45 protein-coding genes and 1 tRNA gene are annotated in these 57,160 nt (G+C 73.4%); 20 read left to right on the top strand and 26 right to left on the bottom strand.

All coding sequences use genetic code 11. The features are described from left to right. Window positions 1-123 precede the first annotated feature (123 nt). A complete protein-coding gene (gene pyk / locus ACWCYY_RS25555; RefSeq protein WP_449797360.1) occupies window positions 124-1,554 on the top strand; it encodes a pyruvate kinase in 1,431 nt (476 codons plus the stop codon). Between the two features lie 42 nt (window positions 1,555-1,596). Here pyk and ACWCYY_RS25550 read toward each other — a convergent pair whose 3' ends face one another. Together ACWCYY_RS25550 and ACWCYY_RS25545 are read right to left on the bottom strand one after the other, a co-directional pair. Then, window positions 1,597-2,337 (bottom strand): helix-turn-helix domain-containing protein, encoded by a 741-nt coding sequence (locus tag ACWCYY_RS25550; protein WP_449797359.1) that lies wholly within the window; start codon window positions 2,335-2,337, stop codon window positions 1,597-1,599. A gap of 89 nt (window positions 2,338-2,426) precedes the next feature. Then, window positions 2,427-2,512: transfer RNA gene (locus ACWCYY_RS25545), tRNA-Leu, on the bottom strand. Between the two features lie 93 nt (window positions 2,513-2,605). Here ACWCYY_RS25545 and ACWCYY_RS25540 point away from each other — a divergent pair. Then, window positions 2,606-3,259, top strand: a complete 654-nt coding sequence (locus ACWCYY_RS25540) for an ANTAR domain-containing response regulator (protein WP_345284273.1) — start codon at window positions 2,606-2,608, stop codon at window positions 3,257-3,259. 73 nt (window positions 3,260-3,332) lie between these two features. Here ACWCYY_RS25540 and ACWCYY_RS25535 read toward each other — a convergent pair whose 3' ends face one another. The 7 genes from ACWCYY_RS25535 to ACWCYY_RS25505 all read right to left on the bottom strand — a co-directional run bounded on the left by ACWCYY_RS25535 (window position 3,333) and on the right by ACWCYY_RS25505 (window position 10,366). Further along, window positions 3,333-4,049 (bottom strand): ABC transporter ATP-binding protein, encoded by a 717-nt coding sequence (locus ACWCYY_RS25535; protein ID WP_345284272.1) that lies wholly within the window; start codon window positions 4,047-4,049, stop codon window positions 3,333-3,335. Next, window positions 4,046-4,894: an ABC transporter ATP-binding protein gene (locus ACWCYY_RS25530; protein WP_345284361.1), complete on the bottom strand. Its 849-nt coding sequence runs from the start codon at window positions 4,892-4,894 to the stop codon at window positions 4,046-4,048. The genes ACWCYY_RS25535 and ACWCYY_RS25530 overlap by 4 nt, the downstream gene beginning before the upstream one ends. An 8-nt stretch (window positions 4,895-4,902) precedes the next feature. Then, complete coding sequence (locus ACWCYY_RS25525; protein WP_449797358.1) at window positions 4,903-6,588, bottom strand: branched-chain amino acid ABC transporter permease; 1,686 nt, start codon at window positions 6,586-6,588, stop codon at window positions 4,903-4,905. 7 nt (window positions 6,589-6,595) lie between these two features. Next, window positions 6,596-7,525: a branched-chain amino acid ABC transporter permease gene (locus ACWCYY_RS25520; protein ID WP_345284268.1), complete on the bottom strand. Its 930-nt coding sequence runs from the start codon at window positions 7,523-7,525 to the stop codon at window positions 6,596-6,598. Window positions 7,526-7,644: 119 nt separating this feature from the next. After that, entirely contained in the window at window positions 7,645-8,877 is a 1,233-nt protein-coding gene (locus ACWCYY_RS25515) for a branched-chain amino acid ABC transporter substrate-binding protein (protein ID WP_345284266.1), read from the bottom strand. A gap of 288 nt (window positions 8,878-9,165) precedes the next feature. After that, on the bottom strand, window positions 9,166-9,804 hold the full coding sequence (locus tag ACWCYY_RS25510; RefSeq protein ID WP_345284264.1) for a Tat pathway signal sequence domain protein: 639 nt from the start codon (window positions 9,802-9,804) through the stop codon (window positions 9,166-9,168). A 109-nt stretch (window positions 9,805-9,913) separates the two neighbouring features. Then, window positions 9,914-10,366 (bottom strand): PaaI family thioesterase, encoded by a 453-nt coding sequence (locus tag ACWCYY_RS25505; RefSeq protein ID WP_345284262.1) that lies wholly within the window; start codon window positions 10,364-10,366, stop codon window positions 9,914-9,916. A gap of 216 nt (window positions 10,367-10,582) precedes the next feature. Between ACWCYY_RS25505 and polA the strand changes: the two genes are divergently transcribed. After that, window positions 10,583-13,258: a DNA polymerase I gene (polA, locus tag ACWCYY_RS25500; RefSeq protein WP_449797414.1), complete on the top strand. Its 2,676-nt coding sequence runs from the start codon at window positions 10,583-10,585 to the stop codon at window positions 13,256-13,258. Between the two features lie 99 nt (window positions 13,259-13,357). Here polA and ACWCYY_RS25495 read toward each other — a convergent pair whose 3' ends face one another. The 4 genes from ACWCYY_RS25495 to ACWCYY_RS25480 form a co-directional block, all read right to left on the bottom strand. After that, a complete protein-coding gene (locus tag ACWCYY_RS25495; protein ID WP_449797357.1) occupies window positions 13,358-14,971 on the bottom strand; it encodes a cellulose binding domain-containing protein in 1,614 nt (537 codons plus the stop codon). A 212-nt stretch (window positions 14,972-15,183) separates the two neighbouring features. Further along, the gene (locus tag ACWCYY_RS25490; protein ID WP_449797356.1) at window positions 15,184-15,984 is read right to left on the bottom strand and encodes a HEAT repeat domain-containing protein; all 801 of its coding nucleotides are present in this window, start codon (window positions 15,982-15,984) and stop codon (window positions 15,184-15,186) included. A 240-nt stretch (window positions 15,985-16,224) separates the two neighbouring features. Next, window positions 16,225-18,735, bottom strand: coding sequence for an ATP-dependent helicase HrpB (gene hrpB / locus ACWCYY_RS25485; RefSeq protein ID WP_449797355.1), 2,511 nt, complete (start codon window positions 18,733-18,735; stop codon window positions 16,225-16,227). A 3-nt stretch (window positions 18,736-18,738) separates the two neighbouring features. Continuing rightward, window positions 18,739-19,530 (bottom strand): class I SAM-dependent methyltransferase, encoded by a 792-nt coding sequence (locus tag ACWCYY_RS25480; protein ID WP_449797413.1) that lies wholly within the window; start codon window positions 19,528-19,530, stop codon window positions 18,739-18,741. 499 nt (window positions 19,531-20,029) lie between these two features. Between ACWCYY_RS25480 and rpsA the strand changes: the two genes are divergently transcribed. Together rpsA and ACWCYY_RS25470 are read left to right on the top strand one after the other, a co-directional pair. After that, window positions 20,030-21,520: a 30S ribosomal protein S1 gene (rpsA, locus tag ACWCYY_RS25475; protein WP_345284251.1), complete on the top strand. Its 1,491-nt coding sequence runs from the start codon at window positions 20,030-20,032 to the stop codon at window positions 21,518-21,520. A gap of 166 nt (window positions 21,521-21,686) precedes the next feature. Next, window positions 21,687-23,924, top strand: a complete 2,238-nt coding sequence (locus ACWCYY_RS25470; RefSeq protein ID WP_345284249.1) for an MMPL family transporter — start codon at window positions 21,687-21,689, stop codon at window positions 23,922-23,924. 7 nt (window positions 23,925-23,931) lie between these two features. Here the strand turns inward: ACWCYY_RS25470 and ACWCYY_RS25465 are convergent, their stop codons facing one another. Next, window positions 23,932-24,081 (bottom strand): hypothetical protein, encoded by a 150-nt coding sequence (locus ACWCYY_RS25465; RefSeq protein ID WP_345284247.1) that lies wholly within the window; start codon window positions 24,079-24,081, stop codon window positions 23,932-23,934. A gap of 141 nt (window positions 24,082-24,222) precedes the next feature. On the opposite strand from ACWCYY_RS25465, the gene coaE reads away from it, so the two are divergent. From coaE to ACWCYY_RS25445, 4 genes are all read left to right on the top strand, one after another. Beyond that, the gene (gene coaE / locus ACWCYY_RS25460) at window positions 24,223-24,816 is read left to right on the top strand and encodes a dephospho-CoA kinase (RefSeq protein WP_449797354.1); all 594 of its coding nucleotides are present in this window, start codon (window positions 24,223-24,225) and stop codon (window positions 24,814-24,816) included. Between the two features lie 147 nt (window positions 24,817-24,963). Continuing rightward, a complete protein-coding gene (locus ACWCYY_RS25455; RefSeq protein WP_449797353.1) occupies window positions 24,964-25,968 on the top strand; it encodes a septum formation family protein in 1,005 nt (334 codons plus the stop codon). Window positions 25,969-26,047: 79 nt separating this feature from the next. Then, window positions 26,048-27,130 (top strand): saccharopine dehydrogenase, encoded by a 1,083-nt coding sequence (locus ACWCYY_RS25450; protein WP_449797352.1) that lies wholly within the window; start codon window positions 26,048-26,050, stop codon window positions 27,128-27,130. After that, window positions 27,127-27,696 (top strand): TetR/AcrR family transcriptional regulator, encoded by a 570-nt coding sequence (locus ACWCYY_RS25445; RefSeq protein WP_449797351.1) that lies wholly within the window; start codon window positions 27,127-27,129, stop codon window positions 27,694-27,696. The genes ACWCYY_RS25450 and ACWCYY_RS25445 overlap by 4 nt, the downstream gene beginning before the upstream one ends. Window positions 27,697-27,733: 37 nt before the next feature. Here ACWCYY_RS25445 and ACWCYY_RS25440 read toward each other — a convergent pair whose 3' ends face one another. Continuing rightward, the gene (locus tag ACWCYY_RS25440; RefSeq protein ID WP_449797350.1) at window positions 27,734-28,582 is read right to left on the bottom strand and encodes a helix-turn-helix domain-containing protein; all 849 of its coding nucleotides are present in this window, start codon (window positions 28,580-28,582) and stop codon (window positions 27,734-27,736) included. Window positions 28,583-28,739: 157 nt separating this feature from the next. Here ACWCYY_RS25440 and ACWCYY_RS25435 point away from each other — a divergent pair, with 157 nt between their 5' ends. After that, window positions 28,740-29,339, top strand: a complete 600-nt coding sequence (locus tag ACWCYY_RS25435) for an NADPH-dependent FMN reductase (protein ID WP_449797349.1) — start codon at window positions 28,740-28,742, stop codon at window positions 29,337-29,339. Window positions 29,340-29,350: 11 nt separating this feature from the next. Here the strand turns inward: ACWCYY_RS25435 and ACWCYY_RS25430 are convergent, their stop codons facing one another. Then, a complete protein-coding gene (locus ACWCYY_RS25430) occupies window positions 29,351-29,662 on the bottom strand; it encodes a hypothetical protein (RefSeq protein WP_449797348.1) in 312 nt (103 codons plus the stop codon). Window positions 29,663-29,888: 226 nt separating this feature from the next. Here ACWCYY_RS25430 and ACWCYY_RS25425 point away from each other — a divergent pair, with 226 nt between their 5' ends. After that, window positions 29,889-30,593, top strand: a complete 705-nt coding sequence (locus ACWCYY_RS25425) for a hypothetical protein (RefSeq protein WP_449797347.1) — start codon at window positions 29,889-29,891, stop codon at window positions 30,591-30,593. 42 nt (window positions 30,594-30,635) lie between these two features. Here ACWCYY_RS25425 and ACWCYY_RS25420 read toward each other — a convergent pair whose 3' ends face one another. The 4 genes from ACWCYY_RS25420 to soxR form a co-directional block, all read right to left on the bottom strand. Continuing rightward, window positions 30,636-31,007, bottom strand: a complete 372-nt coding sequence (locus tag ACWCYY_RS25420; protein WP_449797346.1) for a hypothetical protein — start codon at window positions 31,005-31,007, stop codon at window positions 30,636-30,638. Next, entirely contained in the window at window positions 31,004-33,349 is a 2,346-nt protein-coding gene (locus ACWCYY_RS25415; protein WP_449797345.1) for a hypothetical protein, read from the bottom strand. Before ACWCYY_RS25415 ends, ACWCYY_RS25420 begins: the two co-directional genes overlap by 4 nt. A gap of 234 nt (window positions 33,350-33,583) precedes the next feature. Further along, entirely contained in the window at window positions 33,584-34,438 is an 855-nt protein-coding gene (locus ACWCYY_RS25410; protein ID WP_345284231.1) for an SAM-dependent methyltransferase, read from the bottom strand. Window positions 34,439-34,514: 76 nt separating this feature from the next. Next, on the bottom strand, window positions 34,515-35,003 hold the full coding sequence (gene soxR / locus ACWCYY_RS25405; RefSeq protein WP_345284229.1) for a redox-sensitive transcriptional activator SoxR: 489 nt from the start codon (window positions 35,001-35,003) through the stop codon (window positions 34,515-34,517). An 81-nt stretch (window positions 35,004-35,084) separates the two neighbouring features. Here soxR and ACWCYY_RS25400 point away from each other — a divergent pair, with 81 nt between their 5' ends. Both ACWCYY_RS25400 and ACWCYY_RS25395 read left to right on the top strand, forming a co-directional pair. Next, complete coding sequence (locus tag ACWCYY_RS25400; protein ID WP_449797344.1) at window positions 35,085-35,789, top strand: transketolase; 705 nt, start codon at window positions 35,085-35,087, stop codon at window positions 35,787-35,789. 26 nt (window positions 35,790-35,815) lie between these two features. After that, complete coding sequence (locus tag ACWCYY_RS25395) at window positions 35,816-36,721, top strand: transketolase family protein (protein WP_449797343.1); 906 nt, start codon at window positions 35,816-35,818, stop codon at window positions 36,719-36,721. A 40-nt stretch (window positions 36,722-36,761) separates the two neighbouring features. On the opposite strand, the gene treZ is transcribed toward ACWCYY_RS25395, so the two are convergent. The 3 genes from treZ to ACWCYY_RS25380 all read right to left on the bottom strand — a co-directional run bounded on the left by treZ (window position 36,762) and on the right by ACWCYY_RS25380 (window position 41,821). Continuing rightward, window positions 36,762-38,486 carry a malto-oligosyltrehalose trehalohydrolase gene (gene treZ, locus ACWCYY_RS25390; protein WP_449797342.1) on the bottom strand — a complete coding sequence of 575 codons (1,725 nt, stop codon included), beginning with the start codon at window positions 38,484-38,486 and terminating at the stop codon, window positions 36,762-36,764. Between the two features lie 46 nt (window positions 38,487-38,532). Beyond that, the gene (locus tag ACWCYY_RS25385; protein WP_449797341.1) at window positions 38,533-41,136 is read right to left on the bottom strand and encodes an alpha-amylase family glycosyl hydrolase; all 2,604 of its coding nucleotides are present in this window, start codon (window positions 41,134-41,136) and stop codon (window positions 38,533-38,535) included. 82 nt (window positions 41,137-41,218) lie between these two features. Further along, the gene (locus ACWCYY_RS25380; protein ID WP_449797340.1) at window positions 41,219-41,821 is read right to left on the bottom strand and encodes a TetR/AcrR family transcriptional regulator; all 603 of its coding nucleotides are present in this window, start codon (window positions 41,819-41,821) and stop codon (window positions 41,219-41,221) included. Window positions 41,822-41,962: 141 nt separating this feature from the next. On the opposite strand from ACWCYY_RS25380, the gene ACWCYY_RS25375 reads away from it, so the two are divergent. After that, window positions 41,963-42,790, top strand: a complete 828-nt coding sequence (locus ACWCYY_RS25375) for an SDR family NAD(P)-dependent oxidoreductase (RefSeq protein ID WP_449797339.1) — start codon at window positions 41,963-41,965, stop codon at window positions 42,788-42,790. Between the two features lie 27 nt (window positions 42,791-42,817). Here ACWCYY_RS25375 and glgX read toward each other — a convergent pair whose 3' ends face one another. Then, the gene (gene glgX, locus ACWCYY_RS25370; protein WP_345284216.1) at window positions 42,818-44,935 is read right to left on the bottom strand and encodes a glycogen debranching protein GlgX; all 2,118 of its coding nucleotides are present in this window, start codon (window positions 44,933-44,935) and stop codon (window positions 42,818-42,820) included. A 360-nt stretch (window positions 44,936-45,295) separates the two neighbouring features. Between glgX and ACWCYY_RS25365 the strand changes: the two genes are divergently transcribed. The 5 genes from ACWCYY_RS25365 to ACWCYY_RS25345 all read left to right on the top strand — a co-directional run bounded on the left by ACWCYY_RS25365 (window position 45,296) and on the right by ACWCYY_RS25345 (window position 52,442). Beyond that, on the top strand, window positions 45,296-46,513 hold the full coding sequence (locus ACWCYY_RS25365; protein ID WP_345284214.1) for an SAV2148 family HEPN domain-containing protein: 1,218 nt from the start codon (window positions 45,296-45,298) through the stop codon (window positions 46,511-46,513). Between the two features lie 105 nt (window positions 46,514-46,618). Beyond that, complete coding sequence (locus ACWCYY_RS25360; protein ID WP_449797338.1) at window positions 46,619-47,320, top strand: exonuclease domain-containing protein; 702 nt, start codon at window positions 46,619-46,621, stop codon at window positions 47,318-47,320. 269 nt (window positions 47,321-47,589) lie between these two features. Continuing rightward, window positions 47,590-50,019 carry a helix-turn-helix domain-containing protein gene (locus ACWCYY_RS25355; protein WP_449797337.1) on the top strand — a complete coding sequence of 810 codons (2,430 nt, stop codon included), beginning with the start codon at window positions 47,590-47,592 and terminating at the stop codon, window positions 50,017-50,019. A gap of 124 nt (window positions 50,020-50,143) precedes the next feature. Then, complete coding sequence (locus ACWCYY_RS25350; protein ID WP_449797336.1) at window positions 50,144-51,253, top strand: alpha/beta hydrolase; 1,110 nt, start codon at window positions 50,144-50,146, stop codon at window positions 51,251-51,253. 58 nt (window positions 51,254-51,311) lie between these two features. Further along, window positions 51,312-52,442: a serine hydrolase domain-containing protein gene (locus tag ACWCYY_RS25345; RefSeq protein WP_449797335.1), complete on the top strand. Its 1,131-nt coding sequence runs from the start codon at window positions 51,312-51,314 to the stop codon at window positions 52,440-52,442. 26 nt (window positions 52,443-52,468) lie between these two features. On the opposite strand, the gene ACWCYY_RS25340 is transcribed toward ACWCYY_RS25345, so the two are convergent. Together ACWCYY_RS25340 and ACWCYY_RS25335 are read right to left on the bottom strand one after the other, a co-directional pair. Further along, a complete protein-coding gene (locus ACWCYY_RS25340) occupies window positions 52,469-53,053 on the bottom strand; it encodes a polysaccharide deacetylase family protein (protein ID WP_345284207.1) in 585 nt (194 codons plus the stop codon). 468 nt (window positions 53,054-53,521) lie between these two features. Beyond that, window positions 53,522-54,406 (bottom strand): phosphotransferase enzyme family protein, encoded by an 885-nt coding sequence (locus ACWCYY_RS25335; protein ID WP_380148871.1) that lies wholly within the window; start codon window positions 54,404-54,406, stop codon window positions 53,522-53,524. Between the two features lie 447 nt (window positions 54,407-54,853). Here ACWCYY_RS25335 and ACWCYY_RS25330 point away from each other — a divergent pair, with 447 nt between their 5' ends. Further along, window positions 54,854-57,013: an MMPL family transporter gene (locus ACWCYY_RS25330; protein ID WP_380148869.1), complete on the top strand. Its 2,160-nt coding sequence runs from the start codon at window positions 54,854-54,856 to the stop codon at window positions 57,011-57,013. Window positions 57,014-57,160: the final 147 nt, after the last annotated feature.

Raw genomic sequence — 57,160 nt, 5'->3', positions numbered from 1 at the left:
CTCGGCCTCACGGTCCGAGAACTAACGATGTGTCACGTCGTTCACCGAATCGTTCGACAACCGCCATGGTGAGGTCGGCCGGAACGGCAAAGTTACGTGCCGGTAATGTTTAGGCTCTCAGCCATGCGCCGAGCAAAAATCGTCTGCACCCTCGGGCCTGCCGCCGACTCGTACGAGCAGATCAAGGCCCTGGTCGACGCCGGTATGGACGTCGCCCGCTTCAATCTCAGCCACGGCTCCCAATCGGAACACGAGGAGCGGTACCGCCGGGTCCGCAAGGCCTCCGAGGAGACCGGCCGCAGCGTCGGGGTCCTGGTCGACCTCCAAGGTCCGAAGATCCGACTGGGCACCTTCGCCGAAGGTCCCGTACTCCTCGAACGCGGTGACGAGTTCACCATCTCCGTCGAGGAGGGCGTGGTCGGCGACCGCGACACCTGTGGCACCACCTACGACGGGCTGGCCGACGACGTCCGGCCCGGTGAACGCATCCTGGTCGACGACGGCCGGGTCTGCCTGGAGGTCGCCGAGGTCGCCGGCCCCCGGGTCCGCTGCACCGTCCTGGAGGGCGGGCTGATCTCCGACCACAAGGGACTCAACCTCCCCGGCATCGCCGTCTCGGTCCCCGCGCTCAGCGACAAGGACGTCGCCGACCTGCGCTGGGCCCTGCGGACCGGTGCCGACCTCATCGCCCTCTCGTTCGTGCGAAGCGGGGCCGATGCGGAGGACGTCCGCCGGATCATGGCGGAGGAGGGCCGGTCGGTGCCCGTCCTCGCCAAGATCGAGAAGCCGCAGGCGGTGGAGAACCTCGAGTCCATCGTCGACGCCTTCGACGGCATCATGGTCGCCCGCGGCGACCTCGGGGTCGAAATGCCCCTGGAGGACGTGCCGTTGGTGCAGAAGCGGGCCGTCAAGCTCGCCAAGCGCAACGCCAAGCCGGTCATCGTCGCCACCCAGATGCTGGACTCGATGATCAACGCCTCCCGGCCCACCCGGGCCGAGGCCTCCGACGTGGCCAACGCCGTCCTGGACGGCACCGACGCGGTGATGCTCTCCGGCGAGACCTCCGTCGGCAAGTACCCGGTCGAGACCGTCCGCACCATGGCCCGCATCATCAGCGCCGTCGAGGACGACGTCCTCGCGGCCGGCCTGCCGCCGCTGACCGACTCCAACAAGCCGCGCACCCAGGGCGGCGCCGTCGCCCGCGCGGCGGCCGAGATCGGCGACTTCCTGGGCGCCAAGTACCTGATCGCCTTCACCCAGTCCGGCGACACCGCGCGCCGCCTCACCCGCTACCGCTCACCGATCCCGGTGCTGGCCTTCACCTACGAGCCGGCCGTCCAGGGCCAGCTCGCCCTCACCTGGGGTGCCGAAACCTTCCTGGGCCCGTTCGCGGCCACCACCGACGAGATGGTCGCCCAGGTGGACGCCGCACTGCTCTCCCTGGGCCACTGCCAGAAGGGTGACATCGTGGTCATCACGGCGGGCTCCCCGCCCGGCCTGGCCGGCTCCACCAACCTCGTCCGCGTCCACCACGTGGGTGAACTCGACAACTGACCCCCGGCGGGGTGCACCCACCCGGGCCGCACCCCGCCCGCTTCAGTACTTGGGCCCGACATGGAGGTCCATCAGCTCGACGGACGCCCTTCGCGCCACCGACACGTTCACCCCGCCCCTGGTGCGGTTCACGGACCGCCACTCCACGCCGACGAGGTCCAGGGTCCCGGTGAAGATGCCCACGATGTCCGTCGAGGTGTTGGTGAAGAAGTACCGGGGGTACTCGTGCCGCCGCACCACCCCGTCGACCGTCCTGCCGGCCCAGTTGACGATCCGGCAGCCGTCGGAGTGGATCAGCCCTCTGACGAGCCCCCAGGGCTCGGCTTCCACCAGCTCCTGCTGCCACGGCGCGAGGGCTATCCGGCGCTCGTGCTTCTTGCCGGGGCCGTGCTGCGGGAAGAGACAGGGCAGGTGCTTGGAGTAGACCTTGACGTCCCGGCAGCCGGCCCGCCGCACCCGGCAGACCGAGTTGTCCGGAAGGACCGTCCGGACGGCCCGCTCGGCCGCGTCGACGAGGCCCGGCCAGGCCTCGGCGCAGGCGATGCTGAGGCTCGGTGAGCGCTGACGGGGAGACTGCGCGATGTGGCCGTCACCGAGGTAGAGACCCAGCAGGTAGGTGTACTGCCCGGTGTCCACGGCACTGCCGTCGCAGCGGAAGCAGGCCGGTCGGTGCGGCCTGGTGGGTCCGCCGCGCGCACGGTCCTTGCACTTCCATCCGCCGACGGTGCCGTACGGGACCGAGAGGGCCCGGGAGACTTCGGCGTTGGACTTGCCGCTGCGCATGATGAGCTGAGGGCGGCCCCGCCGGGGGCGAGTACGTCCGGGATCACCCGAAGTGGTGAGCGCCCGGACGGTCGGACGGCTGGAGGTACTGGTGCCGGGTGCGGGATTCGAACCCGCAAGCCCTTTCGGGCAGATGTGTTTGAGACATCCGTGTATGCCGTTCCACCAACCCGGCGGGGGTGAGCGCTCAGAAGGATACCCTGTGCGCGCCTTCTGGTGCAGCTAGGTAGGCTCGTCCATGCAGCACCCCGCCGGAACGAGGAGCCCCGTGAGCACCGCCGACGAGCAGGCACAGCCGCTTGACACCGACTCGCCCCAGATCACCCGCATCGTCATCGCCGAGGACGAGGCGCTGATCCGCCTCGACCTGAAGGAGATGCTCGAGGAGGAGGGCTACACCGTCGTCGGTGAGGCCGGGGACGGCGCCACCGCCGTGAAGCTGGTCGAGGAGTTGAGGCCCGACCTGGCCATCCTGGACGTCAAGATGCCGGTGCTGGACGGGCTCTCGGCGGCCGAGCAGATCCACGAGGCGCACCTGGCGCCGGTGCTGATGCTGACCGCGTTCTCGCAGCGCGAGCTGGTGGACCGGGCCCGGGACGCCGGGGCGATGGCCTACATCGTGAAGCCGTTCAGCAAGAGCGACCTGGTCCCCGCGATCGAGATGGCGGTCTCCCGCTACACCGAGATGCGCACGCTGGAGGAGGAGATCGCCGACCTCACCCAGCGCCTGGAGACCCGGAAGCTGGTGGACCGTGCCAAGAGCGTCCTGCAGACCAAGTTCGGCCTGACCGAGCCCGCCGCCTTCCGCTGGATCCAGAAGACCTCGATGGACCGCAGGATGACCATGGCCGCCGTCGCGGAGGCCGTGATCGAGGAGGGCCACGCCCAGGACAAGAAGAAGGCCGAGGCGGCCGAGGCCTGAGCCCCGGCCCCGCGGCAAGCACGGCGAAGGCCCGCCCCTCCGAGGAGGGGCGGGCCTTCGCCGTGACGGGGGGTCAGTCCTCGCCGAGGTAGGCCTTGCGGACCTCGTCGTTGCCCAGCAGCTCGCGGCCGCTGCCGGTGAGGACGATCTTGCCGATCTCCATCACGTAGCCCCGGTCGGAGAGCGAGAGCGCGGCCTGCGCGTTCTGCTCCACCAGCAGGATGGTGGTGCCGGCCGCCTTGAGCTCGACGATGGTGGCCATGATCTTCTGCATCATCAGCGGGGACAGGCCCATGGAGGGCTCGTCCAGCATCAGCAGCTTCGGACGGGACATCAGGGCGCGCCCCATGGCGAGCATCTGCTGCTCGCCGCCGGAGAGCGTGCCGGCCGCCTGCTTGCGGCGCTCGCCGAGGATCGGGAAGAGCGTGTAGGCGCGCTCCACGTCCTCGGCGATGCCGGCGGTGTCCTTGCGGAGGAAGGCACCGAGGAGGAGGTTCTCCTCGATGGTCATCCGCGGGAAGATGTGCCGGCCCTCGGGGGAGTGGGCCAGTCCGAGCGCGACGATCTTGTGCGCGGGGACGGAGCCCAGCGGCTGCCCGTCGAAGGTGATGGTCCCGCCGGTCGGCTTGAGCAGGCCGGAGAGGGTGCGCAGGGTGGTGGTCTTGCCGGCGCCGTTGGTGCCGATCAGGGTGGTGACCTCGCCCTGGTTCGCGGTGAAGCTGATGCCCTTGACGGCCTCGATCTTGCCGTAGGCGACGCGGAGGTCCTGGACCTCGAGCAGCGCGGTCATTCGGCGTCTCCCGCCTGCGAGTCGGTGCCGGTGGTGCTGGTGGAACCAGTGGTGTCGGTGGCGGTCTCCAGGGGTGCGCCGAGGTAGGCCGTGATGACCCGCTCGTCGCCCTGGACGGTCTCCTTGTCGCCCTCGACGATCTTCTGACCCTGCACCAGGACGGCCGTCCGGTCGCAGAGGTTGAAGATGAACTTCATGTCGTGCTCGATCACCAGGATCGCGATCCCGAGGTCGCGGATGGCGAACACCAACTCCTCGGCGGCGTTGGTCTCCTGGGGGTTCATGCCGGCGGTCGGCTCGTCCAGCAGCAGCAGGCCGGGGTCGCTGGCCAGCGCGCGGGCGATCTCCAGCTTGCGCTGCTCGCCGTAGGGCAGGTTGCGGGCCAGGTGGTCGGCCTTGGCCGCCAGGCCGGTGAACTCCAGGAGCTCCATGGCCCGTTGGCGGCTGGCCGCCTCGGCCCGGTGGTAGCCGGGGCCGCGCAGGATGGCCGAGAACAGGCCCTCCTTGGTGCGGCTGTGCCGGCCGACCAGGACGTTCTCCAGCACGGTCATGTTGGCGAACAGCCGGATGTTCTGGAAGGTGCGGGCGATGCCGGCCTGGGTCACCAGGTGCGGCTTGGGCGGCAGCACGGTGCCCTTGTAGCTGACGGTGCCCTCGGTCGGGACGTACAGGCCGGTCAGGCAGTTGAAGAAGGTGGTCTTGCCGGCGCCGTTGGGGCCGATCAGACCGACGATCTCACCCGCGTTGACGGTGAGGTCCACGTTGTTGACGGCGGTGAGGCCGCCGAACTTCATGGTGACGCCGCGGGCGTCCAGCACCGTCTCGGTCGTGGTGGTGGTGCTCATCTGGGTGTTCACGCCCCTGCCTTGGTGAGGACGGTGTCGCCGGGCGTGGCCTGGGCGGGGATGTCGGCGCTCTCGTACTCCAGCTGCTGGCGGCGTCCGGCGACCAGGCCGGCCGGGCGCAGGCGCATCAGCAGGATCAGGGCGACGCCGAAGGCCAGCAGCTGGTAGTCCTTCAGGAACTCCAGCTTGGCCGGGATCAGGTAGAGCAGGCTGGCGCCGAGCAGCGGGCCGCTGATGGTGCCCATGCCGCCGAGGATGACGGCGGCGAGCAGGAAGGCCGAGTTCGGCGGGACGGGCCCGGCGAAGACGTAGACCTCGGGGGTCACGGCGCTCTGCACGTGGGCCTGGACGGCGCCGGCCATGCCGGCCAGGGTGGCGCCGAGCGCGAAGGCGATCAGCTTGACCCGGAAGCCGTTGATGCCCATGGCCTCGGCGGCGGTCTCGTCCTCGCGGATGGCGACCCAGGAGCGGCCGATCCGGGAGTCGGAGACCCGGCTGAAGACCAGCACCACGATCGCGGTGACGGCCAGCATCAGCAGCAGGTAGTTGGAGAACTTGCCGACCTCGAGTCCGAACAGGTCGTGCGGCTGGCCGAAGTCGAAGCCCAGGATGTTGACCTGGGGGATCGCGCCGATGCCGTTCGGGCCGTTGGTGATGCTCGGGCCGGAGGTGCCGTCCATGTTGTTCATGGCGATCCGGAAGATCTCGCCGAAGCCCAGCGTGACGATGGCGAGGTAGTCGCCGCGCAGCCGCAGGGTCGGTGCGCCGATCAGCACGCCGAAGACCAGGGCGGCGACCGCGCCGATCAGCACGGCCAGCGGGAACGGCGCCTGCCAGCCCCGGAAGACCGAGAACTGCGAGCCGGAGACCAGGGCGGCGGCGTAGGCGCCGACGCCGAGGAAGGCGACGTAGCCGAGGTCGAGCAGACCGGTGAGGCCGACCACGACGTTCAGGCCGAGCGCCACCGTGGCGAAGACCAGGATGTTGACCCCGACCAGGATGTAGAGCTCGCTGGACTGGGTGAACGGGAAGGCGGCCGCGGCGGCGAAGGCCCCGGCGGTGGTGACCGCGCGGTGACGGGCCGTCAGGTCGCTGAAGCGGCGCAGCAGTCCGGCCTGGGCCAGCGCGATCGCGCTGGGCACCACGGCGAACAGGTAGCTGGAGAACAGCTCCTTCTCGGCGCCGATGCCGAAGGCGAACAGCAGCAGGCCGACCGCGAAGACGGCGACGATCACCAGGACCTCGGCCCAGGAGCTCAGCGGCTTGGGGGCGCTGACGGGGCGTCGGTCCTCCGGCAGCGCGAAGGCGGCCAGGGTGAGCAGCGAGCCGACGGCGAGCACCCAGCCGCCGGGCTCCAGGTTGGCCAGCCCGCCGAGCTGGTAGGAGATCATCGTGACCGAGAGCCAGGAGCTCAGTACGGCGCCCAGGGCGAGCAGCCGCAGCGGCCAGGCGGAGCCGGCCGGGACGAGCCACTGCAGGCCGCGCACGCCGTAGGAGGTGAGCACGAAGAGCAGCGTCACCAGGCCGGAGCCGAGGGCGACCCACTGCAGGCCGGCCGGGGAGAAGTCGTACGTGAGGTCGCCGGGGAACTCGTCGGTCCAGGTCCAGGCGAGCATGGACGAGGCGGCGGTGAGCACGGCGCCGGCGGCCGTGACGGCGCGGGCGACGGGAGCGGGGAGGAAGGTGGTGGTCATCGCGGCCTCACGCCCGGTCTGCGACGCGCTCGCCCAGCAGACCTTGTGGTCTCACCAGGAGCACGACGATGAGGAGTACGAACGCCCAGACGTTGGCCCAGCTGGCACCGCCGAGCTGGTCGAGGCCGGGGACGTGCTGGATGTAGGCGGTGGCCAGCGACTCGGCGACGCCGAGCACCAGGCCGCCGAGCATGGCGCCGTAGATGTTGCCGATGCCGCCGAGCACGGCGGCGGTGAAGGCCTTGAGTCCGGCGATGAAGCCCATGGTGAACTCGACCTGGCCGTACCGGAGTCCGTGCGCGACCGCGGCGATGGCGGCGAACGCGGCACCGATCGCGAAGGCGACCACGATGATCCGGTCGGTGTTGATGCCCATCAGCTTGGCGGTGTCCGGGTCCTGCGAGGTGGCCTGCATGGCGCGGCCGGTGCGGGTCATCCGGACGAAGGCGCCGAGGATGATCATGCAGAGCGGGGCGGCGACCAGCAGGAAGAGGTCGTTGCGCTGCAGGGTGAAGGCACCGAGGTCGATCGCGTCGCCCTGGAAGTGCGGGAAGGTGCGGGCCTTCTTGGCGTCGGGGTAGAAGCGCCAGACCACCTGCTGGAGGGTGATCGAGAGGCCGATCGCGGTGATCAGTGGGGCGAGCCGGGGTGCGGTGCGCAGCGGCCGGTACGCCAGGCGCTCGGCGCCGGTCGCGACCAGGACGGAGACGATCACGCCGCCGACGATCATCAGGGGCAGGGCCAGCCAGAGCGAGGTGCCGGACGGCAGGAGCAGGTATGCGGTCAGCGCGCCGAAGCCGCCGACCATGAAGATCTCGCCGTGGGCGAAGTTGATCAGCTGGACGATGCCGTAGACCATCGTGTAGCCGACGGCGATCAGGCCGTACATCAGCCCGAGCATCAGGCCGTTGGCCAGGTTTTGCGGCAGTTCGTGCACCGCAGGCCTCCGTGGTGTGGGGTATGGGACGGGCGGGGGTGCTGTTGGCGCCCCCGCCCGGGTGCTGCATGGTGTGACTCTGGTGACCCGGCGTCAGAAGCCGGACCGGTTCAGCCGGTTCAGCCGGTGTAGGTGCCGCTCTTCACGGCGGCCCACTTGCCGTCCTTGACCTGGTAGACGGTCAGCTGCTTGTTGGTGGTGTCGCCGTACTGGTCGAAGGAGACCTTGCCGGTGGCGCCCTCGAAGGAGACCTTGCCGAGCGCGTCGATCACCTTGGCGCGGGCGTCGGACGGGAGCTTGCCGCCGTTGGCCGCGACCACGGCCTTGACGGCCTCGACGATCGACCAGGCGGCGTCGTAGGAGTAGCCGCCGTAGGCCGCGTACGGCTCCGGGTAGCCGGCCGCCTTGTAGCCCTCGATGAAGGCCTTGGCGGAGTCCAGCTGCTCGACCGGGGCGCCGACCGAGGTGGCGAGGTCGTTCTCGGCCTGGCCGTTGGCGAGCTTGATGAACTCGTCGTCGTAGAGGCCGTCACCGCCGAAGACCGGGACGGTGGCGCCGGCCTTCTTGATCTGGCCGCTGAGCGGGCCGCCCTCGGGGTACTCGCCGCCGTAGTAGACCGAGTCGGCGCCGGAGGACTTGACCTTGGTCGCGACCGCGGAGAAGTCCTTGTCGTCGGGGTTGATGTGCTCGGTGCCGACGACCTGGCCGCCCAGCTTCTTGAACTCCTCCAGGAAGATGTTCGCGAGGCCGGCGCCGTAGGTCTTCTTGTCGTCGATGACGAAGACCTTGGTCTTCTTGGCGTCGTTGTAGAGGTACTGCGCGGCGAACTTGCCCTGCACCACGTCGGTGGTGGCGGTGCGGAAGTACGAGGCGTACATGCGCTTGAAGCTCTGCTTGCCCCAGTCCGCGCCGAGGGACAGCTGCGGGTTGGTGTTGGCGGGGGAGACCTGGGCCAGCTTGGCGTCGTTGAAGACGCTCTGCATGGTCAGCGAGACACCGGAGTTGAGCGGGCCGACGACGCCGAGGACGTCCTTGTTGCCGACCAGCTTGGTGGCGTTCTGCTGGCCCGAGGACGGGTTGGCCTGGTCGTCCAGGGCCTCCAGCTCGAAGGTCACGCCGGGGACGGTCTTGTCCTTGTTGGCCTTCTTCACCGCGAGGTCGGCGGAGTTCTTGATGCCGAGGCCGAGGGCGGAGAGCTTGCCGGTCAGGGGCGCGTCGACACCGATGACGACCTTGACGCTGCCGCCGGCGGCGCCTTCTTCGGCCTTCTTCTCACCGCGCGAGCCGCAGGCGGAGACCGTGAGCGCTCCGGCGACCGCGATGCTCACGACAAGCAGTGAACGATTACGCACGAGGGTTCCCTTTCTGAGGAAAAGCACCGGGCCGGATGTGACGGGGTGCTCGTCGCGCGCTGGGGCCAGGCCCGATTGTGTGGCGCGGTGACTGGCCGTGACTCTAGAGCGCATTTCGCGGCTCGGGCAGGGGTGCGGACAGGCTGTGATTCTCTTGTTATGAGGACACGGCGGATTAATCTCACATGGTGGTCGTTCGCCCACTGTTCCCGGGTCCTTGACAGGAGCTTGACCCGTCCGTGGACCTGAATTGCCGCCAGAAATGCAGGTGGTCGGCGATCCGTCCGGTTATCGGACGCCGCCGTCCGGAGAGACGGTTTCGGCCGGAGCCGTCCGGATATCGGAACTTCGGCAGGCCGATCCGAGCCAGTGGGCCAGTGATTCGGAGTAAACCGCCCCCGGGATCTGACTCACCGTCTGGATTGCGCGGGTGTTACGCAGCGTTACATCGATGTAGGGCAGTCCCACTCCGATGGGTACGGTCGAACAGTCCGTCAGGTCGTACTCGAGCCGCAGGAGCAGCGGCCGTCCGGCCGCCGCGGTGAGCGGCAGTCCGCCCCGCACCGCGAGGCTGATCCCCGGGTACGGCTGGCCCACCGCCAGCAGGTCCACCGGGGCGTCCCCCTCCACCCGGAGCTCGGCCGACACCAGCAGGTGCCTGCCCTCGGCCCGCCCCTCGGCCGTCACCGTCAGCCTGGTTACCTGGGCCGGGTACGGGACCGGCGGCGGTGCGGCCCGGGCGGGCGGGTCGCGCTCCAGCGCGCGGAAGACCAGCAGGGCGACGACGGCGACCGCGAGGGCCAGGAGCGCGTACCGCCGCCGGAGCCCCAACTCCCGCTGCGCGCGCGCCAGTCGGCCGGTCGGACCGCCCTCGGTCCGCACCGTGCCGTCCCCGGCCTCCAACGGCCCGAGCCCGTCCCCGGACATGCCAGCGCCCCCTCGTCCGGCAGCTTCCTGCCCGGTGCGGACAGGTGCCAAACAAGGGGGCGTGGGGGGCGCGCGGGAAGAGCGCGCGGACGTGCGGGGGCTCGTGCGGTCAGAGGTCGCGGAGCATGCAGGTCAGCCGGCAGCTGGTGATCCGCTTGCCGGTGTCGTCCGTGATCGCGATCTCGTAGGTGGCCGCGGTCCGTCCCTTGAACACCGCGGTGGCCACGCCCGTCACCAACCCCGAGGTGGCGGACCGGTGGTGAGTCGCGTTCAGGTCCACCCCGACCGCGTACCGGCCGGGGCCGGCGTGCAGCATCGCGCCGATCGAACCCAGCGTCTCGGCCAGCGCCGCCGAGGCCCCGCCGTGCAGCAGCCCGTACGGCTGCTGGTTGCCCTCCACCGGCATGGTGCCGACCACCCGGTCCGCGCTGGCCTCCACCACCTTGATCCCCAGCCGGTCGCCGAGGTGGCCGCCGCTGAAGGTGGAGGGGTCGACGCCCAGCTTGGCGAAGTGGTCGAGCACGTCCTGCGGGACGTTCAGGATCGGGGCCGCGTCGGTCATGGTGCTCCTGCCGTTCGAGGGTCACTGCGAGATCACGTCGTGGTGCTGCGGTGGTGCTCCCGTGATCGTACGACCGCCCGCTCGCGGCGACACGGGGATGTCCCCGCCGGGCCATAGGATCGGTCAGTGGCAGAGCAATCGGCAGGAACGGACGTGGACGTGGCTACGCAGAGTACGGACAAGGCAGCGGCGAGCCCCGGGGAGCGTCCCCGGCTGATGCTGCTCGACGGGCACTCCATGGCCTACCGGGCCTGGTTCGCGCTGCCCGCGGAGAACTTCTCCACCGTCACCGGCCAGACCACCAACGCGATCTACGGCTTCGCCTCGATGCTCGCCAACACGGTGCGGGACGAGCGGCCGACCCACCTCGCGGTCGCCTTCGACCTCTCCCGGAAGACCTTCCGCTCCGAGGAGTTCCCCGACTACAAGGCGAACCGGGCCAAGACGCCGGACGAGTTCAAGAGCCAGATCGGCCTGATCCACGAGCTGCTCGACGCGATGCACGTCTCCCGGATGTCGGTCGAGGGCTTCGAGGCCGACGACATCATCGCCACCCTGGCCACCGCCGCCGAGGCGGCCGGCTACGACGTGCTGATCGTCACCGGGGACCGCGACTCGCTGCAGCTGGTCACCGAGCACGTCACCGTGCTCTACCCGACCAAGGGCGTCTCGGAGTTGACCCGCTACACCCCGGAGAAGGTCGCCGAGAAGTACGGCGTGACGCCGAGTCAGTACCCCGACCTGGCCGCCCTGCGCGGCGACCCGTCGGACAACCTGCCCGGCATCCCCGGCGTCGGCGAGAAGACCGCCGCGAAGTGGGTCAACCTCTACGGCTCCTTCGACGAGCTGGTCGCCCGGGCCGACGAGGTCAAGGGCAAGATCGGCGAGAAGCTCCGCGAGCACCTCGACTCGGTCAAGCGCAACCGGGTGCTCACCGAGCTGGTCCGCACCGTCGAACTCCCGCTCGCCGTCGACGACTTGGCGCGTCAGGCGTTCGACCGCGAGGCGGTCGGCCAGCTGCTGGAGTCGCTGGAGTTCCGCAACCCCAACTTCCGCGAGCGGGTCTACGCCCTCGACCCGGCCCCCGCCGACGAGGCCGAGGCGGCCCCCGCCCCCGGCATCGCCGTCGAGGGCACCCTGCTCACCGAGGAGGGCGCGCTCGCCGCCTGGCTGGCCGAGCACGCGGCCGGCACCGTCGCGGTCGCCGCCCTCTACCAGTGGGCCCTCGGCTCCGGCGAGGTCGAGCAGATCGCCCTGGCCACCGGCGAGACCGCCGCCTGGTTCGACCCGGCCGAGCTCGCCGAGGCCGACGAGCGCGCCCTCGCCGCCTGGCTGGCCGACCCGGCCCGCCCGAAGGCCCTGCACATCGCCAAGCAGGTGATGCGCGCCTTCGCCGAGCGCGGTTGGCGGATCGAGGGCGTGGTCGCCGACACCGCGCTCGCCGCCTACCTCGACAAGCCGGGCCGGCGCACCTTCACCCTCGACGTGCTCGCCGAGGAGTACCTGGCCCGCTCGCTGGCCCCCGCCGAGGTGGCCGAGAGCGGCCAGCTCTCCTTCGACGCCCCCGAGCACGACCCCACCGCCGGCGCCCAGGCCCTGATGGCCCAGGCACGCGCCGTGCTCGACCTCGCCGAGTACTTCGACACCCGGCTCGCCCAGGTCGGCGCCGTGAAGCTGCTGCACGAGATGGAGCTGCCGATCGCCGAGCTGCTGGCCCGGATGGAGCGCACCGGCATCGCGGCCGACCGCGAGTGGCTCACCACCATCGAGTCGCAGTTCGCCGCCGAGATCCAGCGGGTGGTCGGCGAGGCGCACGCCGCGGCCGGTCACGAGTTCAACCTCGGCTCGCCCAAGCAGCTCCAGGAGATCCTCTTCGGCGAGCTCGCCCTCCCCAAGACCAAGAAGATCAAGACCGGCTACACCACCGACGCCGACGCGCTCGCCTGGCTGGCCACCCAGACCACCAACGAGCTCCCGGTCATCCTGCTCCGCCACCGCGACCAGGCCAAGCTGCGCACCACCGTCGAGGGCCTGCTCAAGACCGTCTCGCCCAAGGGCCGGATCCACACCACCTTCAACCAGATGGTGGCCGCCACCGGCCGGCTCTCCTCGCAGGACCCGAACCTGCAGAACATCCCGGTCCGCACCGAGGAGGGCCGCCAGATCCGCCGCGCCTTCGTGGTCGGCGAGGGCTACGAGGCCCTGCTCACCGCGGACTACTCGCAGATCGAGCTGCGCATCATGGCCCACCTCTCCGAGGACGCCGCGCTGATCGAGGCCTTCGAGTCCGGCGAGGACCTGCACACCACGGTCGCCTCCCAGGTCTTCGAGGTCGCTCCCGAGGCGGTCGACGCCGAGATGCGGCGCAAGATCAAGGCGATGTCCTACGGCCTCGCCTACGGCCTCTCCGCCTACGGCCTCTCCCAGCAGCTCGGCATCAAGCCGAACGAGGCCCAGGGCCTGATGGACACCTACTTCGAGCGCTTCGGCGGCGTCCGCGACTACCTGCACCGGGTGGTCGAGGAGGCCCGCGCGGTCGGCTACACCGAGACCCTGCTCGGCCGCCGCCGCTACCTCCCCGACCTCACCAGCGACAACCGCCAGCGCCGCGAGATGGCCGAGCGGATGGCCCTCAACGCCCCGATCCAGGGCACCGCCGCCGACATCGTGAAGATCGCGATGCTCAACGTGGACCGGGCCCTCGCCGAGGCGAAGCTCTCCACCCGGATGCTCCTCCAGGTCCACGACGAAATCGTCCTCGAACTCGCCCCGGGCGAGCGCGAGCAGGTCGAGGCCCTGGTCCGCGAACAGATGGCCGCCGCCTACCCGTTGCGCGCCCCGCTCGACGTCTCCGTCGGCATCGGCGCCAACTGGGAGGAAGCGGCCCACTAGGGTTGCGGAAGGTACGCACCCGGGGGCGCGAGGAACTGCGCGATGCGGAAGGCGGCTCGCCGCACTGCCGGTCGAACAGCCCTCGCGCCCCCGGTGCGCTCACCCGTTGAACGCCGCGAACAGCTTCGAGAACTGGTACGGCGTCTGCGGCACGTTGGTGCACTTCGGCAGCGACCCGGTGCACGCGTTGGCGTCCCGCGTCATCTCCCAGAACGCCAGCTCACCCAGGTGGTTCTGCTGCGCGAACGCCACCACCTGCTGGGCGTCGGCGAGCCCGAACACCTCCGAGGGCGTGTCGTTCTGCCCCAGCATCGGCGTCAGCCCGGTCTTCGCCCACGCCTGGGCCGCCGTCAGCTCCGGCCACACCTGCCGCACCTGGGCCTGGGTGGACTGCCCGGACTGGATCACGTACGCGCCCATCTTCCCGGCCGGGCTCGGCGCGGCCCAGTCCCCGAAGTCCATCGCCATCGCGTTGACCACGTCCACCGCGAGCCCGGCGTTCTTCGCCGACTGCAGCACGTAGACCCCGTCGGCCGTCAGCCCGCTCGGCAGCACCGGCAGCGTCAGACTGACCTTCAGGTCACGCCCCTTGGCCCGCTGCGCCGCCTGCACCTGGGCGACGGCGGCCGAGCGCCGGTCCACCGAGGCCTTCTCGGTGACGGCGGTGCCCTCGATGTCGAAGTCGATGTGGTCCAGCCCGTAGACGTCGACCACCTTCTGGTACTGCGCCGCTAGCGCGGCCACGGTGGTGCAGGACTGCGCCAGCTCGGTCCCGTTGGCCCCGCCGAAGGACGGGCGCACGGTGCCGCCGGCCGCCCGGAAGGCGTCGATCTCCGGCTTGTACCAGCCGCTCGCCGGGTCGAAGGCGCCGAACCAACTGGCCGTGCAGGGCTGGCTCCCGTTGATCAGGAAGGCCAGCGAGAACTGCTTGAGCCCGCTCGCCGCCGACAGCGCCGTCAGGCTCGGCGTCGGGTACGCGCCCAGGTCCACGTACGGGGCGGAGGCCCCCGCCGCCGTCCCGCTGCCGGCCACGGCCGACACGGTCGCCGAGACGGCCGACTCGTTCCCGGCCGCGTCGAAGGCCGAGACGCCGAACACGTGGGTGCTCCCGGCCAGCAGGCCGCCGACCGTCGCGGTGGTGCCGGTCACGGTGGCCACCACCGCGCCGCCCTCCCGCAGGTGGTAGCCGGCCACGCCCTGGTCGTCGGTGCTGGCGTTCCAGGCGAGCGAGACGCTGCCCGGCCCGGTGCCGGAGACCTTCAGGCCGCCGGGCACGCTCGGTGCGGCGGTGTCGGCCGGCAGACCGGCGCAGGGCTTGTCGTTCACGGTGCAGTTGGCCGGAGCGGTCTGCGGCGCGGAGCCGTTGCTCACCCCGAACCCGACCACCGCCGCCGTCGCCCCGGGCGCCAACGGCCCGGCCCAGCTCGGCGGCACGACGGTGTACCGGCGCCCGCCGGTGACGGCGACGGAGGTGAGCGTGCCGTTCCAGGCACCCGTCACGGTCTCGCCGGCCGGCAGGTCGAAGGAGAGCGCCCAGGTGGCCACGGACGCGTTGGTGTGATTGGTGACGGTGTAACTGGCCTCGAAGCCGGTCTGCCAGTTGGAGGTGACCGCGTACGTGGCGGTCACCCCGGTCACACCGGCCTCGGCATGGGCTCCCACCGCGGAGAGCGGGACGGTCAGGGCGGCGGCCGTGGCGGCTGCGATGGGCAAGGCGACGCGCCTCATGGGCGGGTACTCCTCAACGTGGGGTGGGGGATGGCAGCCGCGCGGCCCCCACAAGATGGTCCAGACCAATGCGGGCCGTCAATGGGAAACCGTCCGCTAGGCGAAAGCTTTGCCATCTCCCCCTGAGCGCCGTTGAGTTGACGCGACAGCGCCTTGACCTACCGCTATGGCGCACTTAAGGCCGGCTTGAGCTTCGGTCAGCGCGCGCGGGCCTCGGCCACCGCCTCCCGCACGCTCTCCACCGGATCCCCGGCCAGCCGCTCCAGCAGCTCGGCCACCCCCGGCGAGCGCCAACCCCCGACCGCCCACGCCAGGTGCTCACGCACCCGGGCATCCGGATGCCCCGTCAGGTGCGCCACCGCCTCGACCGGCCCGCGCCGCCGCCGGGCGAGCCAGTACAGCACGTCGCCGACCTGCCCCGGATCCCCCGGCGTCCCGGCCGCGGCCAGCCGCTCCAGCAGCACCGGCACCTTCGGATCCGGGCCGTCCAGCGGATGCGGCAGCCTCTCCCGCAGCCTCCGTCCGCCGTACTCCCCGCGCACCCGGCAGCCGAAGCAGGTGCACGGCCGGGTGCCGTGCACCCCGGGCGCGTACCGCCAGCCCACCCCCTGCGGCACGGACCGCACCCGCCGCACCTCCCGCGCCGTCACCGCCCGGGGCACGAACACCTCCCACCCCAGCGGATCCCGCAACTCCCGTACCCGGCGCACCGCTTCGGCCGCGGTCAGCTCCTGGTGCGCGTGCTTGCCCCGGCCCCCGTAGTGGCCGACCAGCACCGGCTGGTCGTCCGCCAGCCGCAGGTCCACCGCCACCAGCCCGCCGCGACTCCCGCCCCGGGCCAGTTCGCGCACCCACTGGTGCGTCACCGTGAACGACGGCAGCACCGGGAAGCAGTACACCCCGCGCTCGCCGTTAGGCCCCCAACTGACCGCCCGTAGCCCGGCCCGCCGGATCTTCGGGGCGTTCGCCGCCGAACTGAGGTGTACGAAGGTCGCCATGCCGCGGATGCTAACGGCCCGTCGGAGACCCGGCCCGTCCTTTTCGGTGGGGCAGCACGGGGCGGCAGGGCAGCGACCCAGGGGCGCGAGGAACTGCGCGAGGCGGAAGAAGGAGCCCCGTGTGCCGGGTACGGAGATTCACTTGCACGTGAGTGCCCGTACCCGGCACACGGGAAGTCGCCTGCCGCAGCGCCCAGTTCCTCGCGCCCCTGGGCCGCTGCCCTGCCGGGCCCCGTGCCTTCAGCCCTTGCGGGGGTTGGTGCGCTTGGTCGGCTCGGCCGTGCTCGGGTCCTCCGGCCACGGGTGGCGGGGGTAGCGGCCGCGGAGGTCGGCCCGGACCGCCTTGTACCCCTCGCGCCAGAAGGTGGCGAGGTCGCCGGTGACGGCGGCCGGGCGGCCGGCGGGGGAGAGCAGGTGGACCGTCAGGGGCACCCGTCCGTCGGCCAGTTTCGGTGCGGCCTGCCAGCCGAACAGCTCCTGCAGCTTGACCGCCAGCACCGGCCGGTCGCCCGAGTAGTCCACCCGGATCCGCGAGCCGCTCGGCACGGTGATCCGCTCCGGGGCCAGCTCCTCCAGCCGCCCGGCCTGGCCGGAGGCCCAGGGCAGCAGCCGCTGCAGGGCCGAGGCCACGTCGATCCGCTCCAGGTCGGCCCGCCGCCGGGCCCGGGACAGCTCCGGCTCCAGCCAGCCGCCCCCGGCCAGCGCCGTGTCGTCCACCTCGGGCCAGGGCTCGCCCAACTCCCGCTGGAGGAAGGCCAGTCGGGACCGTAGCCCGACCGCCTCCGGCGTCCACCGCAGCAGCGCTCCGACCCCCTCCCGGGCCAGGCCGTCCAGCAGTGCGGCCCGCACCAGCTCCGGATCCGGCTTCGCCAGCGGCGCCGCCTCCAGCTCCACCGCCCCCAGCGCGGACACCCGCCGCGCCGTCAACTCGCCCTGCCGCGAGGACCATTCGACCTCCTCGCGGGAGGCCAGCAGCGCCGCCCCAGCCACCCGCGCGGTCTCCTCCTCCAGGGCCGCCGCGAGCCGCACCCGGGCCGAGTGCGCCCCGGCCGGACGGTCCGCGACCGCCACCGCCAGCCACTCCTCGCCCGCCAGACGCGAACCGGCCCCCAGCTCGGCGGCCGTCCCCGAGGCCATCAGGTACGGCCCGTCCGCGGCCCGCGCCCGCGCGATCCGCTCCGGGTACGCCAAGGCGGCCACCATCCCCGGTACATGACGCTCCGTCACCGAGGGGCTGTCGCCGACGCCCTCCACCAGCCGCCCCAGCCGCCGCACCTCGTCCTTCCACCGCCGCGCGTACGGGTCGTCGGACGCTCCCGACCGCACCCGCCGCCACGCCTCGGTCAGGTCGTCGCCGAAGGCCCGCGGCGGCTCCTCGGAGAGCAGCGCCACCACCTCCGCCGCCCGCCGTGCCCCGACCAGCTCCGCGCCGTCCAGCAGCGCCCGGGCCAGCCGCGGGTGCAGCCCGCTGCGGACGATCCGCTGCCCGCGGTCGGTGGCCCGCCCGTCCGCGTCCACCGCGCCCAGGCCGGCCAGCACCTGACGCGCCGCCGCCATCGCCCCGGCGGGCGGGCGGTCCGGCAGCGCGAGCCCGGCAGCCGTCGGATCGCCCCAGCAGGCCGCCTGGAGCGCGAAGGAGGTCAGCTCGGCCTGGGCGATCTCGGGGGTCGGGAAACGCGGCGCCAGTGCGTCCTCCGCCTCGGCCCAGCACCGGTAGACCACCCCGGGAGCCTCGCGGCCGGCCCGCCCAGCGCGCTGCCGGGCCGCCGCCAGCGAGGCCCGCACCGTCACCAGCCCGGACAGGCCGCGCGCGTGGTCGGTGCGCGGTTCCCGGGCCAATCCGGAGTCGACCACCACCCGCACGCCCGGCACGGTCAGCGATGACTCCGCCACCGAGGTCGCCAGTATCACCCGGCGCCCCTCGCCCGCCGTCAGCGCGGCGTCCTGCACCGCCGCCGGAGCCTGCCCGTGCAGCTGCAGCACCTCGACCCCGGAAGCCCCCAACTGCCCTGCCATCCGGGTGATCTCCCCCACCCCCGGCAGGAAGCACAGCACGTCCCCGTCGCGCTCCGAGAGGGCCCGCCGCACCGTCGCGGCCACGTGCTCCAGCAGCAGCGGGTCCACCCGCGTCCCCTGCGGCGGCCGGACCCCGCGCGGCGGCGGCGCCCAGACCGTCTCCACCGGGTACGAGACGCCGTGCGCCTCCACCACCGGTGCGCCGCCCAGCAGTTCGGCCCAGGCGGCGGTGTCCGAGGTGGCCGAGGCGCAGACGATCCGCAGCTCCGGCCGCAGTGCGCCCCGCACGTCCAGCAGGAAGGCCAGCGCGGTGTCCGCGTCCAGGTGACGCTCGTGGCACTCGTCCAGCACCACCACGTCGACCCCGGTCAACTCCTGGTCCCGCTGCAGCCGTTGCAGCAACACTCCGGTGGTGACCACCTCGACCACCGTCGAGGGCCCCGCCCGCCGCTCGCCGCGCACCGTCAGGCCGACCGCCCCGCCGACCGGCTGCCCCAGCAGCCAGGCCATCCGCCGGGCCGCCGCCCGGACCGCCAGCCGCCGCGGCTCGGCCACCAGCACCCGCCGCGCCGGGCCCGGAAGCCCGTCGGCCAGCCCGGCCAGTGCCAGCGGGACGAGCGTGGTCTTGCCCGTCCCGGGCGGGGCGGAGAGCACCGCCACCCCGTCCGAGGCCAGCGCCCGCTGGAGCGCGGGCACGGCGGTGCGGACCGGCAGTTCGAGCCCGGCGGAGCGCACGGCTCAGCCCCGCTCGGCGACGAAGACCGCGGTGCCCGGGATCAGCCGGCCGCGCAGCGGGCTCCAGCCGCCCCACTCCTGCTCCAGCCCCTCCGGCCACTCCGGCTCGACCAGGTCCAGCAGCCGGAAGCCCGCCCCGGTCAGCTCGCGCACCCGGTCGCCCACCGTCCGGTGGTGCTCCACGTAGGTGGCCCGCCCCTCGGCGTCCTGCTCGACGTACGGGGTGCGGTCGAAGTACGAGGCGGTGGCCGTCAGCCCCTCCACCCCCGGCTCGTCCGGGAAGGCCCAGCGGATCGGGTGGGTCACCGAGAACACCCAGCGGGCCCCGGGCCGCAGCACCCGGTGCACCTCGCGCATCAGCTCGGCGGTGTCGGCGCTGAACGGCACCGCCCCGTACGCCGAGCAGGCCAGGTCGAAGGAGCCGTCCGCGAACGGCAGCACGCCCGCGTCCGCCTGCACCACCGGCAGCGGCTCGGTGCCCCGGCCGAGGTCGATCCGCCGGGAGTGCTGCAGCTGCCGGTAGGAGATGTCCAGCGCCACCGGCACCGCCCCCTGGGCGGCCAGCCAGCGCGAGCACTGGGCCGCGCCGGCGCCGAGCTCCAGCACCCGCAGCCCCTTGAGCCCGGCCGGGTCGCCGAGCAGCCTGGCCTCGGCCTCGTCCAGGCCCTCGGGGCACCAGGTGAAGCGGTCGTCGCCCAGGAACGCGCCGTGCTCGTCCTGGTACTCGTCCGCGTTCCGGTCCCACCAGTGACGGCTGGCCCGGCTGGACTCGCCGGCTTCGGCGTCCCGCCGCAGCGCCTCGTCCTCGTCCTCCTCGGGGAGGTCGAGCGGCGCGAGGTCGTCGGGGTCGGTGGAGGAGGGGGTGGTGGCCAAGGTCGTGGAGCCCGTCGCGTAGGGTATGGGGTGCGGAAGCGCTGCTGTCGCGAGCGGTCCTCTACGAGGTCCGGTTCGCGGCCGTGGCATCCGGGGAGAGGCCCCTGTGGCTGCCACCTGCTGGGTGCGCAATCGGAGGATATGGCCTGATCCATCCCGGCCTCCACCGTCTCGTCGTCTTCGACGTTGACCGTGCCCGGCTGTCCCCGTATGCTACAAGTTGCGCTGCGGGCCTGCGCGCCTCGGACGGAGCAGGTCGCGCTCGCATCTGTCGAAGACCCCACGGTCGCAAGACGGACACCATCTGGTTACCCAGACAGGTGGGCCGTCGTCTTGGCTGTCCGGCTTTCGGTGGGAGCGATACGGGCCCTCCGCGTGGCATTACCTACGACTTCATGTCCGTACCGGAGCCCTTTTCCTAATGACGAGCCCCACCGACACCTCTGTCAGCACCACCCCGCAGGTTGCGGTCAACGACATCGGCGATGCCGAGGCTTTCCTCGCCGCCATTGACGAGACCATCAAGTACTTCAACGATGGCGACATCGTCGAGGGCATCATCGTGAAGGTCGACCGTGACGAGGTGCTCCTCGACATCGGTTACAAGACCGAGGGTGTCATCCCCTCCCGCGAGCTCTCGATCAAGCACGACGTTGACCCGCACGAGGTCGTCAAGGTCGGCGACGAGATCGAGGCCCTGGTTCTCCAGAAGGAGGACAAGGAGGGTCGTCTGATCCTGTCCAAGAAGCGCGCTCAGTACGAGCGTGCCTGGGGCACGATCGAGAAGATCAAGGAAGAGGACGGCATCGTCACCGGTACCGTCATCGAGGTCGTCAAGGGTGGTCTCATCCTCGACATCGGCCTCCGTGGCTTCCTCCCGGCCTCGCTGGTCGAGATGCGCCGCGTCCGCGACCTCCAGCCCTACGTGGGCAAGGAGCTCGAGGCCAAGATCATCGAGCTGGACAAGAACCGCAACAACGTGGTCCTGTCCCGCCGTGCCTGGCTGGAGCAGACCCAGAGCGAGGTCCGCCAGACCTTCCTCACCACCCTCCAGAAGGGTCAGGTGCGCTCCGGCGTCGTCTCCTCGATCGTCAACTTCGGTGCCTTCGTGGACCTGGGTGGCGTCGACGGTCTGGTCCACGTTTCCGAGCTGTCCTGGAAGCACATCGACCACCCGTCCGAGGTCGTCGAGGTCGGCCAGGAGGTCACCGTCGAGGTCCTCGACGTCGACATGGACCGCGAGCGCGTCTCCCTGTCGCTGAAGGCGACCCAGGAGGACCCGTGGCAGCAGTTCGCCCGGACCCACCAGATCGGCCAGGTCGTCCCGGGTAAGGTCACCAAGCTGGTTCCGTTCGGTGCGTTCGTCCGCGTGGACGAGGGCATCGAGGGTCTGGTCCACATCTCCGAGCTGGCCGAGCGCCACGTGGAGATCCCGGAGCAGGTCGTCCAGGTCGGCGACGAGATCTTCGTCAAGGTCATCGACATCGACCTCGAGCGTCGTCGCATCAGCCTCTCGCTGAAGCAGGCCAACGAGGCCCTCGGTGGCGACGCCGCCGCGGCCGAGTTCGACCCGACCCTCTACGGTATGGCTGCCTCGTACGACGACGCGGGCAACTACATCTACCCCGAGGGTTTCGACCCCGAGGCCAACGACTGGCTCGAGGGCTTCGAGAAGCAGCGTGAGGAGTGGGAGCGCCAGTACGCCGAGGCGCAGACCCGCTTCGAGGCCCACCAGGCTCAGGTCATCAAGAGCCGTGAGGCCGACGCCGAGGCCGCTGCCGAGGGTGGCGACGCCGTCGCCGCCGCTGCCGGTGGCTCCTACACCTCGGCCAGCGACGAGGGCTCCGGCGCCCTCGCTTCGGACGAGGCGCTCGCCGCGCTCCGCGAGAAGCTGGCCGGCGGCCAGAGCTGAACACCGCCTGACCTCGGTCTCTGAGGTTCGGTAGTACACGGACCCCCCGTCCCGGTTCCCGGGACGGGGGGTCCGTTCGTGTGAGATGGATCGCGGCGCAGCGGTATAGGGAATTGGGTGGTTTACACCTAGCTTGGTGGGGAACCGCCCGAAAGGCCTACGCACCATGCGCACAATCCTCACTGCGGCACCCCCCTCCCCGTCCGACGACCAGAAGGTCGGCGGACGGCTCGCGGCCCTCGGTCGGTTCTGCTTCCGGCGCCGCCGCTGGGTGCTCGGCCTCTGGGCGGTGGTGCTCGTCCTCGGCGTGCTGATCGGCGGGAAGGTGTTCGAGGGCACCGTCTCGGCCACCGACGCCAAGGGCTCGGAGTCCTCGGCCGGCGCCGCCGTGCTGGCCCAGGCCGACCCCTCGCGGGGGACCGTCACCGCGGTGGTGGACGGCGTACAGGTGACCGACCCGGCGGTGAAGTCGGCCGTCACGGACGCCACTTCGGTGATCGGGAAGCTGCCCGGGGTGCTCTCGGTGGCCGACACGTACGGCAGTGACGGGGCGCTGAGCGCCGCGGACGGGAAGGCCTCGCTGGTCTCCGTGCGGATGGCCGACGGCTCGACCGACGCGCAGCTCAAGGCCGTGACCGACGGCTTGAAGGGGATCCACGCGCCGGGCGCCAAGGTGACCGTCGGCGGGGACCTGGTGACCCAGCAGGAAGTGGTCGCCCAGACCCAGGCGGACACCCGTTTCGGTGAGATCGTCACGCTGCCGTTGACGTTGCTGGTGATGGTGCTGGTCTTCGGCGGCTTCGCGGCCGCCAGTCTGCCGGTGATCGGGGCGGTCGCCTCGGTGGGCGGGGCGCTGCTGGCCATGTTCGGCTTCAGCCGGCTGATGGACATCGACACCAGCGTGCTGCCGATCGCCACCGTGCTCGGCCTCGGACTCTCCATCGACTACGCCCTCCTGATGGTCAACCGCTTCCGCGAGGAGCGCGGCCACGGGGCCGCGATCGCCGCCGCAGTGGAGCGGACGGCGGCCACCGCCGGACGGACCGTCATGTTCTCCGGCCTGACCGTGGCCGTGGCGCTCTCCGGTCTCTTCGTCTTCACCAGCCCGGTCTTCCGGGCGGTCGCGGTGGCCGGGGTGAGCGTGGTGGTGATTGCCGTCGCGGCCGCGCTGACCCTGATCCCCGCACTGCTCGGCTTCGTCGGCCACAAGGTCAAGACACCCACCGAGCCGGTGCCCGACGAGGGCTTCTTCACCCGGACGGTGCGGCGGGTGCAGCGCCGGGCGATCCCGGTGGTGCTGGCCTGCGTGGCGCTGCTGATGGCGGCCGGCGCTCCCTTCCTCGGCTCCGACTGGCGCAGCTCCGGCGCCGCCGTGCTGCCGGCCTCATCGGCCGGCCGGCAGGTGGCCGAGACCGTCGAGCAGCGTTTCCCGGCCCTGGCCCCCGCACCGGTGACGGTGGTGGTCGAGGCCGACCGGGCGGCCGCCCAGCACTACGCCGACCAGGTGGTCTCCAAGCTCCCCGACGTCGCCGGGGTCCGGGCCGTGACCGCGGTCTCGCCGGGGGTGAGCACCGTGGAGGTGCTGGTCCACGGCGATCCGCAGGGCGCCGAGGCCAAGCGGGTGGTGAAGGAGCTGCGCGAGCAGCGCGACGGGATGACCACCCACGTCACCGGGGACGCCGCCTCGGTGGTGGACTTCCAGCACGAGATCGTCACCCGCGGCCCGTGGGCGCTGGGCCTGGTCGCCGTCGGCACGCTGGTGCTGCTCTTCCTGATGACCGGCTCGGTGGTGATGCCGGTCAAGGCCCTGCTGATGAACGTCCTCTCGCTCGGGGCCTCGCTCGGCGCGCTGACCCTGGTCTTCCAGCACGGCTACTTCAGCGGCCTGCTCGGCTTCACGCCGACGGGCGGGCTGGAGACCTTCATACCCGTGCTGGTCTTCGCCTTCGCCTTCGGGCTCTCGATGGACTACGAGGTCTTCCTGCTGGCCCGGATCAAGGAGCTCCGGGACCAGGGCCACAGCTGCTCGCGCGCGGTGGAGCTCGGACTCCAGCGCAGCGGGAAGATCATCACCTCGGCGGCGCTGCTGATGGTCATCGTCTTCGCGGGCTTCGCGGCGGGGCAGATGCTGATGGTCAAGGAGATGGGGATCGCGCTCGCGGTGGCCGTGGCGGTGGACGCCACCCTGGTGCGCTGCCTGCTGGTGCCGGCCGCGATGACGCTGTTCGGCGAGTTCAACTGGTGGGCACCGGCGCCGCTGCGCCGACTGCACCGGCGGTTCGGGCTGACCGAGCACGTGGCGCTGCCGCCGCTGCCGCAGCCGGTGCTGCCGGCCCAGGCGCCGCCGGTGGACGGACGGCTGGACGGGCCGCTGGAGGAGAAGGTGCCCGCCCCGGTCGGCTGACGGTGGGTCAGCGCAGGGTGCAGGAGTTGCCGAAGTCGCCGTTGAGGGCGGACAGTCCGCCGAGTGCGTCGCAGGCGGCGGCCGGGCCGGCGGTGAGCAGCAGGCCGCCGACGGTGGTGGCGAGCAGGAGCGCGAGCCGGGTGCGGGTGAGCTTCATGAGGGTTCCTCGGGGTTCCTTGCTCGGTGGGGTGTGGCGTGGTTCGTACGGAGCGCCCTGCACAACGCCGGTGCGGCGGCGAGGGAATGGCGGCTCACCCGGGCGGCGGAGCGTACGCCGGTAGGCGGTAGCCTGGCCCGCATGCTGAGGATCGGACTGACGGGCGGGATCGGGGCGGGCAAGAGCGAGGTGTCCCGGCAGTTCGCCGCACTGGGTGCGGTGATCGTGGACTCCGACCTGATCGCCCGTGAGGTGGTGGAGCTGGGGACGGACGGGCTGCGCGCGGTGGTGGCCGAGTTCGGCGAGGGGGTGCTGCGCGAGGACGGCACGCTGGACCGGCCGGCGCTCGGCGCGCTGGTCTTCGGCGACCCGGAGCGGCTGGCCGCGCTGAACGCGATCGTCCACCCGCTGGTACGGGCCCGCTCCGCGGAGCTGGAGGCCGCCGCCGGGGACGCCGACGTCGTGGTGCACGACGTCCCGCTGCTCGCGGAGAAGGGGCTGGCGCCGCTGTACGACCTGGTGGTCGTGGTGGACGCCGAGGACGAGGTGCGGCTGGACCGGCTGGTGCGGCTGCGGGGGATGGCGGCCCAGGAGGCCGAGGCCCGGATGGCGGCCCAGGCGACCCGCTCCGCGCGGCTGGCGGTGGCCGATCTGGTGATCGACAACAGCGGGCCGCTGGCCGAGCTGGCGCCGCAGGTGCGCGCGGTGTGGGAGCGGCTGCGCGAGCGGCTCTGAGACGGTGCCGCGGGCCGGTGTCGTGGGGTGGTGTCGCGGGCCGGTATTCCGCACGGGCGTCCGGTCTGTTCGGCTAAGGTCTCGGTGATCTTGTCGAACACCTGCCCGTAGCGGAGACGCACGGGCGCCAGGGGGAGTCGTACCGCCATGACCGAGAACCAGCCGTTCCCCGGCGGTCCGTCCGCCACCGACCCGTGGGCCGTTCCGGCCGCCGCCGCGCCCGCCGTCGCGTCGGCCGGAGGGAGCCGGAAGCGGTTCCTGCTGGGGACGGCGGCGGCGGTCGTGGCCGCCGTCGTGGTGGCGGGGACGCTGCTCTACGTCAAGGTGGACGACCTGGTGCGCGAGGCGGTCGCCTCCGGGGCCGGGCCCGCGACCGGGCAGTGCTACGTCGAGGGGCTGCGGAGCGGCGAGGACGACTCGGTGCTGCTCTCCCGGCTGCGGACCGTCCCCTGCGATCAGCGGCACGAGGGCGAGGTGGCCGGCACCGTCCGGTTGGAGGACTCGCTGGGGGCCGCGCCGACCGAACGGCAGATCTCGCACGCGGCGGTGCTGGCCTGCTCGCCGCAGTGGGACGCGTACGCCCCGGACAGCTGGGCGATGCCGCGGCACGTGGGGGAGTCCCACATCTACCCGTCGAGCCTTCAGTGGGCGGCCGGGAAGCGGGAGGCGCTCTGCGTCTTCGACGGTGGCAGGACGGGCTCCACCGGATCGGTGCGGGTCGCGGCCGGCTCGCTGAACGAGAGTCAGCTCGCCTACCTGCGTGCGGTCAACCCGTACAACCGGGCCTACGCGGAGGACCCGTACAACGGCTCCGGCGAGGTCGAGCGCGCCGACCTGGCGGAGTGGGTGCGGCAGATGGCCGAGGCCTCGGAGCGGGAGGCCCAGGCGCTGCGGGCGGTGGTGTGGCCGGAGGCGGTCCGGCAGCCGATGAGCAGGATGCTGGACGCCAAGGACCGGGAGACCGCCGCCTGGCGGGCGGCCGTGCACGTGGGCGACGCCGAGGACCTGGAGGACCTGGCGGACTCGGCGGACGAGATCTCCTCGGACAGCATTGGCCCCGCGACAGCGGTCCGCAAGGCGCTCGGGCTGGCCACCGGCTCGACGGGGTCCCCCACGGCGGGGACGACGGCGCCGGGCGGGCTCCAGGTCTGACCGCGCGGTGGCCCCCGCCGGATCACGGCGGGGGCCGTTCTCGGCTCTGTTTTTAGGTCGAGTGACCTATATTGGGTCCATGGCACTCGATCAGCTCTCCCACGACCCCGCCGGACCGGTCCTGCTGCTCGGCGGCTACGGCACCGTCGGGGCCGAACTCGCCCGCACCGCAGCCCCGTTCGCACCGTTGCTGCTGGCCGGCCGTAGTCCGGAGCGGGCCGCGGAGCTCTGCCGGGAGACCGGCGCCGAGGCCCGGCGGTGGGACCTGGCCGACCCGGAGCCCTTCGCCGCCGGGGTGCGGGCCGTGGTGGCCCTGGTGAACGACCCGGACGACCGGGCGCTGGACGCGGCCCTGCGCGGCGCGGTCCCGTACGTGGACGTGACCCGCTGGACGGCGCGGCTGCAGCGGGCCGTCGCCCGCGTCTCGCTGGCCCCGGGGTGCGGGCCGGTGCTGCTCTCCTCCGGGTGGATGGGCGGGGTGGTCCCGCTGCTGGCCGCCGCACTCGCCGAGCGGCTGGGCGGGCTGGAGACGCTGGACACCGCCATCCGCTACGACCTCGCCGACCGGGCCGGGGCCGACTCGGTGGAGTTCATGGACCGGCTGGGCCTCGCCTTCGAAGCCACCGAGGGCGGCCGGACCGCGCCGGTGGTGCCGCTGACCGGGGCGCGGACCTTGGTCGTGGGCGGCGAGCGGACCAAGGTGGCGCGGATCGACACCCCCGAGCAGTTCACCCTCCCGCTCACCCTGGGCGCCACCGGCGTGGCCACCCGGATCGGCTTCAGCAGTACGGGCGCCACCAATGCGCTGCTCGGCCTCGGCCGCCTCGGTTTCTTCCGCTGGGCCTCGGGCGAGCGCTGGCAGCCGACCAGGCGCCGCCTGCTGTACGCGCCCGGGCAGGGCGGCACCGCGCGGATCCGGCTGGACGCCACCGGGCCCCGGGGGCGGGCGTCCTGGACCGTCACCGATCCGCTCGGGCAGGCCCATCTCACGGCGGTGGGAGCCCTGTTGGGGCTGCGGCGGGTGCTGGGGGAGGACGGTGCCGCGGCACCGTCCGGGCTCGCCTTCCCGGAGCAGCACCCGCTGCCGGGCGGGGTCCTCGCCGCGCTCGCGGAGCTGGGAGTGGTGGTCGAGGCCGGGGCCGTCGGGGCGGTCGCGGCGTGAGCACGGCGAAGGGGAGCGCGCGGCGGACGGCCATCCTGGACGCGGCGGAGCGCACCCTGGTGACGGGTGGTCACGGGGCCCTGTCGCTGCGGGCGGTGGCCGAGGCGGCCGGAGTGCGGCTCGGGCACCTGCAGTACTACTTCCCGAGCCGGGACCAGCTGGTGGCGGAGCTGCTGGCCCGGGTGCTGCACCGCTCGCTGGAGCAGCTCGGCGCGGAGAGCGCCGCCACCGAGGCCGACCCCGAGCGGCTGGTGGCGATGCTGCTTGCCCAGCACCAGGACGGCGAACTGGTGCGGCTGTTCGTGGAGTTGTGGGCGCTGGCGGCGCGGGACGAGGCGGTGGCGGCGGCGGTCCGGGCGTTCTACGCCGACTACGGGCGGCTGGTGGCCGGGCAGATCGGGGGTTGGCGTCCGGAGCTTCCGGTGGCCGAGTGCCTGGCCAGGGCGGAGGCCTTCGTGGCGCTGATCGAGGGGGCCTCGCTCTTCCGGTCGGGGGTGGCGGGGCGCGCCTCGGCCGGGACGGACGGTCAACTCCTGTCGGCCGCGCGGCTGTTGCTCCTGGGATAGGCCGGCCGGGTGTTGTCCCGCTCCGACGCCCGGTGCGTCAGACGGCGCGCAGGGCGCCGGGGCGGCGGCCGGTGAGGCGGTCGAGGGCGGCGGCGGTGGCCTCGTCGGCGGGCAGGTGGACGATCAGGCGCTGCTCGTCGTCGGCGGGGAGGTCGAGGGTCTCGTAGGCCAGTCGCAGGGCGCCGGCCTCCGGGTGGGTCAGGCGGGTGGTGCCGCTGGTGCGGGGCAGACCGGCCAGCCGCTCCAGCCGGTGGCTGAACCCGGCACCGGCCGCCACCGTCAACTCGTCCATCAGGGCGGCGACATGGGGATCCGAGCGGCCAGGGCCCTGCTTGAGGGCGGCCACCTGTTCGTCGGCCGCCTGCTCCCAGTCGGGGAGGGCGGTGCGGGCCCGCGGGTCGGTGAAGACGTAGCGGGGGAGGCTGGGCCACGGGCCGTCCAGCAGGCCGATCGGCTCCATCAGCAGGCGGTAGCCGGAGGTGGTGGCGAGCACCTCGCCGAGCCGGTTGACCAGGACGGCGGGGCCCGGCTCCAGCCGGTCGAGCAGTGCCCGCACCGTCGGCCGGACGGCCCGGCGGGGCTGGGCGCCGCCGGTGCAGCTGAACGAACCGTCGGCCCCCTTGGCGAGGCGGTGCAGGTGCACGCGCTCGGACATGGTCATCCGCAGCGCGTCGCCCAGTGCGCCGAGCACCTCGGTGGAGGGCCGGCGGTCCCGGCCCTGCTCCAGCCGGGTCAGGTACTCCACGCTGACCCCGGCGAGGGTGGCGAGTTCGGACCGGCGCAGCCCCGGTGTCCGGCGGCGGGTGCCGGTCGGCAGACCGGCCTCGGCGGGCGTCACCGACTCGCGGCGCAGGCGCAGGAAGAGTCCCAACTCGTTGTCGCTCATGGGGGCGACGCTAACAGGCGCGGCGCGGCGGATCGTGGCCCTGGTACTACCACCCTCGGCGCGGTCTCCCTCCGGCTCCGGTGGGGCGGCAGATTGGTGGAGCGGCCCCGGTCGGGGGCCGGTCCGGAAGATCCGATCCATCGTCAGGAGCAGTGCCATGTCCGGTGACAAGCTCAATCTGGTCGTCCTCGTCGGCAGCGTGCGGGAGGGCCGCTTCGGCCCGGTGGTGGCCGACTGGTTCGCGGGCCGTGCGGCGGAGCACGGCGCGTTCGCGGTGGAGGTGGTGGACCTCGCGGAGTACGACGTCCCGGTGTCGCTGCCGGCCACGCCGCCCGCGATGCACCCCGAACTGCCGCGCCCCGAGCGGATGGCGGGGCTGACGGCGAGGCTGGCGGCCGCGGATGCGGTGGTCGTCCTGACGCCCGACTACAACCGCAGCTTCCCGGCCTCCCTGAAGGCGGCCGTCGACTGGTACTACCGGGAGTGGGCCGCGAAGGCGGTCGGCTTCGTCGGCTACAGCGGCGCCAGCGGCGGCGTGCTGGCGATCGAACAGCTGCGGCAGGTCTTCGGTGAGTTGAACGCCCATGCGGTGCGGGAGTACGTCTCCTTCCCCCGGTTCTACGAACTCTTCGCGGCGGACGGCACTTTGCACGCCCCGGACGGCCCCGAGGCGGCGGCCAAGGCGATGCTCGACCAGCTCGCCTGGTGGGGGTCGGTGCTCCACGACGCCCGCCGGGACCGGCCGTTCGCGGCCTGAGGCGGCGCGGGCTAGAACCGCTGTGGTGCGGCCGGGTACCAGGCAGGCGGAGGCGGGGTGGGGTGGGCCAGCTTGTAGAGCCGGGCGCCCCCCACCGCCAGGGTCGTGCAGGAGGCCAGGGCGACGACGGCCAGCGTCATGACGTGCCCCGCGAGCAGGGTCGACCAGGCCACCGCCTGGAGGGCGGCGAGCGGGACGAGCAGCAGGGCGCGCGTCCGGATGCCCAGCCACCCGAGGAAGGTGACCACCAGGGCGAGCAGGGTGGCCGGCCCCATGACCACGGCGCATCCCAGGATCACGAGGAAGATCAGTTCGAAGATCACGCCGCACGCTCCGGTTCGGACGGGAGGGTCCTGACGACGCCATCCTGACAGAGAGTTTGAACATGTTCAATCTCAAGGCCCGGGTGGCGGTCACGTGTGCCAAATGCCCGGTGTTGGGCGGAAATTGGCAGGAGGGAAACGTCCGGGTCCTTGTGTGCGGGGCGGGTTGCGTGGAGACTGCCGGGCAATCGTTCGAGGTGCTCGGCAGGAGGGGAGGGTGGGGCGGATGGCCGTACGGCGGTACTGGTACGTGCTCGCGCTGTTCGGGATGCTGATCGGCTGTTCGCTGCCGCTGTACCGGGTGCCCGTGGACGGCTGCCGCCAGGTGGTGCCCGACGGGTTCTGCGCGGCGGTGGTCTTCCGCTCGCCCGGCGGTCTGCTCGGGACCCACGAGCTGGCCCGGCCGGGGTGGCTGGCGGTGTACTGGGCCCTCGCGCTGGTGCTCGCCTGCTGGCTGGTGCTGCGCCGCTACCGGCGGGCCGGGCGGCCGGTGCGGGTGGTGCCGGCGGTGCTCGGGATGGTGCTGCTCGGCGGGGCGGCGGCGGTGCTCACCGTGATCGGGTGGAACGGGCTGCGCAGCCCCTCGGCCTGGGCCGCCTCGGCGCACCTGCTGGTCTTCAACGGTGCCACCCCGCTGGTGGTCGCGGCCGGGGCCCTGCTGCTGCTCGGGGCGGGGGAGCGCAGCTGGGTGCTGCTGCTCTTCGCGCTCGGCTTCGCGGCGGTCGCGTACGGCTGCGCCACCTACGACCCGCTCCACCTCGCGGAGCGGCTGGGCTGGGTGGTCGAACTGCCGGACGGGCTGGTGGAGTACCGGCCCGCCCTCCACCTGGCGATCCCGGCCGCCGTGCTGCTCGCCGCGGCCGTGGCGGCCGGCCTGACGGGTCGTTTCACCCGGGGCACCGGCGGCCGCCACGCCCGCGAGGAGGAGTAGCGGCCCCGTCGGCCCTGGCTGCCTGGCTGCCTGCCGGTCCCGTCAGCCGAGTACGGCGGTGGTGAGTTCGGCGACCGCCGTGGCGAGGGGGGCGATCGGGACGGCGATGGCGGTGAGGCGGTCCAGGGCGCGGCGCAGGACGCCGGGCTGGGGGTCGTCCTCGGCGAGCTCCTCGCGCAGGCGGCGGAGTTCGACCTGCGGGGTCTCGGGGTCGGGGAGATCGCCGGCGTGGGCGGTGAGCAACTGCTCGATGACGGCGAGGAGTTCCTCGACCCGGCGGGACGGGGCGGCGGACTGGAAGGCGATCTGGTGGGCGATGGCCCGGGCGCCGAGGCCGACGGCCTGGTTGCCGACCTGGCTGTGGCCGCCGGACTGCTGGACGCCGTAGTTGGCGCCGGGGTCGGAGTGGGTCAACGCTGGCTCCTCGGTTGCTGGACGGACGGTGCGGCCGGTGCGGGGGAGGACTGGGCGAGGGCGCCGGGGCCGACGGCCTGGTTGCCGACCTGGCTGATCCCGCCCTGTTGGATGACCCCGAAGTTCACCAGGTTGTTCTGCTGCTGGGCGGTCAGCGGGCCGGTGTCCACGCCGTGCTCGTCCAGGAAGTCGCGGACGGCGGTGAGCGCGTGCTGGAACAGGGCCAGGGCGGTGTGGACGCAGTCGCTCTCCTGGTAGTGGTTCGGGAAGCCCGGGCCCGCGGCGGCCTCCCGGACGCTGAGGCGGGCGCCGTGGTCGAACGCCGGGTCGTGTTCGAGGGCGAGGAGCCCCCGTCGCAGCCGGTTGCGGTGGCGGCGGTCGTAGCCGGCCAGGTCGAGGTAGGCGGAGGGGGCCCGGCGCAGCAGGGTGGGGGCCTGGCCGAGGGCGGCGAGCCGGAGGGCGTCCAGCCGGGCGCCCGAGAGCTCGCGCGGGAGCAGGTCGACCTCGTGGTGGGCGGCCAGGACCGGCCGCAGGACGTGCAGCGCGGAGTCCAGGTGGAGGGTCCGCCCGCTGATGGAGACCCGGAGGAAGTGACTGGGCACCACGTCGTCGCCCCAGAGCGGCAGATGGGCGACCAGGTGGTGGCGGGCCCGGCCGTCGGGGTCGAGCGCGATCTCCCTGACCTGCTCCTCGGACAGTCGGGTGACCGGGTGGAGCAGGTCGGCCGGGAGCAGCCGGGGATCGTCGGCGGCCACCGTGCCGTGGACCGAGACGCGGTGCTCCAGCCGCAGGCCCGCCAGGTCGGCCTCGGCGCCGCCCGGGGGCTCGGCGGAGTGCCGGTCGGAGGTCTCCCGGAGCCGGTCGCGCACGGCCGTGATCAGCTCCCAGGCGTCGAACTCCCGTATCGCGGACGGCTGCCCGCCCGGCAGGCCGCCCGCGGGCAGCAGGGGGACGACGATCGGCGGGACGGTGGCGAGGGCCGGGCCGTAGCCGAGGAACGGCAGGTAGCTGCTGTGCACGGCGACGTTGCCCTGCTGGGCCCGGGCGATGGCCAGCAGGCGCTCACCGGTCCAGTCGGGGCCGAGCGGCTCGACCGGTGCGTCCGGCCGGAAGGCCTCGCGGTGGAGCTGGCCGCGCAGCCGGGCGTCCACGTCCCGGACGTGACGCAGGGTCAGCAGCTGGGCGGCGGCCAGTCCGCCGCCCATGGCCAGCAGCGCCGGGACGCCGGCCAGGTAGCCCCCGGTCAGCCAGGCCCAGAACCCGGGGGGTTCGTACGCCGCGAGCAGGGCCAGGGCGGCCGCCGGGACGGCCGCCGCCACCGGGACGGTGAGCAGCAGCAGGACCAGCGCGCGGGGGGTGACGCCCTCGCGGCGCCCGCGCTCGGACCCCTCCGAGCGGTCGTACCGGCCGTTCCGGGCGGCGGCGCCGAGCACGGCCAGGACCAGCCCGGTGAGCAGCAGCCAGAGCGGGCTGACCAGCAGCAGCGCCAGGAAGGCCAGGGCCAGCGCGCCGTCGCGGCGGCGGCGCAGGGCCTGGGCGGCCAGCGCGTGCCGGGCGACCGGCACCAGGTCCACCCCCGGTGAGGCGGCGACCGCGCCGAGCTCGTCCGCGACCAGCTCCTCGGTGACCAGGCGGGCGAAGGCGGGGTCGGTGTAGACGGCGGCGCTCAGGTACCGGGTGACGTCGCCGGGCTCACTGCCCAGCGGGACGCCGGTGGCGTGCGGCACGGACATCGCGGAGCTCCGTTCGGAGGGCGGGGTGGCCGGGCGGGTCCGGCGACCCGGGCCGAGACCCGGGCGGCGGGCCGTGGACGGGTGGCCGAGGGGGTCCGTACCGAGACCGGACAGGGCGAGGGCGAGGGCGCCCGCCAGCAGCAGGCCGAAGTCCGCGGAGACCGGGAAGAGCAGGTCGACCCCGGCGCTGGACAGCTCCGAGCCCCGGAGCACCAGGAACAGCGTGGCCCAGTGGGCCAGCGAGGCCAGCACGGTGGCGAGGGTGGCCGTGCCCACGCAGCCGGCCAGCAGCCGGCCGCGGCCCTGGCCGATCGGCACCAGCCGTGGTGTCCACCAGAGCAGCGCCAGCAGCAGGACGGCGGTGGAGGTGGTGCTGATGATCCGGCCGTCGGTCTCGCTCAGCCGGAAAACGGTGCCGACCAGGTCCTGGTCGGACAGCCAGGCCGGGAACCGGAGTTGGTAGAGCAGCCAGCGCAGCACGGGGTTGTCCGCGTCGGGCGCGGGGAGTGCGCGCTGGGTCCACGGGAGGCCGGTGAGCAGGAGCACCAGGACGAGCAGGTGCACCCTGCGCCGCACGGCGCGGTGGGTGGCGCGGTCCGCGCCGGTCATGTCTGCGCGGGCTGCGCGGGGAGCGGTGCGGGGGCGGTGGGTCGGGCATCGGCCTGCGGTCCGACGGCCCGGTCGGTGACCGCGCCGACGCCTCCCTGCCGGCTCACGCCGTGGTGGAGCGGGGCCCGCAGCGGGTTCCTGGTGGCGCCGTCCGGTTCCATCTGCCCCCCATGCGTCAGGTGGCAGCACTCTACGGTTCCGGACGGCGCCTGTCAGGACAACTGACCGGCCGGGTCAGGCCTTTCGGGCCACGCCCGCCCAGATCGCGGTCTCGGCGTCGGTGGGCTTGGCGGCCTCGTCCGGGCGCCAGGTGGGGGCGGTGACCAGGCCGGGCTCCAGCAGCTCCAGGCCGTCGAAGAAGCGCAGCACGTCGGCCCGGGGACGCATGGTGAGCTGGGCGGTGGCGGTCTTGTAGACGGCCGGGCCCTTGGAGGCCTGCTCGGGGGTGGAGAAGTCGCCGGTGCCGTGCGAGACCGCCAGGAAGCTGCCGGAGGGCAGGGCGTCGACCAGGGTGCGGACGATCTCCCACGGGTCGTCGGCGTCGTCGATGAAGTGCAGCACCGCGAAGAGCAGCAGGGCCACCGGCCGGTCGAAGTCGATCACCTTGCGGACCTCGGGGTCCTCCAGGATCGCCTCCGGGTCGCGCAGGTCGGCCTGGACCACGGTGGCGTTGCCCGCGCCGGCGGCGGAGAGCAGGGCGCGGCTGTGCACCAGCACGATCGGGTCGTTGTCCAGGTAGGCGACCTTGGCGTCGGGGTGCACCTGCTGCGCGATCTCGTGGGTGTTGCCCGAGGTGGGGATGCCGGTGCCGATGTCCAGGAACTGCGTGATGCCGTGCTCGGTGGCCAGCTCGCGCACCGCGCGCTGGAGGAAGGCGCGGTTGGCCTGGGCGCTGATCCGCACCAGCGGGCTGAGCCCGAGCACCTTCTCGGCGGCCTCCCGGTCGGCCGGGAAGTTGTCCTTGCCGCCCAGGTAGTAGTCGTACATCCGGGCCGGGTGCGGCACCTCGGGGCGCAGGTCGGTGGGCGGCCGCACCTCGTCCTGGTCGCCCGACATCCAGTCCAGCGAGACGTCCTGATGGTCGGTCATGTCTGTTCTCCCCCGTGGCTGTTCGAGACGGCCGGGTGCCGTGGTGCCGGGCTGTGCCAGAGGCAGCATAGATGGCTCAGGGCCGTTCGGGGGACGCCTCGGTGCCCTGGGCCGGATCGCTGGTGAGGAGGTAGCGGGCTCCGGGGCCGGCGGCGGCGGCGCGGTCGCCCGCGTTGTAGAGGGCGCAGCGGGACAGCGAGAGGCAGCCGCAGCCGATGCAGCCGGTGAGCTTCTGCTTGAGGCGCTCCAGCTCGGCGATCTGCTCGTCGATCCGGGACTGCCAGGACACGGCGACCCGGCTCCACTCCCCGGCGTTGGGGGCGCGCTCGGCCGGGAGCCGGTCGAGCGCGGTGCGGGCCTCGTCCAGCGAGAGCCCGACCCGCTGGGCGGCCCGGACGAAGGCGACCCGGCGCAGGGTGGCCCGGGCGTAGCGGCGCTGGCCGCCGGCGGTGCGTTCGGCGTGGATCAGGCCGAGCTTCTCGTAGTAGCGCAGCGCGGAGGTGGCCAGGCCGCTGCGGGCGGAGAGTTCGCCGATGGTGAGGAGGTCGTGCCGGGAGAGCGCCATGGGCGGAACACTAACGGTCCCCCGGAGGCCGGTCGGGGGCGGCTTGACTTGAAGTGCGCTTCACCTTGCACGCTTCTGTCCATGACCTCCGCAGCCACCGCACCGCAGAGTTACGGACACCACGACCTGGCCGACCTGATGGCCCTGATGACCGGCGCCGAGAAGCACGGCCCGGCCGCGACCTCCACCCTGGACGTCCTCTGGGTGCTCTACGACCGGGTGCTCAGGGTCTCCCCGCAGACCCTGGAGGACCCCGAGCGGGACCGCTTCCTGCTCTCCAAGGGCCACGGCCCGATGGCCTACTACGCCGTGCTCGCCGCCAAGGGCTTCCTGGACCCGGCGGTGCTGCCGAGCTTCGGCGCCTACGACTCCCCGCTCGGGCACCACCCGGACCGCCTGCTGGTGCCGGGTGCCGAGATCGGCTCCGGCTCGCTCGGCCACGGCCTGCCGCTGGCGGTGGGGACCGCGCTCGGCCTGCGGGCCCAGGGGCTGACCGGCCCGGCGGTCTGGGTGCTGCTCGGCGACGCCGAGTTCGACGAGGGCAGCAACCACGAGGCGGTCGCCTTCGCCGGAGCCACCGGACTGGACCGGCTGCACGCCGTGGTGATCGACAACTCCTCGGCCACGCACGGCTGGCGGGGCGGGATCGCCTCCCGCTTCGAGGCCGAGGGCTGGTCGGCGGTCACGGTGGACGGCCGGGACCACGAGGCGCTGCACCGGGCGTTCACCGCCCCGCACGACGGGCGGCCGCACGCGGTGATCGCCCGGGTCGAGCCCAAGAACTGACGAAGAGGAACAGGGGAGAGGGAACGATGGAGACCACCGAGACCATGCGAGACCGCTTCATCGGGATCACCGGTGAACTGCTGGAGCAGGACCCGAGGTTGGCCGTGGTGCTGGCCGACATCAGCGCCGCCAGCCTGGAGGCGGAGGCCGCCCGGCACCCGGACCGGGTGATCAACGTCGGCATCCGGGAGCAGCTGCTGATCGGCGTGACGGGCGGGCTGGCGCTGGCCGGGCTGCGTCCGATCGCCCACACCTTCGCCAGCTTCCTGGTGGAACGGCCCTTCGAGCAGGTCAAGTTGGACCTGGGCCACCAGGGCGTCGGCGCGGTGCTGGTCAGCGCGGCGGGCTCCTACGACTGGCCGGCCGGGGGTCGTACCCACATGGCGCCGGGGGACGTCGCCCTGCTGGACACCCTGCCGGGCTGGACGGTGCACGTGCCCGGCCATCCGGACGAGGCGGAGCGGCTGCTGCGGCACGCGGCGGCGGACGGCGACGAGAAGGTGTACGTCCGGCTGTCGGTGCACCAGAACGCGGAGGCCATGCCGGTCGCACCGGGGCGGTTCCTGACGGTGCGGCAGGGGCGGCGCGGGGTGGTGCTGGCGGTCGGGCCGATGCTGGACGCGGTGCTCGCGGCCACCGAGGGGCTGGACGTGACGGTGCTCTACGCGGCGACGGTGCGGCCCTTCGACGGGGCGGCGCTGCGGGCGGCGGTCGGGGACGGGCCGGCGGACGTGGTGCTGGTCGAGCCCTACCTGGCGGGCACCTCGGTCGGGGAGGCCAACGACGCGCTGGCGGAACTGCCGCACCGGGTGCTGGGGCTGGGCGTGCCGAAGGAGGAGCACCGGCACTACGGGACGATCCCGGAGCACCTGGCCGCGTACGGACTGGACGCGGCGGGGCTGCGGGCGGGGATCGCGGCGTTCCTGCGGTGAGGGTCCGCTGCGCGGGGCTTGAGTCGTTCCTGCGGTGAGGTCAGTCGATCTCCAGGAGGGCGGTCGAGTCCGGGCCCAACAGGAGGCCGTCCGGGGTCTGTTCGGCCTTGCCGAAGGTGGCCAGGGGGGTGCCCGGGGGGACGGGGAGGAGGCGGTCCTCGGGGGCGAGGTTGACCGCGAGGCGGTGGGGGCCGCGGTGGACGACCAGCCAGCGGCCGAGCTCGTCGACGTCGACCCGGACGGCCGAGAGGTCGGGGTCGATGAGGGCGGGGTGGGCGCGCCGCAGACGGATCAAGGTGCGGTACCAGTCGAGGAGTTCGGCGTGGTGGCGGGCGCCGGGCTCGGTCCAGTCGAGGGTGGAGACCAGGACGGTGGCGGGGGCCTGCGGGTCGGGGACGTCCTCGGCGGCCCAGCCGTGGGAGGTGAACTCGCGGCGCCGGCCCTGCCGGACGGCCTCGGCCAGCTCCGGGTCCGGGTGACTGGTGAAGTACTGCCAGGGGGTGGCGGCGCCCCACTCCTCGCCCATGAAGAGCATCGGGGTGAACGGCGAGGTGAGCACCAGCGCCGCCCCCGCTGCCAGCCGGCCGGGGGAGAGGGTGGCGGAGAGCCGGTCGCCCAGCGCGCGGTTGCCGATCTGGTCGTGGGTCTGGGTGTAGCCGAGCAGCCGGTGGCCGAAGGCGGCGGGGAACGGGCGGCCGTGGCTGCGCCCCCGGAACGAGGACCAACTCCCGTCGTGGAAGAAGCCCTTGGTGAGGGTCTTGGCCACGGCGGTGAGCGGTGCGGCGGCGAAGTCGCCGTAGTACGCCTGGGACTCACCGGTGAGGGCGGCGTGCAGCGCGTGGTGGAAGTCGTCGCTCCACTGGGCGGTCAGGCCGAGGCCGCCGGACTGCCGGGGGTTGGTGGTGCGCGGGTCGTTGAGGTCGGACTCGGCGACCAGGAACAGCGGCCGCCCGGTGGCTGCCCCCAACTTCTCGACCTCGACGGCGAGTTCCTCCAGGAAGGGGTAGGCCCGGTCGTCGGCCAGGGCGTGCACCGCGTCGAGGCGCAGCCCGTCGATCCGGTAGTCCCGCAGCCAGGCCAGCGCGCTGCCGATCAGGTAGGAACGGACCTCGTCGGAGCCGGGGGCGTCCAGGTTCACCGCCGCGCCCCAGGGGGTGTGGTGGCGGTCGGTGAAGTACGGGCCGAAGGCCGGGAGGTAGTTGCCGGAGGGCCCGAGGTGGTTGTGCACCACGTCGAGGACCACCCCGATGCCCTTGCGGTGCGCCTCGTCGACGAAGCGCTTGAGCCCTTCCGGTCCGCCGTAGGGCTCGTGCACCGCCCAGAGCGAGACCCCGTCGTAGCCCCAGCCGTGCCGCCCGGGGAAGGGGCAGACGGGGAGCAACTCCACGAAGTCCACGCCCAGTTCGACCAGGTGGTCGAGGCGCTCGGCGGCCGAGGCGAAGGTGCCGCCGGGCGTGAAGGTGCCCACGTGCAGCTCGTACACCACGGCCCCGGGCAGCGCCCGGCCCTGCCAGGGGGTGTCGGACCAGTGGAAGGCGGCGTGGTCAACGGGGCGGCTGAGGCCGTCCGGCCCGTACGGCTGGCGGGGCGAGCGCGGGTCGGGCAGCGGGCGGCCGCCGTCGAGGCGGAAGCCGTAGTCGCCCTCCGGCGCCTCGGCCCGCCACCAGCCGGCCCGGCCGGGCCAGGGCGCCATGGGGTGGGCGTCGCCGTCCACCTCGACCTCCACCCGGGACGCCACCGGCGCCCAGACCTGGTACTGCGTCACAGGGCGCTCCTCGTGCTGCGGTCGTGGGTCCGGCCCGGGCCGGCGGTCAAGTCTGGACCAGGAGGGCGACGGGCAGGGTGGCGAACAGCTCGGCCACCGGTACTTGTCCGCCTCCGAACCGACGTTGCGTCAGCTCCTCGTGCCAGGTGCCCGGCGGCAGCTCCAGCGTGGTGGTGCGCCAGCCGCCGGAGCGCTCCAGCCCGTACGGCAGCCTGGTCACGGCGGTGACGGTGCGCCCGCCCCGGGCGAAGGCGAGCAGGTGGCCGGCGGCCGGGCCGACGGCGGCCAGCGGGCGGTAGGGGCCCGGCTCCCCGGCCCGGCGCAGGTGGAGGGCGGTGGTGGTGAGGTGGAGCTTCTCCCGGGCCGGGTCGCCGTGCCGGGGAGCGGCGGAGTCGGTGAGGCGGACGGCCAGGGCGTCCAGGTCGACGGGGGCGCGGTTGTCCGGGTCGACCAGGGTGTGCAGCGGCTCCTCGCTGCCCTGGTAGAGGTCGGGCACGCCGGGGCCGGTGAGGTGGAGGAGGGCGGCGGCGAGCGAGTTGCTGCGCGCGTAGGGGGCGATCGAGTCGACGAAGCCCTCGATCCGGGGGCGGAGGGAGGCGTTGGCCAGGGCGCCCCGGGCGTGGTCGAGCACGGCCCGCTCGTACCGCTCGTCGGGGTCGGTCCAGGAGGTGGCGAGCTTGGCCTCGCGGACGGACTTGAGCAGGGTGGAGCCGAGCCGCTCGGGGGTGATCGGCCAGGCGGCCACCAGGGTCTGCCAGAGCAGCCAGGCGGTGGGCCGGTCCGGGCAGGGCCCGGCGGCGGTGGTCCAGGCCGCGCACTCGGCGGCCCAGCGCCCGGGCAGCTCGGCGAGCACGGCCAGGCGGGCCCGGGCGTCGGCGCTGCGCTTGGTGTCGTGGGTGGAGAGGGCGGTCATGGAGTGCGGCCGGTGCGCGTCCAGGTAGCCGTACCAGGCGTGGAACTCGGCCGGGCTCAGGCCGGGGCGGGCGGGGCTGCCGCCGACCTCGTTCAGGCCGATCAGCGCGTTGAACCGGTAGAAGGCGGTGTCCTCCACGCCCTTGGCGGCCACGGCGGCGGCGGTCTGGCCGAGGCGCGCGCAGAACTCGTCCTTGGCCGGGCCGCGCCCGTGCTCGCCGAGGGCCAGCGCCCGGACCAGCCCGGCGGCGCCGCTCAGCCGGGCCGGCACTCCGGCCAGTGCCGCGCTCACGCCCTCGACGGCCTCGGGCGGAGCCGGCTCGCCGGGCACCACGTAGGGACGGTAGACCGGATAGGCCGTCAGCAGCTCGGCCAGCACCTCCCGGACCGCCCAGGCCGGGTGGTCGGCCAGGCCGGTGTCGGCGGCGCAGATCCGGCCGACCAGGCGGACCAGGCGGCCCAGCTCGGCCGACAACTCGCCGTCGGGGGTGAGGAGTTCGGCCCGGCCGTGGCGGATCTCGGCGAGCATGCCGGCTGTCCCGGCCGTCCCTGCTGCCCCGGCCGGGGGGCCGGCGGCGGGCTCGCCGGTCCCGGCGCCCGGCGGCCGCGCGCCGTCGGGGCCCGGGGCTGCTCCGGCGCCGGGACCGCCCGGGTCGGTGGGCGCGGAGCGCGCCGGGGCGTCGTGCCAGGAGCCCGCGCTGGGACGGGTGGGCTCGAAGTGGGCCGGGTCGTGGGAGGGCGGGGCGGGCTCGGCCACCGCGCAGTCGGCGCGGTAGGCGGTGGCCAGCCGCTCGGCGCCGAGGTGGTCGGTGAGGACGCCGTCGATCCGGCGCAGCGCGTCGTAGCCGGTGGTGCCGGCGCAGGGCCAGTCGGCGGGCAGGCGCTCCTCGCCGGTGAGGATCTTCTCGACCACGGTGTAGGCGCCGCCGGTGGCCGCCGCCAGGCGGCGCAGGTAGCCGCGCGGGTCGGCCAGGCCGTCGGGGTGGTCGATCCGGAAGCCGTCCAGGACGCCGTCGGCGTGCAGCCGCAGCAGGGTGCGGTGGGTGGCCTCGAAGACCTCGGGGACCTCGACCCGGACCGCGATCAGCTGGTTGACGGTGAAGAACCGGCGGTAGTTCAGCTCGCTGTCCGCCACCCGCCACCAGGCCGGCCGGTACCACTGGTGCCGGACCAGCTCCGCGAGCGGGAGGTGCCCGGTGCCGGGCCGGATCGGCAGGGCGTGCTCGTGGTAGCGCAGGACCTCCCCGTCGACCGTCAGCTGGTCGAGCACCTCGCCGAGCCGCCCGCCGAGCAGCGGCAGCAGGACGCGCCCGCGCTCCGGTGCGTCGGCCGGGCCGTCCTGGGCGGACCAGTCGATGTCGAACCAGGCCGCGTACGGGGAGTCCGGGCCGTCCCGGAGCACCTGCCAGAGCGGCTGGTTGAGCTGCTCTGGGACGGGCAGCGCCATGTGGTTGGGCACCACGTCGGCGATCAGCCGCAGGTCGTGGCGGTGCGCCTCGGCCGCCAGCGCGCGCAGCGCGGCCTCGCCGCCGAGCTGCTCGCTGATCCGGGTGTGGTCGACGGTGTCGTAGCCGTGGGTGGAGCCGGGGGCGGCCTCCAGCAGCGGGGACAGGTGCAGGTGCGAGACGCCCAGGGCGGCCAGGTAGGGCACCGCCCGGCGGGCGTCGTGCAGGGTGAAGGCGGGCTGGAGCTGGAGGCGGTAGCTGGCGGTGGGCGGGCGCGACTGCGCTGACGTCATGGGGTGATGGGTACCCGCCCACCGGGCCCGTTATGGCGGTGTTGGTGCGAACGGCGTAGCCGTGTCAGGTCGTGACGCGCCGTCAGCCGCGCCGCCGGCCGGCCGCCGGGCGGGGCCCGACGCCGTGCAGCAGGGTCTCGACGATCCGGGCGGCGAGGGTGTCCGGGTCCGGGTCGCCGGGGAGCGGGCCGCCGTGCAGGGCCTCGCCGATCAGGGCGTAGAGGACCCGGCGCGCCCACTCGGGGTCGGCATCGGCGGCGATCACGCCGTCGTCCCGCATCCGGGAGAGCAGGGCGGTGCAGCGCCGGGCGATCTCCTCGTGCCGCCGGGCGGCCTGCTCGCTCAGGGTGGCGGCCGGGCCGAGCGCGAAGCCCCAGGCCCCCTTGACCCGCAGGACGTTGGCGGTGGCGCGGTGCAGGGCGACCAGCGGAGGGGCGGTCTCGGGGTTGCTGTCCTCGATGGCCCGCGCCAGCTTCTCGGCGGCGTCGGTGGCCAGTGCCTCCAGCAGGGCCTGACGGCTGGCGAAGCGGCGGTGGACGGTGATCCGGGTGACCCCGGCGGCCTCCGCGATCTGCTCCATCGAGGCGGCCGGATGCTCCGTCAGCACCCGCTCCGCCGCCTCCAGGATCGCGCGGACGCTGCGTTCGGCGTCGGCGCGCAGCGGGCGTCCCGCGGTCGTGCTCATCCCTGCCTCCAGACCGGTTCGTCGTCCCCGGAGACGTTACCGGGTGATTACTGATACTCCACTGTTGCAGTTTTCTGGAGATCAGATACTGTTGTGTATCAGATGACGGAGCGTCAGCTCCCCGATCGAAGGAGTCCACCCATGCGCACCACCGCACTCATCACCGGCGCGTCCTCCGGCATCGGCGCGGAGTTCGCCGAGCAGCTCGCCGCCCGGGGCCACGACCTCGTCCTGCTCGCCCGCTCCGCCGACCGGCTCACCGAGCTCGCCCGCCGGCTCGGCGAGGCCCACGGGGTGAGCGCCCACGTGCTGGTCCAGGACCTCGCCGAGCCGGACGCCGCCCGCCGGGTCGGCGCCGAACTGGCCGAGCGGGGGCTGGAGGTGGACCTGCTGGTCAACAACGCCGGCTTCGGCACCTGCGGCCGCTTCGAGGAGAACGACCCGCGCCGCGACCACGAGCAGCTGATGGTCAACGTGGTGGCGCTGGTCGGCCTCACCCACGAGCTGCTGCCCGGCATGCTGGCGCGCGGCCGCGGCTCGGTGGTGAACGTGGCCTCCACCGCCGCCTTCCAGCCGACCCCGTACTTCGCCGTCTACGGCGCCTCCAAGACCTTCGTGCTGGACTTCGGCCTCGCCCTGCACCAGGAGTACCGCCGACGCGGCATCAAGGTGCTGACGCTCTGCCCGGGGCCGGTGGAGACCGGCTTCTTCGAGGTGATCGGCACCCGGAAGGCGGCCGTGACGGGATCCTTCGCCCTGCCGGCGACGGTGGTGCGGGCGGCGCTGCGCGCGCTGGACCGCGACCGGGCCTACGTCACCCCCGGGCTGTCCAACCTCGTCGGTGCCCATCTGACGCCACGTCGGCCGCGCACCCTGGTGGCGGCGGTGGCCGAGCGGATGTCGCGCGGGGCCCGGGACGCCGAGAAGACGGCGCCGCCCGCCCCGCGGGTGGCGGAGCGGGCGGCCTGAGCCGGGCGTGCGTCAGCCGGGCGTGCGTCAGGCGGGCCGCTGGAGCACCATCAGCGAACGGTCCGTCAGCCAGAGGGTGTCCCCGGCCTTGACCCGGGTGCCGGTGCCGCGGGCCGGGAGGGTGGGCAGGGTGGTGTCCACCACCACCTGCCACTCCTCGCCGTGGTCGGCCGGGACGGTGAACTCCAGCGGCTCGGAGTGGGCGTTGAAGAGCAGCAGGAAGGAGTCGTCGACGATCTTGCCGCCGCGCCGGTCCGGCTCCGAGATGGCGTGCCCGTTGAGGAAGACCGAGAGCGACTTGGCGTAGCAGGTCGACCAGTCCTCCTGGGTCATCTCGTCCCCGGCGGGGGTGAACCAGGCGATGTCGGTGAGGTCGTCGTGGGTGCCGGAGACCGGGCGGCCGTGGAAGAAGCGGCGGCGGCGGAAGACCGGGTGGTCGCGCCGGAGCCAGATCATCCCCTGGGTGAACTCCAGCAGCGAGGCCTCCGGGCCCGGGGCCTTCGGCCAGTGCACCCAGGAGAGCTCGTTGTCCTGGCAGTAGGCGTTGTTGTTGCCCAGCTGGGTGCGGCCGAACTCGTCGCCGTGGGAGAGCATCGGCACGCCCTGGGAGAGGAAGAGCGTGGCGATGAAGTTCCGCTGCTGGCGTGCCCGCAGCGCCTCCACTTCCTGGTCCTCGCTGGGGCCCTCGGCGCCGCAGTTCCACGAGCGGTTGAACGATTCGCCGTCGCGGTTGTCCTCGCCGTTGGCCTGGTTGTGCTTCTCGTTGTAGGAGACCAGGTCCCGCAGGGTGAAGCCGTCGTGGCAGGTGACGAAGTTGATCGAGGCGATCGGGCGGCGGCCGTCGTTCTGGTACAGGTCGGAGGAGCCGGTGAGCCGGGAGCCGAACTCGGCCAGCGTCGCGTTCTCCCCGCGCCAGAGGTCGCGGACGGTGTCGCGGTACATCCCGTTCCACTCCGTCCAGAGCGGCGGGAAGTTGCCGACCTGGTAGCCGCCCTCGCCCAGGTCCCAGGGCTCGGCGATCAGCTTGGCCTGGGAGACCACCGGGTCCTGCTGGCAGAGGTCGAAGAAGGAGGACAGCCGGTCCACCTCGTGGAACTGCCGGGCCAGGGTGGCCGCCAGGTCGAAGCGGAAGCCGTCCACGTGCATCTCGGTGACCCAGTACCGCAGCGAGTCCATGATCAGCTGGAGCACGTGCGGGCTGCGCATCAGCAGGCTGTTCCCGGTGCCGGTGGTGTCCTCGTAGAACCGCTGGTCCTTGGCCAGGCGGTAGTACGAGGCGTTGTCCAGGCCGCGGAAGGAGAGCGTCGGGCCGAGGTGGTTCCCCTCCGCGGTGTGGTTGTAGACCACGTCGAGGATCACCTCGATGCCGGCCGCGTGCAGCGCCTTGACCATCGACTTGAACTCCTGCACCTGCTGCCCGCGGTCGCCGCCGGAGGAGTAGGAGGAGTGCGGGGCGAAGTAGCCGATGGTGTTGTAGCCCCAGTAGTTGGACAGCCCGAGGTCGCGCAGCCGGTGGTCGCGGACGAACTGGTGCACCGGCATCAGCTCGATCGCCGTCACCCCGAGCTTGGCCAGGTGCTCGATCACCGCCGGGTGGCCGATGCCCGCGTACGTGCCCCGGATCTCGTCCGGGATGCCGGGGTGCAGCCTGGTCAGGCCCTTGACGTGCGCCTCGTAGAGCACGGTGCGGTGGTAGTCGGTGCGCGGCGGGCGGTCGTTCCCCCAGTCGAAGTAGGGGTTGATCACCACGGAGTGCATGGTGTGGGGGGCGGAGTCCAGGTCGTTCCGCCGCTCGGGGGCGCCGAAGTGGTAGCCGTAGACCGACTCGTCCCAGTCGATGTGGCCGCTCATCGCCTTGGCGTACGGGTCCAGCAGCAGCTTGGAGCTGTTGTGCCGCTGGCCGAGCCCGGGGTTGTGCGGGCCGTGCACCCGGAAGCCGTAGCGCTGGCCGGGCTGGATCCCGGGCAGGTAGGCGTGCCGGACGAAGGCGTCCGTCTCGCGCAGCTCCACCGACTGCTCGGAGCCGTCCTCGCCGAGCAGACAGAGCTCGATCCGGTCGGCGCTCTCGGAGAACACCGCGAAGTTGGTGCCGGCTCCGTCATAGGTGGCGCCGAGCGGGTACGGCTGCCCAGGCCAGATCTGCATCCTGCCTCAACTTCCCTGGCACATAGCGGAATTGACGCTTCAATCGAGATGCCCGGCATCCTGCCGGGGCATGCCCGTGCGGCTCGTGCCGTGACGTACGGCACAGCTCGATGTTCCCCGGCCACCGCTCCTCGGACGAGCGAATGGCCGTCGGTTCGCCCGAACGAGTGTCCGTCCCCGGGGCATTCCCGCGCACTTGACGGAGTGCGGGGCACTCGCCGGAGCGAGGGTTGTGCGCGCAAGGGGCTGCGCCCCTCCAGCTGCGGGCAGTACTCTTGATCGTCCGTCAGATCGCGTCAGGTCGCGGCCGGACCGATCGCGGTGGGGCCCGGCAGCGGGCCGAGAGGTGTGAGGTAGCGCATGGTGGTCCCCGCCGACGGCGGCTCCGGGCGGAGCGAGGCGCCGACGGCGGTGCTGCGCGGCGGCCCCCCGAGGCGCCCCACCGTCCCGGCCCAGGGCGGTCCGGCGGAGAGCGTCCCGCTGGCGTGGACGGCGGGCCAGTGGGGGCAGGCCGACCAGCGGGTCCGGCTGGCGGGCCGCGCGTACGTCTGGCTCAACCTGGTCGAGCAGCGCCTGCGCTCCCTGGTGGACGAGGTGCTCCGCCCGGTCTACGCGCCCGCCCACGGCGAGGACTGGGTGACGGCCGCGGCCGGCCCGGCCGGCGAGGAGTGGGTGCACCGGGCCGGCGCGGTCCGCGAGGTCAGCCGCCGCAAGGGCTACCTGCTCGACCCGGCCGACGACGACCCGCTGGTCTTCCTCACCCTCCCGCAGCTGCGCGAGCTGATGGTGCAGCACTGGCCCTGCTTCGAACCGCACCTGATCGACCGCCGGGAGATCGAGCTCGCCCTGGACGAGCTGGAGGTCGCCCGGCACGTGGTCTCCCGCAACCGCAGCCTCTCCACCACCGTGCTGGCCCAGACCGAGCGGGCCGCCGCCCGGCTGCTCGGCCTGCTGGACGGCGGGGGCGGCGGCGGGGTGCCCGGCGACGTGGTCGAGGACCTGGTCGGCGGCCGCTTCGCCGACGTGGTCTCGGTGCACGCCGACCGGGTCCGGCTCCAGCGCGACCTGCCGGTGGAGGACCTGCTCGACGGCGCCCGCCGGCTGGACGCCCTCGGCATCGGCCTCGGCATGCTCTGCCAGAACTACACCGGCAAGCGCCTGGTCCGCCTCGCCTCCGACGGCTGCCGGGTGCGGCTGCTCTTCCTCAACCCGGCCGGCAGCGCCGTCCGCCGCCGCGAGCGCGAACTGGGCCTCGGGCGCGGCGAACTGGCCCGCTCGATCGAGATGAACATCATGCACGTCCGCCGGGTCCGGGCCCACCTGCGCGACCAGGCCTCCTTCGAGATCCGGGTCTTCGACGAGACGCCGCGCTTCACCGCCTACCTGGTGGACGGCCCGCGCACCCCCGGGCGGCGCCGCTCCGGCGACATCGGCGTGGTGCAGCCGTACCTGCGGCGCACCCGGGGCATCGAGTCGCCCGCGCTGGTGCTGCGCGGCGGCGGGGCCGAGCCGGGGCTGCTGGAGGTCTACCGCGAGGAGTTCGAGGACAGCTGGGGAGACTCCCGGGCGGTCTCGTGAAGGCTGCCGCGCGGGTGGTGGTGACGGGACCCGGCGGGACCGGCTGTCACTGGGGCACGCGATGATGGGGTCCACAGCGACCGCACCGACGGAAGGACATCTCGGATGAGCTGGTGGAAGGAGCCCCTGGTCGGCTTCGATCTGGAGACCACGGGCACCGACCCGGCGACCTCCCGGATCGTCACCGCCGCGCTGGTCGACACCTTCGGCGGCCGCCCGGAGCGCGTGCTCAACTGGTTGCTCGACCCGGGCGTCCCCGTCCCGGCCGAGGCCACCGCGATCCACGGCATCACCGACGAGCAGGCCCGGCGGGACGGCCGCCCGGCCGCGCTCGCGGTCGAGGAGATAGCCCACGCCCTCTGCGAGCGGCTGGCCGCCGGCCGCCCGGTGGTGGCCTTCAACGCCCCGTTCGACCTGTCCCTGCTGGACGCCGAACTCGCCCGCCACGGCCGCCCCTCGCTGGCCGCCCGGCTCGGCGGCGAGGTCGTCCCGGTGATCGACGCGCTGGTCGTCGACCGCGCGGTGGACCGCTACCGCCGCGGCTCGCGCACCCTGCAGAACGTCTGCGAGGTCTACGGCGTCGAGCTCACCGACGCCCACGAGGCCGGCAGCGACGCCCTCGCCGCGGTCCGCGTCGCCGTCGCCCTCGGCGAGCGCTACCCGGCCGAGGTCGGCGCCCTGACGCCGGCCCAGCTGCACGCCCGTCAGATCGCCTGGCACCGCACCTGGGCGGCCGACCTCCAGGCCTGGCTGCGCCGCGAGAAGGACCCGGCGGCGGAGATAGACCCGGCCTGGCCCCTGCGCTGACGGCCGAGCCCCGCGGCCGCGCCCCGCGGCCGCGCCCCGCGGGCGCGCGTCGGAAGGCGGCCCGCGGGCAGCTGAACCACCGTCAGCCGGATGCGGGTGCCGCGGTTCCGCTGCGCGCCCGCGCCGCGGAGCCGCAGATCGGCAGGGCCCCGGGTCCTCGGCGTGACCTTTGTCATGTTCGCCGTACGGGTCACCGAACCGGCCGTCCGTGTCCGGTCGCCGACTGTAGGCTCGCCGCCGTTCGTACCCGTCGGTAGGGGAGGTGCTCGGTGGCGGACAAGCTCGGCGGCCTGCTGCGCGGGTTCCGGGACGAGGCGGGCCTGACGCAGGAACAGGTCGCCGAACGGTCCGGGGTCAGCGTGCGCACCATCCGCCGCCTGGAGGGCGGGAGTTCCACCAACCACCGGATGGGCACGGTCCAGCTGCTCGCCGACGCGCTCGGCCTCGGCGAGCAGGACCGGGCCCGGCTGGCCGCGACCCTGGCCGGATCGCCCGGCGACCCGGTCGGCCCCGCCTCGCCGGCGACGACCACCGCCCCGGGCGAACCGCCGGCCTCCGTACCCACCGCCCCGGACGACCTGACCGCGGCCGCGCTCGAACTGGCCACCGAGGTCCGGCGCCGCTGGCGGCGTGAGGAGGCCCAGCGCCGGGTCCACGACCCGTTCCCGCTGCCGGTCCGCTGGCAGGCGGCACCGTCCGGGCTGACGGACCGTCCGGAGAACATCCAGCGGCTCGGGCCGGGCGGCCGGTCGCAGGAGGTCGACCTCGGCGGCGACCTGCGCGCGGTGGCCGAGGTCTACCGCCGGATCCCGTCCGGCCGGCTGGTGATCCTCGGCCGGGCCGGCTCGGGCAAGTCCGTGCTGGCCATCCGGTTCACCCTCGACCTGCTCGCGGCCCCGGCGGCCGGCGGCCGGGTGCCCGTCATCCTCGGCGTGGGCTCGTGGGACCCGTCCACCACCGCCCTGCGGGACTGGCTGGTCGCCCGGCTGCTGCGCGACCACCCGCACCTGGCCCGCCGCAGCGCCCGGGGCGCCACCCTGGCGGCGGCGCTGGTCGACGCCGACCTGGTGCTCCCCGTGCTGGACGGCTTCGACGAGATGGCCCCCGGCCTGCGCCGCGAGGCCCTCGAAGCGCTCAACGCGACCTCCTCCCCCCTGGTGCTCACCAGTCGGCGGGCGGAGTACGCCGACGCCGTCGGCGCGGCCCACGCACCGCTGGTCTGGGCCGGGGCCGTCGAGCTCACCGACCTGACCCTCGACGACCTCGCCGACTACCTCCCCCGGACCACCCGTGCCCACCTGGCCACCGCGGATACGGCCGCGCCCGCCGAGGGCCGTCCCGCCGAGGCGCACGCCGGTGCCTGGGACACGGTGCTCGCGCGACTGCGCCGTGCCCGGGACGCGCACGACCCCCGGGGTGCGGACCTGGCGGCGGTGCTGACCACCCCGCTGATGGTCATCCTGGCCCGGACGCTCTACAGCGACACACCCGGCCGCGACCCCGCCGAGCTCCTCGACCCCACCCGGTTCCCCACCGCCCGCAGCCTGGAGGAGCACCTGCTGGCCGGCTTCGTGCCCGCCGTCTACCGCCGCCGCGCCCCGGAGCGGGACGCCGGCGGCCGGCGGCCCGGGGCGCCGTTCGCCGACCCGGCCCGGGCCGAGCGCTGGCTCGGCCACCTCGCCCGGCACCTGAACCGGCTGGACCACGAGCAACGCGACCTGGCCTGGTGGCAGCTCAGCGACTCGCTCTCCCGCCGCTCCCGGAGCCTGGCCGTCGTGCTGGCCACCGGACTCAGCGTGGCGATCGCGGACTGGCTGCTCTGCCTCCTCCTCAGCCCGCTCCCCGGGTTCCGACTCCTGCTCCAGGGAACGCTGCTGGGCCTGGCGGCCGGGCTCGCCTTCGGCTCCGTCTACGCGCTGGCGGACCGCTCGCGGAGCGGCGCGCCGCTCGAACCGGCGGGCGTCCGGCTGACCCTGCGGCACGGACCCGGAGGGCTCGGCCGCCGACCGCTGCGCACCTTCGCGATCCGCGCCGGTCAGGGGCTGTTCGGCGGAGCCGTGATGGGCACCGGCTGCGCCCTCGCCCTCACCACCGAACGCGCGGTGGCCTCGGGGACCCGGCTCGCCGACCGGTGGGTCGTCGAGGGCACCCTGATCGACGTCCTGGTCTTCGCCCTCACCTTCGGCCTGGCCGCCGCCCTGGTCTTCGGGCTGGTGGCCGCACTGGAGGCACCGGTCGACGTGACCGCCGCCGCCACCCCGGCCGTGCTGCTCGCCTCCAACCGCAGCACCGTGGGCCGGCAGTTCCTGGTGCTGGCCCCGGCCCTCACCCTGGCCATCGCGCTCACCGGCCGCCTCCTGGTGCAGCTGCTCCGGGGCTCGCTGGACCGGCGGTTGGAATGGGAGTTCTGGGACGGCCTGCTGATCGGGGCGGTCGGCGGCCTGGGCGGCGCCACCGCGTACCTGCTGGCCTTCACCGCCTGGGGCCAGTGGCTCCTGCTGGCCCGGATCTGGCTCCCGCTGACCGGCCGGCTGCCGTGGGACCCGGCGGCCTTCCTCGACGACGCGTACCAGCGCGGGGTGCTGCGGCAGACCGGAGCGGTGCACCAGTTCCGGCACCTCCGGCTGCAGCACCACCTCGGCGGCCGCTGCGGCCGGACGCCTCCGGGCCTCGGCCCGGGGCCGGCCGCCGGAGCCTGACGACCGGTCAGCGATGGCCGGTGGCATGGCCTGTCCACCGGACGCGGGCCGCCGCCAGGATCGGGACGACCGGCCCGCCGCGTGCCACCCCGCCGCGCGGGCCCTCCCGACGAAGGGTTCCCCGATGACCTCCGCGATGCCCACCCGCCTCGCCGCCGGCGCGGCGGTGCTGCTCGCCGTCCTGACCGGTGCCGTCCCGGCCGGTGCCGCCGTCCCCGCGACCGCCGCCCCCGCGACCGCCGCCGTCTCCGCCGCCGTCCCGGTCTTCGCCGACGGCCAGGGCCTGACCGTGCTGGCCGGCGCCACCGAGGCGCACGGCCCCGGCGACTTCACCATCACCGTGACGACCCCTCAGGTCGCCGGGAAGCACCGGATCCGGATCCTGCTCCCGGCGGGCTACGACGCCGACCCGGGCCGCCGGTGGCCGGTCGCCTACTTCCTGCACGGCGGTGGCGGCGGGGTGGACGACGTGGCCGCCGCGCCCGCGCTGCACTCGGACTCGATGATCACCGTGGTGCCGGACGGCGGGCTCAAGGGGTGGTACGCCGACTGGCTGATGCAGAACACGGCGGAGGGGGCGGCGAACTGGGAGACCTTCCACCTCACCCAGGTCGTCCCGTTCGTCGACGCCAACCTGCGCACCGTCGCGGACCGGGCGCACCGGGCGGTGACCGGGCTGTCGATGGGCGGCTTCGGCGCGCTGCACTACGCCGAGAGCCGGCCCGACCTGTTCGGCCACGTCGCGGCGCTGTCCGGCGGCATCGACTTCGGCATCTGGCAGGTGCGGGCGGCGGTGCTGGCCACCGAGCTGAACGTGACCGGCGCCTGGTGCGCGGTCAGCAGCTCCTCGGGCTCCGGCTCGGGCGACTGCACCGGCTACGGCCCCTACGTCGACAGCGACGCGATCTTCGGCTCGCCGTACCCGGTGTTCAACGCGGACCGGATCTGGAAGGCGGTGGACCCGGCCGCGCCGAAGAACCTGGCCCGGCTCTCCGCCACCGGCATCACCCTCTACACCGGCAACAACGACGTGATCGACGCCAACACCGCCGTCGCCTCCAGGAACGTCAAGAACCGGCTGGACGCGCTGGGCATCCCCAGCCGCCTGGTCGACTACGGCAACGGCTCGGCGCTCGCCCCGACCTGCAACGGCGGCCACAACTACGGCTGCTGGGCCCCGGCCTTCGCCGACTACGTGCCGCGCCTGGCCGCCGCCTTCGCGGCAGCGGGCTGACCGGCCGTCACCTGCGCCTCCCCGTACCGACCCGAGCGATCTCCAGAGGAGCACAGCCATGAAGCACACCCGGCAGCGGTTCGCGGCCGTCATCGGAGCGGTGGCGGCGGCAGCCGCGCTGCTGACCGCGGGCACCGCCCAGGCCGCCCCGGCGGGCGACCACTCCGCCACCCTCGCGGCGCTGAAGACCTTCCAGGCCGCCGCCGGCCCGGGCGCCGGGATCTTCGCCGGCGACGCCACCGGCTCCTGGCAGCTGTCGGTCGGCACCAGCACCATCAACACCAGCAAGCCGGTGCTGGCCGACCAGTACTTCCGGATCGGCAGCCAGAGCAAGTCCTTCACGGCGGCGACCGTGCTCGCCCTGGCCGACGAGGGCAAGGTCGCGCTGGACGCGAGCGTGGCGACCTACCTGCCGGGCGTGGTGAACGGCAACGGCCACGACGGCACCGTCATCACGGTGCGTCAGCTGCTCCAGCACACCAGCGGAATCCCCTCCTACGACCCGCTGGGCAGCCTCGCCCTGGCCGAACCGGACGGGTCCTTCAAGGCGGCCACCCTGGTGCGCGAGGGACTGAAGCGGCCCCCGGCCGGAGCCCCGGGCACCGTGTTCAGCTACTCCAACACCAACTACCTGATCCTCGGCATGATCGTGGAGAAGGTGACCGGCCTGCCCGTCCACGAGGCCGTCACCCGCCGGGTGATCCAGCCCCTCGGCCTGACCCGCACGCTCTTCCCCGCCCCCGGCGACCGGGCCCTGCCCGCGCCGGGCATCCCCGGCTACCACGGTGCCCGGCTCGGCCCCTTCTTCTTCTGGAGCCCGGCCCTCGACTACGACCCCTCGCTGTTCGGCCCGGCCGGGGCGGTCATCTCCACCGAGCAGGACCTCGCGACCTTCTACCGGGCCCTGCTGAACGGGCAGGTGCTCTCCCCGGCGATGACCGCCGAGCTGCTCGCCACCACCCCGGTCACCAGTGACGCGTACGGCCTCGGCGTGTTCAGGATGGCCCTGTCCTGCGGCGGCGAGGCGTGGGGCCACAACGGCGGCGTCCCCGGCTACTTCAGCCAGACGGTGGCCACCAAGGACGGCCGGTACGCCTCCGCGATGACCAACGTGCACTTCACCAACAACACGCCCGTGCAGCAGATCTTCACCCTGCTGGACACCGCGCTCTGCGAGAACCACCGCTAGCGGTGCGCGCCGCCGGCTACGGGCCCTCATACGGAGGGGAATGCGGGCCCGTAGCCGTTGGCCGCCAGCCAGGGGAGGAGGCGGGCGAGGGCGGAGACCGTCTGGGAGCGGTCGCCCCCGCCGTCGTGGAGGAGGACGACGCCGCCGGGGCGGAGGTCGTGCTGGACGCGGGAGAGGATGGTGTCGGCGCCCGGGCGGCTCCAGTCGCGCGGGTCGACGGACCAGCCGAGGGGACGCAGGCCGTTCCGGGCGGCGACCGACCGGTTCTCGTCGGTGAAGGCGCCGCCGGGCGCGCGGAACCAGGGGACCTGGGTGCCGGGCCCGCCGGCCTGGACGATCATCGCCTTGGCGTCGACGATCTCCTCCACCATCCGCTGCCGGGGCAGCGCCGCGAACGGCTGGGGGTGGTCGACGCTGTGGTCGCAGAGCCGGTGCCCCTCCGCGCGGATGCGCCGGATCAGCTCCGGGTGCGCGGCGGCGTTCCTGCCCGTGACGCAGAAGGTGGCCCGGACGCCGTACCGGGAGAGCAGGTCCAGGACCTGGCCGGTCGCCGCCCCCGGGCCGTCGTCGAAGGTCAGCGCGACGCCGTGGCCGGTCCCGGTGGAGGTCACCAGCTCGGTCGAAGTCCCTTGCGGGGGAGGGGGCTTCGGGGTGCTCGGCCTCGGGGTGCTCGGCTTCGGCGGCGGTGGCTCGGACGGCGACGGGGAGGCCGGCTTCGAGGGGGAGGGCGGTCGGGGGCTCGACGGCTTCGGGGTCGGCGAGGGCGTGGGTGAGGGTGCCGGTGTCGGAGAATCCGTGCGGCCGGCCGTCGGTGACGGAGCGTCGGAGGAGGCCGGGGCGGAGGGGGACGCCGACACCGTGGCGGCCGGCCGTTCCGTGGCCACGGGGGCGACGGAGCAGCCGGCCAGCACGGCGACCAGCAGGACGAGGGATGACCGGTGGCGGGGCGTCCACATGGCGGGTGGCTCCTGGGGTCGCGGACCGGCGGGGAGACACCAGGAAGGACGAGGCGAACACCTGCCCGGGTTCCGCGCGGCGCACCGCACCGGCGCGAACCGGCCAAGGTCGGAGGGCCGGCCTCAGAACGGGTGCCAGCGCACCTCGGTGGCCCCCTCCCGGAGCGAGGCCACCCGGCGGGTGAACTCCGCGAGCGCCGACGGGTTCCCGGCCGCCTGCTGCGCCACCCAGGAGGCGCTGGCGGTCTCCCGGGCGCCGCGCAGCACGGCGAAGCCGGGCCAGTCCCGGACGTCCAGGCCGTAGGCCTCGGTGAAGGCGAGGTACTCCTCCTCCGGGACGCCGTAGCGGTCGTGGCTGAGGGCCAGCACCACCAGGTCGTGTTCGCGCAGGTCCGAGGAGGCCGTCTCCAGGTCGAGCAGGACGGGCCCGTCCGCGCCGACGTGGACGTTGCGGGGGAGGGCGTCGCCGTGGATCACGCCCGGGGGCAGCGCGGGGACCAGCTCGGCGAGGGCGGCCTGGTGGTCGGCCCGGCGGGCCCGCAGGAAGGCGACGTCCTCGGGGGCGACCGCGGTGGCGGCGGTGGCCAGCCAGCGGTCCACCGGGGCGAGCAGGTCCCGGGCCGGGAGGTCGAACGGTGCGGCGGGAAGGGCGTGCAGCGCCCGCAACAGCGGGGCCAGGTCGGCCGGGCGGGCCGGGCGGACGGCCGGGGCGAGCCGGTGCCAGAAGGTGACGGGGTGTCCGTCGACCTCGAAGGCGGTGGACGCCCAGGGGCGGACGACGGGGAGGCCCTGGCCGTCGAGCCAGTCCGCGACGGCCAGTTCGCGCCGGGCCCGGCCGGCCACCTCCGTCCCCCGGCCCACCTTGGCGACCACGGCGGGGGAGCGCAGGTCGAAGACGGCGTTCTCCGCGAGCGCGAGCAGCTCGGCGTCCCGCGGTTCGGGCAGCCCGGCGGCGGCGCAGGCACGGGTGAGCAGGGCAGCGGCACGGGAGGCGTCGAAGACGGTCATCCGAGCATCATCGCCCAGCGCACCCGCCGGCCCCGCCTTCCGCGCTGCCGGGTCGGGGGACGCGGGGCGGACCGGGGGACGGGAGGTGCGGGGCTCGAAGCGGCAGGTCGGGGCGGAGGGAACCGGGCGGCGCGGCGGGATCTGACGGGTCGTCGGGTCGGTGAGGGTCGGTCTCAGGGTGGAACTCCACCCTGAGGGGGAGGCGTATCCGACCGGAGCAGGAGGTGGCGGCCACCGCGTGCAGGTCAGGATGGGTCAGGGCCGTGCCACGGCCTTCGGGGGGTGCACCGACCGGGGCCCGCTCGTCCGGCCGGACGGGGGGTCTCGTAGGATGCTCACACTCACTTACCTGCCGACCGGCTAACAAGACGTCAGCCGGTCTCTGCCGTCGCCCGTGTCCCGTCCCCCAAGGGCAGCGGTGAACCATGCCCAGGAGGCACAGCGAGCATGTTCCACCGGATCGGACAATTCGTCGTCAAGCGCGCGTGGTGGGTGATCGTCGCCTGGGTGGTCGCCGCCATCGGGATCATCGCCACCGCGCCGCCGCTCACCGCGCAGACGGACCAGAGCAGCTTCCTGCCCCGCCACTACGAGTCCATCCGGGCTTCGGTGGTGCAGCAGGAGGCGTTCCCCGCCAGCTTCACGCCCTCCGCCTTCGTGCTCTTCGAGCGCACGGACGGCGCCCCGCTCGCCGAGGCGGACAAGGCGGCGATGGCCAAGGTGGTCAAGGGCCTCGAGGACAAGAAGGTCAAGTTCGTCGAGCACGTGCTGCCGGTGACCGACCTGACCACCTCGAAGGACGGCAAGTACGCCCTCTCCGCCATCGGCATGGAGAAGGACAAGGCCTACACGCCCGAGGCCGCCGACAGCGCGAAGGAGCTGCGCGAGACCGCCAAGCAGCTCGGCGAGGGCAGCTCCCTCAAGGTGCAGCTGGGCGGCCAGGTCGCCCAGAACCTGGACCAGAAGGACTCCTCCGAGCTCGCCAACGCGCTGATCGGCCTCGGCACGATCGTGATCATCCTGCTCACGCTCGGCATCATCTTCCGCAGCCCGATCATCGCCTTCCTGCCGGTGCTCTCGGTCTTCGTCTACTCGATGGTCGCCAACGGCCTGATCGGGTACGCGGTGAAGGCCTTCGGCCTCAAGGCCGACAGCTCGGTCTCGGCGATCCTGATCATCGTGCTGTTCGGCGTCGGCACCGACTACTTCCTCTTCCTGATGTTCCGTTACCGCGAGCGCCTGCGGGCCGGTGACGACCGGAAGGAGGCCGTGGTCAACGCGGTCGGCCGGGTCGGCGAGGCGATCACCTCCGCCGCCGGTGCCGTGATCGTGGCCTTCAGCGTGCTGGTGCTCTCCAGCCTCGGCATGTTCAAGGCCATGGGCCCCTCGCTGGCCATCGCGGTCGGCGTGACCGCCGTCGCCTCCGTCACCCTGGTGCCGGCGATCCTGTCGCTGATCCCGCAGAAGGTCCTGTTCTGGCCGTCCAAGGCCTGGCAGCGCGAGCCCGAGGGTGCCAAGTTCGCCGCGCTGGGCCGCCTGGTGCAGCGCCGCCCACTGGTCACCGCGATCGCCTCCGGCGCCCTGCTGCTCGCCTTCTCGGCGGCGGCCCTCGGCTACAAGGGCACCTTCGACCTGGCGGCCGGCTCGATGCCGAAGACCAAGGAGTCGATGGTCGTCCAGGACACCATGATGAAGGCGTTCTCGGCCGGCGCCGCCGACCCGAGCCACGTCTACGTCAAGGCCAAGGAGGGCTCCAAGCTCGACGAGGCCGCCTTCCCGGCGTACGTCGCCGAGCTGGGCAAGGTCCCCGGCGTGGCCACGGTCGTGCCGAAGCCCGAGGTCAGCAAGGACGGCACGGTCGCCGACTTCACCGTCATGCTCAAGGACGCCCCGGCCACCAACGAGGCCATCGCGACCGTGACCGACCTGCGTGACGTCGCCCACGCCAAGACCCCGACCGGCACCGACGCCCTGGTCGGCGGCGTGACCTCGATCTACAAGGACATCAACTCCGCGATGGCCCGCGACTACTCGCTGGTCTTCCCGGTCGCGGCCGTCCTGATCATGCTGATCCTCGGCCTGCTGCTGCGCAGCGTGGTGGCCCCCTGGTACCTGATGGCGGCCGTCGGCCTCGGCTTCACCGCCACCGTCGGCGCCACCAGCCTGATGTTCCAGCACGTCCAGGGCGAGACGGGCGTGATGTTCATGCTCCCGATGCTCATCTACCTGTTCGTGGTGGCCATCGGCACCGACTACAACATCCTGATGATCGCCCGTCTGCGGGAGGAGGCGGCCGAGGGCCACGACCCGCGCAGCGCGGCCTCGTTGGCGATCCGTCACGGCGGCCCGACCATCGCGGCGGCCGGCTTCATCCTGGCGGCCACCTTCGGCACCATGCTGCTGGCGGGGAACATCTTCTTCAGCGAGATCGGCTTCTCGGTGGCCTTCGGCATCATCGTCTCGGCCTTCGTGATGTCGCTGTTCTTCACCCCGGCGCTGACCGCGCTGCTCGGCAAGTGGGCCTGGTGGCCGGGGCACGCCCAGCTGCCCGGCCACGGCGCCGAGCCGGCGGACCTGCGGAACCCGGAGCCGGCCGGCCGCCACTGAGGCGCCGCAGGCCGTAGCGCCCGCACCGGCCCGGGGCGGTGGACCGTTCGAACCTCAGGACCTGGTGGTCCCGGTCCCCGGCGGCCAGCTCTTCAGCACCCGGGCCGGGACGGGCCCGGACCTGGTGCTGCTCAACGCCGGCTCGGT

The sequence above is a fragment of the Kitasatospora sp. NPDC001664 genome, assembly GCF_053596675.1.
Note: the sequence above shows the minus strand (reverse complement) of the source record. Positions and strands in the feature narration are given on the sequence as shown.

Coding starts and splice junctions, on each gene's coding strand:
- ACWCYY_RS25510 (WP_345284264.1), bottom strand. CDS start 9,804: ATGTCCGGGGACGGGCTCGGGCCGTTGGAGGCCGGGGACGGCACGGTG.
- ACWCYY_RS25330 (WP_380148869.1), top strand. CDS start 54,854: ATGTTCCACCGGATCGGACAATTCGTCGTCAAGCGCGCGTGGTGGGTG.
- ACWCYY_RS25410 (WP_345284231.1), bottom strand. CDS start 34,438: ATGACCGACCATCAGGACGTCTCGCTGGACTGGATGTCGGGCGACCAG.
- ACWCYY_RS25455 (WP_449797353.1), top strand. CDS start 24,964: ATGACCGAGAACCAGCCGTTCCCCGGCGGTCCGTCCGCCACCGACCCG.
- ACWCYY_RS25350 (WP_449797336.1), top strand. CDS start 50,144: ATGACCTCCGCGATGCCCACCCGCCTCGCCGCCGGCGCGGCGGTGCTG.
- ACWCYY_RS25550 (WP_449797359.1), bottom strand. CDS start 2,337: ATGCGCAGCGGCAAGTCCAACGCCGAAGTCTCCCGGGCCCTCTCGGTC.
- ACWCYY_RS25505 (WP_345284262.1), bottom strand. CDS start 10,366: ATGACCGACGCGGCCCCGATCCTGAACGTCCCGCAGGACGTGCTCGAC.
- ACWCYY_RS25440 (WP_449797350.1), bottom strand. CDS start 28,582: ATGAGCGACAACGAGTTGGGACTCTTCCTGCGCCTGCGCCGCGAGTCG.
- ACWCYY_RS25400 (WP_449797344.1), top strand. CDS start 35,085: ATGACCTCCGCAGCCACCGCACCGCAGAGTTACGGACACCACGACCTG.
- glgX (WP_345284216.1), bottom strand. CDS start 44,935: ATGCAGATCTGGCCTGGGCAGCCGTACCCGCTCGGCGCCACCTATGAC.
- pyk (WP_449797360.1), top strand. CDS start 124: ATGCGCCGAGCAAAAATCGTCTGCACCCTCGGGCCTGCCGCCGACTCG.
- ACWCYY_RS25345 (WP_449797335.1), top strand. CDS start 51,312: ATGAAGCACACCCGGCAGCGGTTCGCGGCCGTCATCGGAGCGGTGGCG.
- rpsA (WP_345284251.1), top strand. CDS start 20,030: ATGACGAGCCCCACCGACACCTCTGTCAGCACCACCCCGCAGGTTGCG.
- polA (WP_449797414.1), top strand. CDS start 10,583: ATGCTGCTCGACGGGCACTCCATGGCCTACCGGGCCTGGTTCGCGCTG.
- coaE (WP_449797354.1), top strand. CDS start 24,223: ATGCTGAGGATCGGACTGACGGGCGGGATCGGGGCGGGCAAGAGCGAG.
- ACWCYY_RS25435 (WP_449797349.1), top strand. CDS start 28,740: ATGTCCGGTGACAAGCTCAATCTGGTCGTCCTCGTCGGCAGCGTGCGG.
- ACWCYY_RS25415 (WP_449797345.1), bottom strand. CDS start 33,349: ATGACCGGCGCGGACCGCGCCACCCACCGCGCCGTGCGGCGCAGGGTG.
- soxR (WP_345284229.1), bottom strand. CDS start 35,003: ATGGCGCTCTCCCGGCACGACCTCCTCACCATCGGCGAACTCTCCGCC.
- ACWCYY_RS25530 (WP_345284361.1), bottom strand. CDS start 4,894: ATGAGCACCACCACCACGACCGAGACGGTGCTGGACGCCCGCGGCGTC.
- ACWCYY_RS25395 (WP_449797343.1), top strand. CDS start 35,816: ATGGAGACCACCGAGACCATGCGAGACCGCTTCATCGGGATCACCGGT.
- ACWCYY_RS25375 (WP_449797339.1), top strand. CDS start 41,963: ATGCGCACCACCGCACTCATCACCGGCGCGTCCTCCGGCATCGGCGCG.
- ACWCYY_RS25360 (WP_449797338.1), top strand. CDS start 46,619: ATGAGCTGGTGGAAGGAGCCCCTGGTCGGCTTCGATCTGGAGACCACG.
- ACWCYY_RS25380 (WP_449797340.1), bottom strand. CDS start 41,821: ATGAGCACGACCGCGGGACGCCCGCTGCGCGCCGACGCCGAACGCAGC.
- ACWCYY_RS25525 (WP_449797358.1), bottom strand. CDS start 6,588: ATGACCACCACCTTCCTCCCCGCTCCCGTCGCCCGCGCCGTCACGGCC.
- ACWCYY_RS25335 (WP_380148871.1), bottom strand. CDS start 54,406: ATGACCGTCTTCGACGCCTCCCGTGCCGCTGCCCTGCTCACCCGTGCC.
- ACWCYY_RS25425 (WP_449797347.1), top strand. CDS start 29,889: ATGGCCGTACGGCGGTACTGGTACGTGCTCGCGCTGTTCGGGATGCTG.
- ACWCYY_RS25490 (WP_449797356.1), bottom strand. CDS start 15,984: ATGGCGACCTTCGTACACCTCAGTTCGGCGGCGAACGCCCCGAAGATC.
- ACWCYY_RS25465 (WP_345284247.1), bottom strand. CDS start 24,081: ATGAAGCTCACCCGCACCCGGCTCGCGCTCCTGCTCGCCACCACCGTC.
- ACWCYY_RS25365 (WP_345284214.1), top strand. CDS start 45,296: ATGGTGGTCCCCGCCGACGGCGGCTCCGGGCGGAGCGAGGCGCCGACG.
- ACWCYY_RS25450 (WP_449797352.1), top strand. CDS start 26,048: ATGGCACTCGATCAGCTCTCCCACGACCCCGCCGGACCGGTCCTGCTG.
- ACWCYY_RS25470 (WP_345284249.1), top strand. CDS start 21,687: ATGCGCACAATCCTCACTGCGGCACCCCCCTCCCCGTCCGACGACCAG.
- ACWCYY_RS25535 (WP_345284272.1), bottom strand. CDS start 4,049: ATGACCGCGCTGCTCGAGGTCCAGGACCTCCGCGTCGCCTACGGCAAG.
- ACWCYY_RS25385 (WP_449797341.1), bottom strand. CDS start 41,136: ATGACGTCAGCGCAGTCGCGCCCGCCCACCGCCAGCTACCGCCTCCAG.